This is a genomic window from Streptomyces polyasparticus (genome assembly GCF_014493765.1).
Taxonomy (GTDB): Bacteria; Actinomycetota; Actinomycetes; order Streptomycetales; family Streptomycetaceae; genus Streptomyces; species Streptomyces polyasparticus.
In genome coordinates this window covers 112,260-169,930 of sequence record NZ_JACTVJ010000005.1, presented here as the reverse complement: position 1 = coordinate 169,930, position 57,671 = coordinate 112,260, and the positions used below count along the sequence as shown (strand labels likewise).

The following is a 57,671-nucleotide window of genomic DNA, read 5'->3' as shown; positions in this document are numbered from 1 at the left end:
CGCCGTCGGTCCTGGAGGTGTACGACGCGGTGCAGCTGTCCCTGCTCGGCCTCGCCGGGATCGCGATCGCCATGCTGGGAGCGATGCTCCCGGCGGGCTGGGCGGCGCGGACGCGTACGGCCACGGCGTTGCGTACGGAGTGAACTGCCGGGATTCCGTGGGAGCTTCAGCTTCCCGTCACCATGTGACGGGAAGCGACTCCAGCGCCCGGAACGCGAAGTCCCTCCGGCACCTGAGCGCCTCCAGGGTTGCGGCCAGGCGCAGTTGAGGGCAGTTACGGGTCAGGACCCGCAGGGCGACCTGTAGTTGAAGGCGGGCGAAAGCGGCACCGGAGCAATGGTGGACGCCGAAGCCGAAGGCCAGATGGGGGTTGGGGCGGCGGGCGAGGTCGAGGGTCTCGGCGCCGGCGAACACGGACGGGTCCCGGTTGGCGCAGGCGTTGACCGGGATGACGGCTTCTCCGGCCCGGATCCGCGTCGCCGCGATACGTGTGTCACGCACAGCCACCCGCGGCGCCCCGCCACCCACGGACGTGAGCGGCGTGCGGCGCAGCAGTTCCTCGACCGCTGTCGGGATCAGCCCCGGGTCCCAGCAGATCCTTGGACTTCCAGAGCTGCCGGTCGGCAATCGGGGACGATCCCTGCGCAATTCCCTTTGCCAGGTGGTCGATCAGCGGTGATCCGTCGCCGGGCCTGCGCCCGCCCATGCTGCTCTCGTACACCTTGCCCCGCGCGTCCCGGAGCGCGACCAGCGGACTCGTCTGCGGGTGCGGAACCGTCTCGAAGCGGTGCCGCAGCGTGAGCAGACCGCGGACGTGGGTGTGCCGGGCGGGAGCGCGGGCCATCAAGGACCCGTCCGGGCCCAGGAACGTGCTCGTGCCCGGCCGCCTCGAGATGGTCGTCGGCCTCGGCGCAGAGGATCTCCGGTACTTGATGGAGCGCGACGAACTCCCCGTGCAGGGTCCGGCCGTCGAGCTCGGTCGCTGCCGTGGCCTCGGCGAGCCCGGCCGACGAGACGAGCTCGTCCAGGGGCCGCGACGCCAGGAGCGCACACCGGAGAGATCTCGGAGCCTGTCGAGGTAGGTCCGATAGCCGGCCAGGTCCGTGACGCTCAGGTCGGTGGCCCCGGAGGGTCCGCCCGCGCCGAACTGGCCGCGTACCTCCGTCATCGCCGTGCCGAGCGTGCGGACGAGGCGGTGGAACCCGGCACTCCACGCGACGTGGCACGAGGCCCGCCCGATATCGGCGGCCGCCACACTTGCCCGCGTCCGTTCCGCCGGCCTGGCGAGGTTGAGCAGGCACACCTGCGCGGCCTGGAAACCCGGTGCACGTCGCCGCCGGAGCCGCATCCGCAGAGCCGGTACGGCGAACCTCCGCGGACTTGCCGAGTCCTGCGGAGGTTCGCCCAGCGTGCCCGGCGGCGACGGGGGTGCTACATCGGGGGCATCAGAACGGTGTCGACGATGTACACCGTCGCGTTGGCGGTCGGGACGTTGCCGCAGACGACCTTCGAGGAGTCGTTGACGGTGTAGTCCTCACCGGAGCCCGCCGTGGTGAGCTTGCTCTTCTCGAGGGTGTCGAAGGAGCCCTTCTCCAGCTGCGCGGGCGTGAGCTTCTGGCCCACGACGTGGTACGTGAGGACCTTGGTGAGGGTCTCCTTGTCGTTGAGGACCTTGTCCAGGTCGGCCTTCGGGATCTTGGCGAAGGCGTCGTTCGTCGGCGCGAACACCGTGATGTTCTCGGCGTTGTTGAGCGTGTCGACCAGGCCGGCCTTCTTGACGGCGGTGACGAGGGTGGACAGCGCCGGGTTGTTGGACGCGGCCGTGGCGACCGGGTCCTTCGCCATGCCGTCGAAGCTGCCGGCGCCGTCCTGCGGCACGGAGGCACAGGCCGGTCCGAACGGTCCGGCCATCGGGTCCGCGGACTCGGCCTCCTCGGTGGTCTGCGTCGCCTTGGGCGTCTTGTTCGCGGCCTGGTCGGAGCTCTTGCCGTCGTCGGAGCACGCGGTGAGGGCGAGCGGCAGCGTGAGCGCCGCGGTGGCCGCGACGGCGATACGGCGGATACGCAGGGTGGCGTTCATGGTGTTTCTCCTTGGGGGTGGGCCCGCGGACGCGGGGCTGGTGTGGGGGAATGCGGGAACAAGGGGCCGGGGTCAGGTCACGTTGACCACCACCGAGTGCCATCCGGACGCGCCGTCCGGGATCGTGCGGGTGCGCCGGTCGGTCTGCGGGGTGCCGGTGCCGTCCGTGGCGCGGACCTGGAGGGTGTGGGAGCCGGGGGAGGCGTCCCAGTCCCAGCGCCATTGGCGCCAGGTGTCCAGGGGGCCTTCGGTCGCCAACTCGGCCTGCCGCCACGGTCCTTCGTCGACCCTGACCTCGACCCGGTCGATGCCCCGGTGCTGGGCCCAGGCGACGCCGGCCACGGTGACCCTGCCGGACGCCGGGCGGGCGAAGGGCTTGGGCGTGTCGATACGGGACTGCGTCTTGATCGGGGCCTCACGGGCCCAGTCACGCTTGACCCAGTAGGCGTCGTAGTCCTCGAACGTGGTGAGCTCGATGTCCTCGATCCACTTGCAGGCCGAGACATAGCCGTACAGGCCGGGCACGAGCATGCGGACGGGGAAGCCGTGGTCGAAGGGCAGCGGTTCGCCGTTCATGCCGATCGCGAGCATGGCGTCGCGGCCGTCCATGACCGTCTCCACCGGACTGCCGATGGTCATGCCGTCGACGGAGCGGGCCACCAGTTGATCGGCGGGCCCGCCCCGGGACGGCGGCCGCACCCCTGCCTCCTCGAGCAGCGCTCTCAGGGGTACGCCGAGCCAGCGGGCCGAACCGACATAGGGGCCGCCGACCTCGTTGGAGACGCAGGTCATCGTGATGTCGCGCTCGATCAGCGCGCGTTGCAGCAGGTCGTCGAAGGTGAGGACACGCGGTGCGGAGACTCCCTTGCCGTGCAGGCGCATCCGCCAGCGGCCGGCGTCCAGCCGCGGCACGTTCAGCGCGGTGTCCACCCGGTAGAAGTCGCGGTTGGGCGTGGTGAACGGGGCCACCTCACGGATCCGCAGATCCACACCGCGCGGCAGCGGCGGCGCGGGCGAAGCGGGGGCGGGCAGCCGGACCGCGGCCCGGGAGGCCGCCGCCTCGGCCGCGGAGGTGGCGCTCAGGCGGCGCCCGAGCAGACCCGCGCCGGTGGAGGCGACGACCGCGCCGGTGGTGGCCAGGACGAATCCCCGCCTGCCCAGCGCATGTCCGTCCTGCGCGGGCCTGCTCAGGCCCTCGGGGGCCGCGGCGCCGACTTCCGCGGCCTCCGAGGGGGTCGGGTGTCCGGAGCCCTCCGAGGGGGTCGGATGTCCGGGAGAACCGGCGTATCCGGCCCTCAGGTATCCCGTCAGGACGTACAGGACACCGGCTCCGGCGAGTGCGCCGGTCAGCGAAGGCACCGCGTCGAGCAGGCCGGTCGAATCCGGGCGTGAGGTCGCCGCCACCGCCCCGACCAGGCCGAAGGCCAGCACACCCGCGGCGGCGGTGCGGCGCCGCCGCAGCGCCAGCAGCCCCATCGCCACCGCGAACGCGGCGAGCACCGCCACGATCCCCAGCTGCAGCACCAGCTTGTCGTTGGTCCCGAACTGCCGGATCGCCCAGTCCTTGACGCCGGAGGGCGTCCGGTCGATGGCCGCGCCCCCGACCGCCGCGACCGGCCCCGCCTCCGGCCGAACGCCAGCCGAGACAAGTTCGGCGACGGCCAGCGCGGCGTAACCCGCGACCAGGCCGCTCAGCGCTGCCAGTGCGCCGCGGGTTGCGGACGTTCCTCGTGTGCTCACACCCATGATTCGGAGCCGCTGCCGGTGCGGCTTGGTCGTTCACCCGATCGGATCGCGCTTCCCTGCAAGCGCACAGCTCACAGGGTGCGCACCAAGCCGCATCGGCCCCGGCTCCGAATCACTGGTGCGGGGCAGGGGTTGTCCCGCCGGCACCGGAGGGGCGGCATGACGCACAGACAACGGACAGCGGTGGTGGGAAGCGGGGTCGCGGGGCTGACCGCTGCGTACATCCTGCGGGCCGCGCACGACGTGACGCTCTACGAGGGCGATGCCAGGCTCGGCGGCCACGCGCACACCCATGACGTGGTGGCGTCCGACGGCCTGACCTGGCCCGTGGACTCGGGATTCATCGTCCACAACGCACGCACCTATCCGTATCTCCTGCGCCTGTTCGCGGAGTTGGGCGTGAGCACGCGTGCCACCGGGATGACCATGTCGGTCCGCTGCGAGGGCTGCGGCCTCGAATACGCCGGGGCCCGCGGCCCCAGGGGACTGCTCGCCCGCCCCGCCAACGCCCTCAACGGGCCGTATCTGCGGATGCTCGCCGAGGTGCCCCGATTCCACCGCGCCGCGCGCCGGATGCTGGCCGAGGAGTCCCAAAGCCTCCTGTCCCTTGGTGAGTTCCTCGCGCGCCACGGCTTCTCGCGCTATTTCGTACGGCACTTCGTGACCCCGGTGGTCTCCGCCGTCTGGTCCTGCCCGCCCGCGAGCGCCCCGCGCTACCCGGCCCGCTATCTGTTCCGCTTCCTCGACCACCACGGCATGCTCACGGTGAGCGGCTCCCCGACGTGGCGCACGGTGGTGGGCGGGTCCCGTGAGTACGTCGAACGGATCGGCAAGCAGCTCGACACGGTGCACACCTCGACCCCCGTACGGGTGGTGCGCCGCGGCTGGGACCGGGCCGAGGTCACCACCGAGGACGGCAGGACCGCCACGTACGACTCCGTGGTCATCGCCACCCACCCCGACCAGGCGCTGCGGCTGCTCGCCGATCCGACCGAGGCCGAACGGCAGGTCCTCGGCGCCTTCCGCTACAGCCGCAACCCGACGCTTCTGCACACCGATCCGTCGGTGCTGCCGAGGCGCCCGGGTGCGCGGGCCGCCTGGAACTACCTGATGCCCGGCTGTGCGGCGGGCGCCGACCAGGTGCGCGTCAGCTACGACATGAATCGGCTGCAGGGCCTGGGTGCCCGGGACACCTATGTGGTCACTCTGGGCGACGACGGCCGTATCCCCGCCGACCGGATTCTGGCCCGCATGGCGTACGAACACCCCCTTTACACCGCGGAGTCGGTGGCCGCGCAGGCCCGACTGCCGCACCTCAGCGGACCGGTGACCGCGTACGCGGGCGCCTACCACGGCTGGGGATTCCACGAGGACGGCTGCCGCTCGGGGGTCGAGGCGGCGGCGGCCCTGGGGGTGACCTGGTGAGCGGCGAACGGGCGGCCGGCACGGACGGCGAGGGCCATGCGCGCCCCGCGCCGCGCCGGACGATGCCCGCGCCGCGCCGGACGATGCCCGCGCCGCACCGGACCGAGCCCGCGCCGCACCGGACGATGCGCGCGCGGCACCGGACCGAGCCCGCGCCGCACCCGGTGACCCCCGCCCTGTATCCGAGCACGGTCACCCACGTCCGTACCCTTCCCACGCCCTACACCCTGGGCCACCGCACCTTCCTGTGGCTGGTCGATCTGGACCGGCTCCCGGTGCTGCCCCACCCCCTGCGGCCCTTCGCCCGGTTCGACGGCCGGGACCACTTCGCGGGCCGGGACCGGACGATCCGGGCCGGTCTGGAGAGGTTCCTCGGCGCGCACGGCGTCGACCTGGCGGGCGGCCGGGTCCTCATGCTCGGCAACGCCCGCGCCCTCGGCCATGTGTTCAACCCACTGACCCTGTACTGGTGTTACGGGTTCGATGCCCAGCTGCGCTGCGTGGTGGCCGAAGTGCACAACACCTATGGCGAGCGGCATGCCTATCTGCTGCCCGCCGACTCGGCCGAGTCGGGTGAACCCGCCGCCCCCGCGCACGGCAGCGGTTCGGACAGCGGGGCACGGCAGGACTTCACGGTGGACAAGGAGTTCTACGTCTCGCCGTTCTTCGCCGTCGACGGCACGTACCGCATGCGGCTGCCGGTCCCGGGCGAACACCTGAGCCTGACCGTGCACCTGCACCAGGACGGCGCCCGCCCGTTCACCGCGACCGTGCGCGGCGAGCGGCGGGCGGCGACCGGCCGCGAGCTCGCACGGCTGCTGCTGCGTCGCCCCGCGCCTTCCCTCGCCGTGGCCGCGGCCATCCGCCGGCACGGCATCCGCCTGTGGCTGCACGGTCTGAGCGTGCTGCCACGGCCCTCTTCTCCCCGACAGAAAGGAATGCAGTGAGTACGTCTGTTTCCCCCGGTCCCTCGTTCGCCTCGGAGTCCTCGTCCGAGGCGTCGTGCGAGTCCTCGCGCGAGCCCTCCGCCGGCCGTGCGGCGGACGCGGTGATCGATGCCGGACGCTGGCCCGACGTGGCGTCCGTGCCCGCCTGTTCGGCGTCGCGGCGGGCGGTGGCGCAGGTCGTCGTGCGCAGGGCCCTGGACCGGCTGCCGCTACGGGTCGAGCTGGGCCACGGGGACGCGGTGGGGCAGGGCGGGCCGCGCCTTGCCGTCCATGACGTGCCCGCGTTCATGAGCCGGATCGCCGTGGGCGGCCTGATCGGATTCGGCGAGTCCTACATGGCGCGCGAGTGGGAGGCCGACGACCTCGTCGGCGTGCTCGAGGTGCTGGCCGCGAACGCCGCCACGCTGCTTCCCGCGTCCCTGCAGCGCCTGCGCGGCCTGTGGGCCGTACGCCAGCCCGCCGCGCAGCGCAACACACTCACCGGCGCACGCAGCAACATCCACCGTCATTACGACCTGTCCAACGACCTGTTCGCGCTCTTCCTCGACGAGACGCTCAGCTACTCCTCCGCGGTCTTCGACCGCCTGCCCGCCACCTGGCCCGCACTGCCCGCGGCCCAGCATCGCAAGATCGACCGGATGCTCGACCTGTGCGGGGTGGGCCCGGGCACTCGGCTGCTCGAAATCGGTACCGGATGGGGCGAGTTGGCGCTGCGCGCCGCCGTACGCGGGGCGACGGTGCGGTCCGTGACGCTCTCCGCCGAACAGCAGGCGCTCGCCCGCCGCCGTATCCGGGCAGCCGGTTTCGAGGACCGGGTCACGGTCGACCTGTGCGACTACCGGCAGATCGAGGGGACCTACGACGCCGTCGTCAGCGTCGAGATGATCGAGGCGGTCGGCAGGGAGTACTGGCCGGACTACTTCGCCTGCCTGGACCGGCTGCTCGCGCCCGGCGGCCGGATCGCCCTGCAGGCGATCACCATGCCGGACGACCGGATGCGCGCATCGGCCGGCACGCACACCTGGATCCAGAAGTACATCTTCCCCGGCGGGCTGATCCCTTCCGCACGCGCCGTCGAGGACACCGTCGCGGCCCACACCTGCCTGCGCGTGGAGAGCCGCGAGGCCTACGGGCCGCACTACGCCGAGACCTTGCGCCTGTGGCGCGAACGCTTCACCGAACGGTCGGCCGCCGTCGCCGAGTTGGGCTTCGACGCCACCTTCCGCCGGATGTGGACCTTCTATCTGGCCTACTCCGAGGCGGGCTTTCGCGCGGGCTACCTCGACTTGCACCACTTCCTCCTCACCAAACCGTCGGCTGCCCAGGCCGGCCCGACCCGTGACGGAGCGCACCGATGACCTCGACGGCCCAGCGGCTCACCACCCTCCTCACGGAGTTCCTCGGCGCCCCGCCCCCGCTGCGGCTGCGCACCTGGGACGGCAGCGAGAGCGGCCCCGCCGACGCCCCCGTACTGGTGGTGCACAGCCGCAGGGCGCTGCGCCGCCTGCTGTGGCAGCCCGGCGAACTCGGCCTGGCCGAGGCGTACATCAGCGGCGAGATCGACGTCGAGGGCGACCTCGCGGACGGACTGCGCGCGCTGCGCGAGGCCCCGCTGTCCCTGCCGCGCCCCGGACCGGGCCGGCTCGCCCGGGCCGCACTGAGCGCGGCCAGGCTCGGGGCGCTCGGCCCCAGACCGCCCGCGCCCGCCGGCCGGGCGCGCCTGCGCGGCACCCGCCACACGACCGCACGGGACGCGGCCGCCATCAGCCACCACTACGACCTCTCCAACGACTTCTACGCACTGCTGCTCGACGAGTCGATGGCGTACTCCTGCGCGTACTGGGCCTGCGGCGATCCGCAGTACGGCCTGGCCGAGGCCCAGCGCGACAAGCTGGAGCTGATCTGCCGCAAGCTCGCGCTGCGCCCCGGCGCGCGTCTGCTCGACATCGGCTGCGGCTGGGGCGCGCTCACGCTGTACGCCGCCGCGAAGCACACGGTGCGGGTCACCGCCGTCACCCTGGCCCGCCGCCAGTACGACCACGTGCGCGCGGCGGTACGCGAACGGGGTCTGGAGTCCCTGGTGGACGTGCGGTTGGCGCATTACCGCGAGGCGCCGCAGGGCCCGTACGACGCGGTCAGCTGTATCGAGATGGGCGAGCACGTAGGCGACGCCGAGTACGCCTCCTTCGCCGGGCTCCTGCACCGGGTGTTGCGGCCGGGCGGCCGTCTGCTGCTGCAGCAGATGTCCCGTGGCGCGCACGCACCGGGCGGCGGCGCGTTCATCGAGACGTACATCGCCCCCGACATGCACATGCGCCCGCTCGGACAGACCGTCGGACTGCTCGAGGACGCCGGACTCGAAGTGCGCGCCACCGAATCCCTGCGCGAGCACTATGCGCGCACCGTCGCGGCCTGGCGGGACACCCTCGAAGAGCGCTGGGACGCGTTCGTCGCCCTGGTCGGCGAGCCCACCGCCCGTGTGTGGCGGCTGTATCTGGTGGGCGGCGGCCAGGCCTTCGAAGCCCGCCGCATGGGCGTCGACCAGATCCTGGCGGTCCGGCCCGGCCCCGACGGCACCTCCGGCATGCCGCCTTCGCTCGCCACCTGGTACGACGGCATGCCGACGTCGACCGCCGACTCGTACGACGGCTTACCGCCATGGCCCAGCGACGCACACGCCGGCACGCACGCCGCTGTGCCGCCTTCCTCCATCGACCGGCGCGCCCGGAAAGGAGACTGACCGTGCACGGATTCGCCTGGGAACCCTTCGCCCTCCACCTCGCCGCCACAGCGGCCGCGTCCCTCGCCGTCCTCCTGGCCACCTTCGCCGTCGCCGTCCGCAAGGGCCTGCACCGTCTCGTCGACGTGGCCTGGGGCCTCGCGTTCAGCGCGGTGGCGCTCGTCTCGTACGTCCTGTCGGCAGGCCAGGGGGACGACACCCGGCGGCTGCTCGTCACCGTCCTCACCGTGCTCTGGGGTCTGCGTCTGTCCGCCCATATCGCCTGGCGCGGACGCGGCCACGGTGAGGACCCCCGTTACGAGCGGCTGCTCGCGAAGGCGCCGGGCAGCAGAGCCGCGTACGCGTTCCGCATGGTGTACCTGCTGCAGGCCGCCCTGGTGTGGCTGGTGTCGCTGCCCGTGCAGGCCGCCGGATACGTGACCGGCCCGGTGACCTGGGTGGCCTTCGCCGGTCTGCTCCTGTGGCTCACCGGCATGGCCTTCGAGAGCATCGGGGACTTCCAACTGGCCCGGTTCAAGGCCGATCCCGGCAACCGCGGCCGGATCATGGACCGCGGACTGTGGTCCTGGACCCGCCACCCGAACTACTTCGGTGACTTCTGCGTGTGGTGGGGCCTGTTCCTGATCACCTGCGACCACCTGCCCGCGGCCGCGGCGACCCTGATCGGCCCGGTGGTGATGAGCCTGCTGCTCACACGCGGCAGCGGAAAGGCGCTCCTGGAACGCCATATGGCCGAGCGCCCCGGCTACGCCGCCTATCGCGAGCGCGTCAGCGGCTTCTTTCCCCGGCCGCCGCGCGCGCCCGGCTCGGGGCGCGGGCGCGCGTGAACCCGTCGAGCGCGCAGGGCGGTTACGCGAGCACGCCGGCCTCCGGTTGCCGGACAACCGGAGGCCGGCGGCGAACCGACGGGGACGCGGCTCACGTGGGCAAGCAGCTCACGCGGGAAAGTCCATGAGGCCGACGGGTTCGGTGGTCGGCTCCGGCGAGCCGCCCGCGGGCTCGACGGTGATGCCCATACCGGTGGCCCCGTCGATCCGCCCGTCGAGCAGTACGGCACGTTCGGCACCCGCACCGCTGAACAGACCTGCCGGGCGCATCGCGTCACCGTCGTTGAACCACAGCTGGTACACCTTGCCGTCGCCCAGTTCGGGCAGGCCCGCGGCGATGAAGGCGGCACGGTCCTGCGTCCGCGAGACGACCACCGTGCCGCGCGCACCGTCGGCGAGTTCACCGACGGACACCTTGGCGTCCGGGGCGGCCAGCACGGAGGCGAGGTCCGCGGCCTGTTGCTCCGCCTGCCGCGCCTGTGACCGTGCGTCCTCGGCGGCACGGTGCTGCCATACGGCGAGTGCGCCGGATGTCACCGCCGCCGCGAGACAGGCCGCCAGCGCGAGCTTCGGCAGGGAACGGGTCCAGGACCGCACGCGCCCGCGTGCCGACACACGCGGAGGCTCCTGGCGCACCGTCGCGATCCGCTGCAGCACCTGCTCCTTCATCCGGTCGGGCACCGGTGCGGCCACCGCGAGACCGAGCCGCGCGGTCGTCGCCGCCAGCTCCTCGACCTCCTGGGCACACGCCTCGCAGGCGGCCAAGTGGCGCTCGAACTCGGCCTCTTCGGCGGGAGCGAGCGCGTGCAGCACGTAGGCGCCGGTGGCGGTGTGCAGATCGGCGGAGTTCATGCGGTCACCCCCAGGCAGTCACGCAGCCGGATCAGCCCGTCGCGCAGCCGGGTCTTCACGGTGCCCAGGGGGAGCGTGAGGAGCTGGGCGACCTCGCGATACGTCAGCCCCCGGTAGTAGGCCAGCGTCACAGCCTCGCGCTGCAAGGTGGTGAGAGCGCCGAGGCAGCGGCGCACCCGCTGCTGCTCCAGGCGGGACTCGACCTGTTCGGTCACTTCGTCGTACGCGGGTGTCTGCTCCAGGAGCGCGGCCTTGTGCTCCCGCTCGGTCGACGCCTGTACGGAACGCACCCGGTCCACCGCGCGGCGGTGGGCCAAGGTCATCACCCACGTCATGGCACTGCCCTTCTCCGGCCGGAACCGGGCGGCGGTCCGCCACACCTCCACGAGCACCTCCTGCGCGACCTCCTCGGACTGCGCGGGATCGCGCAGCACGCTGCGCACGAGGCCGAGCACGGGCGCGCTCACCGCGTCGTAGACCTCGGCGAACGCCTCCTGGTCTCCCCGGGCGACGGCCGTCAGCGCCTCCGCCAGATCCTTGCCCCGCGGCGGGGGAGGACTCGCATCCGCACGCTCCGTGGCTCTCACCGGACTCCCTCGTCGCTCATGCTTGCGGCCTTCCGTACATCGTGGCGGTCCCGGGCGGGGACGGCAGGGCGATCAGCGCTTCACCAGTGATTCGGAGCACGGGCGGGGACGGATTGGTCGCCGGAGAGAGAAGTCCGAAATGTCGCAAGGTGGTGGCGCGGGGGAGGTGTTGGTGTTGGGGAGGTGCGCAGGGCGGGGGAGGAGGGCAGGGAAGAGCAGTGGAGGGCAAGGTCAGGGGAAGGTCAGGCGAGGAGGGGAAGGGCCGGTCAGCCCACACGCACAGGCCCGCCGCCGGCCCCCGAGGACCGGGCGATCACCGGGGGAAGCGGGCCGAGGCCCAGCAGACCCGTCACCGATCCGGCGGTCAGCGCATGCCAGGTTCGCGGCCGCTGCAGCATCGCGTGACCGGCGCCGTCGACCAGGACGAGGCACGCCTGGGCGCCGGCCTTCGAGGCCCGTGCCGCGTAGGCGGCCGACGCCCGCGGATCGGTCGTACGGTCCATGTCGCCGTGCAGCAGTACGACACGGCGTCCGGCCAGCTGCTCCACCGGCTCACCCTCGGGACACCAGGGCGCGAGCCCGACCACGCCGCGCACCAGACGATGCCCGGCTGCGCGCAGGGCGGCCCGGCCGCCCATGGAGTGTCCGACCAGCACGGTGGGGATCTCGCCGAATCGCCGCTCCAGGGCGTCAAGCGCCGCGCGGGCGTCGTGCAACGGATCCTCGCGCGCGCCGTTCCAACCCCGGCAGCGATACCGCACCCTGCCCACGACCACGTCGTGCCCGTCGACCGCCCGCCCGACGGCCCGCGCGAACGGCCGCATCCGCAGCCCCGGCAGATTCCAGAGCGGCGGCGCGTCCACCCCGTTCTCCCGGCCGCCGTGCAGCAACAGGACTGCCGCCCGCGGTGCCCGGGCCACGGGCCCGGTCACCAGCGCCGAGGACGGATCGTCGCCCCAGATGACCACAGTTCCCCTCTCCATTTCGCAGCCGGCAGCCGCCCGGCCCCGCAGAGTCGGCAGCCTCCCGCGGCCACCGCTTCCCAGAACCTATTCGAAACCAGGAGCCCCGCGGATGGGTGTCCCTCCACCAGGACGCCCCCGTCCTGATCCTCGGCCCCTCCCTGGCCACGACCCGGCACATGTCGTAGAAGCTGTCCTACGGCCTCCACGTGGTCCGGACGGTCGCCGTTCAGGCAGGTTCGGCCTTCATGGTCCAGGTACTTCGACGGTGTTGGTGACAGGGAACCTGAAGCCGAAGGCGGCGGAGCAGCCCGAGGGCGATGGACCGGGCAGGGGTGGAGGCAAGTCCGGACTCGGCAAAGGACGTTCCCCGCCCGGCCCTGGGCACAGCGCAAGGGCGGGCCCGGCTGGGGTGCCGGACCCGCCCCCTGAGGGCCTGGATCAGGAGGAGGTCTTGGTCACCTCCAGGTCGGCCAGGGGCTCGGCGACGGTGCCGCCGGGCGGGTCGACGGGCGTGCTCTCGCCGTTGCCGGAGTTGGGGTCATCGACCTCGGAACTGGAAGAGGCGGTGTTCTTGATGTCGCTGCCGGTACCGGTGTAGGCCGGGTCGAGCTTGACCTTGAAGGTCCAGGACTTGGCGGCGCCGTTCTTCACGACGTCGGCGGTACAGGTCACCGTCTGCCCCGTGGCCGTGCAGCCGTCGCTCGACGAGACGAACGTCAGCGGCTTCGGCAGCTCGTCCGTCGCGACGACCTTTGTGGCGTCCGAGGGGCCGGCGTTCTTCGTGGTGATCGTGTACTCGTACTCCTGGCCGGGGGAGACCTTCTCCGTGCCGACCGCGGTCTTCTCGGTGGACAGATCGGCGCTCGGCTTGCCGATGATGCCGCCTTCGCCTTCTTCCGCGCCGGGCGGGTCGACGGGCGTGCTCTCGCCGTTCTCGGAGTTGGGGTCTTCGACCTCGGAGCTGGAGGAAGCGGTGTTCTTCAGGTCCGTGCCGTCGCCCTTGTAGGCGGAATCCAGCTTGACCTTGAAGGTCCAGGACTTGGCGGCGCCGTTCTTGACGACGTCGGCGGTACAGGTCACCGTCTGCCCCTCGGCGGTGCAGCCGTCGGAGGAGGAGACGAAGGAGATCGGCGCGGGGAGGTTGTCGGTGGCGACGACCTTGGTGGCGTCCGAGGGGCCGGCGTTCTTCGTGGTGATCGTGTACTCGTACTCCTGGCCGGGGGAGACCTTCTCCGTGCCGACCGCGGTCTTCTCGGTGGACAGATCGGCGCTCGGCGTGCCGATCCCACCGCCGCCGGGCAGTTCGGCGGAGGCGGAGTTGTTCGCGCCCTGGGGGTCCTTGGTGTCCGAGGAAATGACCGCATTGTTCTTGAGGTCCGTGCCGTCACCGGTGTAGCCGGAGTCGACGCGTGTCTGGAAGGTCCACGTCTTACTGGCACCGACGGCCAGCACGTCGACGGGGCCGCAGGTGACCTTCTGGCCCGCGGCGGTGCAGTCGTCCGTGGAGGAGACGAAGGTCAGACCTGCCGGGAGGGTGTCGGTGACCTTGGCGTTCTTGGCGACGGAGGGACCGCTGTTCTTGGCGGTCAGGGTGTAGGTGACGATCCCGCCGGGCGGGACGGGCGCCATACCGCGTGTGGCAGCCGACTGGTGCGGACGCTGGATCGTCACGTCGGCAGTGAGGGAGAGGTCAGCGCCCGCCTTGGTGGGGGAGGGAGCTGTCGTGGCCTGGGCCAGGGCGGTGGGGGCGGCGCACAGGGGCACTGCGCAGGACAGCGTGGCCACCACGGTGGCCGAAGCGAGGCGCCACCGTCTCTTGGTCGTCGTCATGTCGGTCTCTGTTCTTCCTCGGTTGTGCCACGGCCGTCCGGGAGCGTCCGCGCGAGCGCGGGCGTGACGGCGCCGTGCGCGGTCACGAAGAGCACGCGAGCGCGGTCGATGTCCGGGAGCTGTGGCGTGTGGGGGTGATACGGCCGCCGCGGGATGGCGGCCGTGCTCCGGGGCAGGGCTGTGTGGGGTGTTGCGGACGGCCCGGCCCCGGAAGTCAGGAGGTGATCTTGGTCAGATCCAGATCGGCGGAAGACTCACCGGTCGTGTCCCCGGGCAGCCCGGCGGGCGGGCTGGTGCCCTCTCCGGGGTTGGGGTTCGCTGTGGAGGACGAGGCGGTGACGGTGTTCTTGATGTCACTGCCGTCGCCCGTGTAGGCCGGGTCGAGACGGACGATGAACGTCCAGGTACGGGACGAGCCGGCCGCCAGCGGAGCGTCTGCCGGGCAGGTCACCTTGCGGCCGACGGCGGTGCAGCCGTCCGTGGAGGAGACGAAGGACAGCTGTTCGGGCAGGTCGTCGATCAGTTTGACGTCCTCGGCCGCCGAGGGCCCGTCATTGATGGCCTTCACCTCGTACGCGAAGGTTCCGCCCGGCGGGACAGGGGTAGTGGTGGTGGTCTTCTTCTCGGTGCGCAGGGCCGCTTCGGGCTGGGTACTGCCGCCGGGGATGCCGACCGGGGCACTGGTGTTGTTCTCCGGCTTGGGGTCGCCCGGCGCGTCCGAGGTGGCGGTGGCGGTGTTCTTGATGTCGCTGCCGTTGCCCTGGTAGTTCTGGTCCAGCTTGACCTTGACGGTCCAGGTCTTGGAGCCGCCGACCTCCATCTGGGCGGCCGCGGGGCAGGTGACCTTCTGGCCCGTGGCGGTGCAGCCGTCCGGGGAGGAGACGAAGGACAGCTGGGTGGGCAGGTCGTCGGTCATGGTGACGTTGGTGGTGGCGGCCGGGCCGTAGTTGCGGGCGGTCAGTCTGTAGTCGAAGGTGTCGCCCGGCTTGACCGGGTCGTTGCTGGCCAGCTCCTTCTGCGCCGCCACGTCGGTCGGGCCGGAGGTCACCTTGGTGGTGGCGTCGGCCGAGTCGTCCGTGGGATCGATGTCCGTGACGCTGGCGGACGGCTCGACGGTGGCGGTGTTGATGATCTCGGTGCCCGGAGTGGCGATGGCGGTGCCGGTGATGGTGTAGGTGGCGGTGCCGCCGCGCTTGAGGTCGGTGGTGGTGTCGAGCCTGCTGCCGCTGCCCGAGGCCTGGCCGCAGGTACTTCCGGCGGAGGCTTGGCACGTCCAGGACACGTCGGTCAGGCCCGCGGGGATGATGTCCTTGACTTTGGTGCCGGGGGCGTCGTTGGTCTGGTCGTTGGCGACCGTGACCTTGTACTCCAGCTTCCCTCCGGACGGCACGGTGGCCGGGGCGGTCTTCTTGACGGACACCTCCACCGGGAGGCTGACCTTGAGGTCGCCGATGTCGTGGTTGTTGGTGGAGCCGCCCGAGCCCGCGGAGAAGCCGAGCTTGAGGGTTTCCGGCAGCGCGGGCTGGCCCGCGACCGTCGAGATGTCGTAGTTGTCGATCATCTGCTGCATCGGGGTGCCGGGGCCGGTGTTGGAGGCGACCGAGACCAGTAGCTTGCCGTCCTTGGGCACCACGCTGACCTTCGCGGTCCGGAACTGCCTGCGGCCGGCCTTGGTCATGACGGTGTCGCCCGGCCCCTTCACACCGGTCGCGTACGTGTAGCCGTTGAGTTTGCCGTCGACCTTGGTGCCGCCACCGCGCAGCACGATGCTCTCGGGCAACTGGGCCGGGCCGCCGTACTCGCCGGAGAAGTTGCCGTACTCGTCGAAGCCGACGCCCAGGAACGCCCCGGGCACCCCGATGTAGCCCAGCGCGCCTCCCGTGTTGCCGACGCCGTTGGGGGCGGTGCCGTCGGCGAAGAACATCGTCAGCCCGTCGCCGTACCCATTGCAAAAGCCCGTCAAGGGGAAGCAATGGTTGTTGCCGCCATAGGTGGCGTAGGTGAACTCCGCGACCACGCCGAGGTCGGTGGAGAAGTCACGGTTCATCTGCCAACTGCCCGACTCGTGCCTGTTCGCCGTGGTCAGGTGCAGCCAGCCGCCGGTGTCCTTGTCGTCGTACTTGGCGGTGCCGGTCAGGACGGTGTCCGACGTCGGGCCGTCGAAGCCGTTGAGATACGGGAAGGCGACCGGCGCCGCCTGCCGGGTGGCCTGCGACCGGGCTTCGGGCTGGGCGGGGGTGTCGGGTCCGGGCGCGGCCGCGGCCAGCGGGGCCAGCGCGAGCGCGGTGAGCATCGTGGTGGTCAGGGCTGCGGCGCGGCGCCCGCGCAGGGCGCGTCCGGGCTGTGGCCGAGAGGGCCGGGATGGAGCGGTGTTGGTCTGCACTGTTCTGCCGTTTCCTTTCCTGGCGTGTGTCGCGGCACGCTGCCGGACCGCGACGCACACGTACGAGGGATGCCTTGGGGCGAGCGGGATTCCGTTCGCCCCAAGGTCAGTGGCCGGGCCGAGGTCAGCTGGTGCGGCGGCGTGCCGCGTACATCAGACCGGCGCCGCCGGCCAGGAGCAGTCCGGTGGCCCACAGCGTCCACTGGGGCGCGTCGTCGCCGGTCTGGGCCAGTGCCGGGGGCCGGGGAGTGTCGGTGGGCGTGCTGCCAGGAACCGAAGTGCCGGGCGGGTTCTCGTCGTTGTCGTTCTCGTCCAGTGCTGGGGGCTCGGTGGTGATGATGAGCGGGCCGCCGCCGGGGCCCGAAGTGCCGGGCGGGTTCTGGTCGTTGCCCGGGTTCGGGTCGGGTGTGGTGGAGGAGGCGGCGGCGATGTTGTCCAGGTCCTTGCCGGTGCCCTGGTAGGCCGGGGAGAGGCGTACGACGATGTCGAACTCGACGCTGCGCCCGGCCGCCAGCCGTCCGGCCTGGCAGGTGACCGTCTGGCCGCTCGCGGTGCAGCCGGTGGTGCCGCGTTTGAAGAGCAGTCCGTCCGGGAGCCGGTCGGTGACCTTGACGTTCTCCGCGTCGGAGGGACCGTTGTTGGTGACCTTGACGAGGTAGGTGAGGGTGTCACCGGGGCCGACCGTGGACTGGCCGGGCGGCAGGATCGCCGTCTTGGTGGTGGCCAGGTCCGCACTGCCCTGCGCGGCAGTGGTCACCATGAAGGTGTCCGTGTTGTTGTCTGCGTTGCTGTCCTCCGGACTGGACACGGTGACCTTGCCGCCGGTCAGCGTGGTGGACAGGGGCGCGTCGGCGTCGACCTGCACGGGGTAGGAGAGCGTCACCGAGGAATCGGCCTTGCGGCGTGCGGCACTGCCGGAAGCCCTGCCGCCCGTGGCCGGCGCGGCTTCCAGACCCGCCTCGATGGTGCAGTGCAGCGTCTTGCCGCCGTTACGAACGGTGCACCCCGCGGGCACGCCCGTGCCCCGTACGGTGACGTGCGCGGGCAGGGTGATGTCGACCATGGCCTGCTGACGCGTGGTGGACGGCCCGTGATTGATGACCGTGACCTGCCCGCGTGCAACCGTTCCTGGGACGACCGTGCCGGTGATGTCCTGGGCACGGACCGCCAGGTCGGCCTCGGCCGGGACAGGGGCCGACCCGGTCTGTCCCGGCAGCCCGGACGCGGTGGCGCTGTTGTTGTCCGGCTTCGGGTCGGCTGTCTTCGCCGTCACCTGGGCGGTGTTGACCACGTCGGTGCCGTCCCCGTCGTACGAGGGGGACAGCCGCACCGTGACGGTGAACGTCTTCTTCTCACCCGGCTTCAGCTCCGGCAGTTCCGGACACGTCACCGTGGATCCGTAGGCGCCCTTGTCGCCGGTGCAGCCCTCGGCGGAGGACACGAACGCCAGCGCCTTGGGCAGCGTGTCGGTGACCGCGATGCCCTTGGCCGTCGACGGCCCCTGGTTGGTCACCGTGATCTCGTAGTCGAAGGTGGTCCCCGGAGAGACCGGCTTGTCGCTCTTGGCGACCTTGGTGATGGCGACGTCGGCGGCGGGCGAGGCCGGGCGGCCACCCTCAGGAAGCCCGGAGCCCCCGGTGGGGCCGGTGTCGTTGCCGTCGTTGGGGTCCTTGGTCGCGGACTCAACCTCCGCCACGTTGGCGATGTCCGAGCCGTCCCCCGCGTAGTCGGGGTCCAGACGCACAGTGATCACCCACGACGCCTTCTCGCCGACGCCCAGTTCCGCACGCGGGGTGCAGGTCACCACTTGCCCCTGAGCTGTGCAGCCGTCCTTCGAGGAGACGAACTCCAGCGGCGCCGGCAACTCGTCGCGCACCTTGACGTCCTTGGCCACCGACGGGCCGTGATTGGTCACCGCGATGGTGTACTCGAACGTCTCACCCGGTGCGACCGGCCCGCCGGCCCGCTGACGCCGGAGCGACACGGCGGCGGCATCGGAGGCCGGGGCCGTACGGGCCGTCGGCTGGACCCGGCCGCTCTTGCGGTCTGTCACCCCGGGCTGCTCGGCACCAGTCCGCTGCCGGGGACTGCTGTTGGCGGTTGGGCGCTCCGCAGGGTCCTGTCCTGCGCCGGACTGCTGACGCGAGGTCTCCTCCGGCGTCCGACGGCTTGCGCTCTTCTCCCCGTCCTCGACCGGGTCGCCGACCTGCTCCAGCGCAGCGGGGGGCGGAGTTGAGTCCTCGTCCCGCAGTTCGGGCTGCTGTGCCGCGCTGCGGCGGGAGCGGTCGGCCCCCCGTACCGCAGGGCTGCCCCTACCAGCCCGTTCCTCGCCCTTCGCGCGATCCTGATGCATCGTCACATGCCGCTGTGCATGGGGCACTTCATCCTGATCTGCGGCCTGGGCGCTACTGGAGGAGGCCAGCAGGGCGGCCGCTGCGAGGGTGGAGGATGCGAGTGCGGCTTTCAGGTGCCGCTGCGCCCGCATGTCCCGGCCGCGACGCTGGGGAGAGCTGGTCATGTTGAGACCTTCATTCCATGTCCGAGTCGATGAGTCAGCACTCCCCGGGGGCACGCAAGGCCTGCGGACAATCAGGCATGACGGACCGTCACATCTGTGTCAGCTGGATACTCGCCGATTCGTCACAGGTCGTCCGCGGCCGACGGCTACTCCGCCACGGCTACGCCTGTTCGATACTCGAACGTGTCGAGGGGTGCGTAAATATGATCATGTGGAGGAGTTGTGAAACACGCCGCGGCGCGCCCAGCGGTCACTCTGTCGGTCCTGGTGTTGGGGGCGCTCGGGAAATTGCCTGAATGGGCCGTTGCCTCCATGTGTTGCCGCTTCCCCAGGAGCCTGGAATTTCGCGGCCTGTCCGGCTGAACGCCCGGTCGTGGGGCATTCGTTGGTGATCTCCTCGCCGGTGCGCTGATTCCTCTGCGGTCAGTCGGAATGCGGGCGGCCAACGGCTGCGCCGGACCCCGCAGTGCCACTGGTCGCACCCGCACGCTGGGTCCGCTCGTCCCGTGGGCGGTCCCCGTATGGGCACCTCAGGTCCTCGGCGTCAACGAAGGTCGCGGTCGCTACTGATCCATTCGCAGGAAAACAGGCAATACCTGGCAGGGAATCAGGCAAACCTGGTCCATAGTTCGCATTCTTCATCTCGGTGGCTCTCGAGACAGAGAGCCCTCTTTCAGAAGAGGTGAGGATCGGCGTGGATCGATCTGTACAGTCCCGACCGCGTGGCAGACCTGCCGTCTGGAGCCTGTCGGTGGTGACCGCGACCGCTGTCCTCCTCGGCGCCGCGGGTACCGCACCGTCGGCACAGGCCGCCGCCCCCGGAGACGGCACCGTGACGGTGCGCGTCATCCGAGCAGTGAACGCGAACGGGACCTGGGACGAGGTGCTGGAACCGGGCATTTCCAAGGTCACGGTACGGATGACGGACGACGCCGGACGGACCGTCACCGGTACGACCGGAGCTGACGGAACCGTCTCGTTCACCCCGGCCGGCACGGCGCTGACCGGTGGCCGGTACCGGGTCCAGGTGGTCAATCCGCAGACCGGCACCCTGTTTCCCGCCCTTGCGTCGGCGCAGGGGCTGAGCGGCGCGCCCACCGCGCTGAGCAGCAACGAAGAGTTCGTCGACGTGTCCGGCGGGAAGAACATCTCGTACACCACGGGCTTCTGGAGCCCCACCGAGTACTGCCAGGAGAACCCCGACCTGGTCAGCTGCGGGCTCTCCAAGGGAGATGTCAAGGACCGGGCCGGAGTGATGACCTTCGGCGGCAAGCTGGGTGACACACCCCCGGGCGGAACCGTCACCCGCAGGACCGCCACCGGCGATCAGGGCGCGGTCTACGGTCTCGGCACCGACCGCACCGGCAACGTCTTCCTCGGCACGTACGTCAAGCGGCACACCGAGTACGGGCCCGCAGGGGCGAAGAACGCGATCTATCGCTACAACACTTCCGGAACCGGGATCAGTACTTTCGCCACACTCCCGGGCACGCTCACCGCGCACACTCCCGGAGCCGACGGCGCCTACCTCGCCGACGACGCGATCTACCCGAAGGTGGGCCGCGAGGGAATCGGCGATGTGGACGTCTCCGGCGACGGCAAGACGCTGTACGCCGTGAACCTCAACGACTCCAAGCTGTACACCGTTCCGGTCATCGGCGCGGGCGACGCGGTCACCGCAGGCAGCCCCAGTTCGTTCGCCATCCCCCGGCCCGCCGCCGGATGTGTGGGCGAGTGGCACCCGTTCGGTATCGGTGTGCGCGGCAAGCGGGTGCTCGTCGGCGGTGTCTGCGGTGCGGAGACCACGGTCACCGCCACCGCCACCTCCGGCGACCCCTCGAAGATGCGGGGCTTCGTCTTCACCTTCACGGGATCCGGATTCACACCGCTGTTCGACTTCGGTCTCGACTACCCGCGCGGTTGCACCTACCGCTTCAAGGCCGGGGGAGTGCTCCCCTGCCAGGAGCGGCTGGGCGGTCGGCTCAGCGCCCTGTGGGAGGCGTGGAACGAGCGCGTACCGCAGATGAACGACTTCCGGTTCACCAGCGCGCCGCAGCCGATGCTCTCCAACATCGAGATCTCGGACAACGGCGACCTGGTCATCGCGCTCCGCGACCGGTACGCCGACATGCAAGGCAACTCGACCCGGGTGCCGGGCGGCACCACGCAGGTCACCGCGGTCGCCGGCGGCGACCTCCTGCGCGCCTGCGCAACGGGCGGCTCCTTCACGTTGGAGTCCAACGCGAAGTGCGGTTCGCTCACCGGTGCTTTCCCGGACAACGATCTCGGACCCGGCAACGGCGAGTTCTACAACGACATCACGGAACTGTTCGACGCGTTCCATGAGCAGACCGGAACCGGCGGCACGGTGCTGCAGCCGGGGTACGACCGGATGTGGAGCACGGTCTTCGACCCGTTCGACAACAACGCGTTCCAACAGGGCGCCCGGGAATACGACAACACCGACGGCTCGGTCGCGGGCGCCATCACGCTCGTCGACTCGCCCCCCTGGGACGCCGGCCTGTTCGGCAAGGGCAACGGACTCGCCGACCTGGAACTGCTCTGCGACCAGGCCCCGCTGCAGATCGGCAACCGCGTCTGGTACGACGTCGACAAGGACGGAATCCAGGATCCGGGCGAGCGCCCGGTGCCCGGGGCGACCGTGCATCTCTACGACGCGGCAGGAAAGCTGGTCGGCACCACGAAGACCACCGGCCGCGGCGAGTACTACTTCGACGACTCGAACGTGGACGGCGGGCTCAAGCCGGACACCCAGTACACGGTGAAGCTGGACCATCCCGCGGACTACGCGGACGGCGGACCGCTGTACCGCTGGAACATCACCAAAGCCGATGCGGGCGGCAACGCCTTCATCGACAACAAGGGAAGGGTTCCGGCCGGCGGCCGCTACCCCCAGATCACCCTCACCACCGGCGGGCCTGGCGAGGACAACCACACGTACGACTTCGGCTTCTTCCAGGACGTACGGCTGACGGTGGCCAAGAAGGACGCGATCTCGGGCAGGGCGCTTCCCGGCGCGGTGTTCCAGCTCTGGCGGGAGACGAACGGCCTGAGCGGACTGCAGACTTCCGGTGTGTCCAGGGACACCCGGGTGGGTGCGGCCTGCGCGACCGACCGGCGTGGACGCTGCACCTTCGACTCACTGCGGGCCGGTGCGACGTACTACGTGCAGGAGACCGCCGTACCGGAGGGCTACCTCATGCCCGCGAAACGCGTGTCGGGCCCGTACCTTCTGACCGCGGGGAACGCGGGAGCGGGGCTCGGGAAGGTGGTCACGCTGTCCAACAAGCGCGGTGAGCCCGCCAAGAAGTAGCGCGGGCGGTTCCCTCGGGGTGAAAGCGCCGATGGACCGTTCCCCGGTCGTGACCGGGGAACGGTCCATCGGCACAAGATCGAAAGATCCTCAGGACCTGTAGACCAGGACCTGCACGACGCGACCCGTAAGAAAGGCACCATCCATGCGTATCCCCCCGGGCGTCTTCCGCCCTGGTCGCCGCACTCTGCTGTGGGTGGTGTCCGGCGCGGCTGCCGCCCTGGCCGGAGCGCTCGCGTTCGCCGCCGCGGAGCCGGGTGCCGAGCCGCGTCCGGTCACCGTCGACGAGGCGCAGCGCATGGCCCTGGCCCGATTCCGGGTGTACGAGACGAGCCCCGCCGAGGTCACGGTACGGGTGCCTTCAGGCGACGGCACCGTGCTGGTGCGCGGGACCGTCGACTACCGCAAGCACCGGGCCGTCGGCTCGTATGTGCTCGACGGGACGGCCGGTGCCGGGGCGGGCCGGGACCGGGGACTGGTCGCCTGGGACCTCGGCGGCCTCGCCCTGGCGCCCGGCACGCGTGGGGCCGCGCCGGTGCAACCGGCGGCCGTGGCCGCGGCGGTGCGGGAACCGGGGATCGCGTGGACGCCCCGCCACTACACCTCCGACCCGCTCGACACGGCGCTCCGGCTGTCCCTGTCCTTGGCGGCCGACCGCCCCGACAACGCCCAACTCCTTACGCAGTCGGGGCCGATGTGGCTGCGGAACGAGCGCATCGACGGCCGCGACCACGGGGTCTTCTCGGGTCCGAGACCCGCCCCGGGCAAGTCCGTGCGGCTCAAGTCCGCGCAGCGCCCCCGTGCCCGGTCTCCGCTCACCTACTGGATCGACCGGGACGGCGGACTGCGCCGCGTCGAGATGCTCACCGGGAGCGGGCAGCCGCTGACCGTCGACTTCGGCGCGGCCCGACTGCGCACCGGTGTTCCCGGCGAACCGTGGAAGAACCACTGACCGCGACTGCAGGTTGAGGCACACGCGCTCACTGCGCGGGCACCGCCGACGCGGAGGAAGGCAACCCGAACGCAGCGGGATCCACCCGCCCCGGCAGACCCACCGCCGCACGGGGCCGGGCGGAAGCGGCGCCCGGCATCCCCGGCTGAGCGGGCGGCGGCGCGACCTCGCGGAAGGAGACGCCGGGCGGCGCCACGACCGGGGCGGCGGCGCCGGGGCGGGGCAGCGGCCGGTCGGGGGTGCCGCAGGAGGCCGGCTCGGTGAGCCAGGCGGGCCGGCTGCCGGGTGCGTGGTTGTCCCGGAAGCAGTTGCCCGCCGTGTGCGGCGCAGCCAGCACCAGAGCGGCGCCATTGCCGGTGATCATGTTGCCGCGCACGGTGTTCCGGCGCACCGGGTAGCCCTGGACATCCCGCAACAGCATTCCGGCGGACCTGTTCCCGGTGATCAGATTGCGCTCGAAGCGGTTGCCCTCGCCGCCGCCCACCCCGAGCCCGATACCGAAGCCGCCGTCGGCCTGTTCGGGGCTGCGGTCGTCGTTGTTGTCGGCGAGGGCGTTCCCGGCGACGACGGCTGCGTGCTGCGGCCCCAGCGCCTCCAGATCATTGGAGTTGAGCGTCATGCCCACACGGTTGCGGGCGGCACGGTTGCCCAGCAGGAACAGCCGCTGTGAGGCGTTGGTGACCTCGATCCCGACGGCGTTGTGCTCGGCCGTGTTGTGGCGTACCAGGGTGTGGCACGGGTCGCACTGGCCGACGTAGATCCCGGAATCGGCGTGCCCCGAGGCATAGGAGTGCTCGATGATGCCGTCGCGCGCGTCGAAGGCGTAGATGCCGTAGAGGGCGTTGTTGTAGGCCGTGATGTACGACGCGCGAAACCCTCGCAGGGGTGGGAACTCCTCGGGATCCAGGGGGTCGTACGCGGAGCCGCCCGCGCCCGCGCCTTGGCGCGCCTCGTCTGTGACGCCGGTGAACAGCAGCCCGTTGGCCAGGTTGTTGCGCACCGTCAGATTCTCGACGGCGGAGGCGGCGCCCGTGACGGTGATGCCGTTGGACCGGCGGAACTCGCCGTCGACGACCACCCTCGACCGGTCGGTGCCGCGCAGCACCACCCGGGGGGTGGCGACCGTGACGCTCTCCCGGTACACGCCGGGGGATACCAGGACCAGATCGCCGGGGCGGGCAGCGTCCACGGCCTGTTGGATGGTCGGCGCATCCTGCGGCACCTCAATGGTGACAGGCCCTGCGGAGTCGGGGCGCGCCTTGCCCTCTCCCTCCGTGGCGGTGCCGCAGGCCGTGGCCGCACAGCAAAGAGCCGCGAGAAGAACCGCTGTCACGGTGCGTCTGCCGGAGCGTTCCGGCAGGCAGGGAAGGGAAGTTGGTGTCATGAAAGACAGGTGTATCGTCCCGTTCGCGAAGAGAACGTGGAATGACACGTTCGAGAGTTCCGTGAAGGGTGAGATCCATGCGTGCCGGGAGCCCCTCGGATCTGCCATCCGTACCGGCCCGGCGCACCGTACTGACCGGCGCCGGGGCGCTGACCGCAGCGCTCGCCGCCGGGTGCGACCGGCCCGCACGGCAGGATGGCAGGACGCCGGGCCCCGACGGAGTCCCCTTCCACGGCGCCCGGCAGGCTGGGGTGACGACCCGCCAGCAGGGTTCGGTGCTCCTGACCGCTTACGACCTTTCCCCCGCTCAACGCGGGCGGGCCGGGGTGAAGACCCTGCGCGCCGTACTCAGCCGCTGGACCCGCGTCCTCGCCACGGCCACCGAGGACGGCGACGGCGGCAGCGCCGAGCCGGGCCTTGAGCGGGCGCGGCAGGCCCGGCTCACCGTGACCGTGGGTATCGGCCCGGGGCTGCCGGAACGGCTGGGCGGGCTGTCCGTCCCCGCACAGCTGCGCGGGCTCCCGCCGCTGCCCGGCGACCGGCTCGACCCTGGGAGCAGCGGCGGCGACGTACTCGTTCAGGTGTGCGCGGACGACGCGTGGACCGTCGCGGTCGTGGCCGGCATCCTCACCAGACTTGCCGACGGGGTCCTGCGGACCCGTTGGCGGCAGCCCGGCTTCCTGCCGCCTGTCACGGACGGGGAGACTCCGCGCAACTTCTTCGGCTTCAAGGACGGCACGGCGACGCTCGACGCCGCCGAGTGCGAGCGGTGGGTCTGGCTGAAGGAAGGCCCCGGCAGCGATGGCACCTTCTGCGTCGTACGCCGCATCCACATGCGCATCGCCGCGTTCACGGATCTCGGACGCGAACGCCAGGAGGAGGCCATCGGGCGCAGGCGCGCCAGCGGAGCGCCACTCGGGCGGCAACGGGAGCACGACGAGGTGGATCTGTTCACCAAGACACCCGAGGGTCGCTACGTGATTCCCGCGCGCGCCCATGTCAGGGCCGCCAACCCCAGGTTGGACGGTGGAGCCCGCATGCTGCGCCGCGGCTACTCGTACGACAACGGCCCGGACGACCAGGGGCTGCTCTTCCTCGCCTTCATGCGGGATCCCGCGCTCTTTGTGCGCGTTCAGCAACGCCTGGGCACAGAGGACGATCTGAGCCCCTTCGTGGTGCACCGCGGTTCGGCCGTCTGTTACGTCCTGCCCGGCGCCCGCCCCGGCCAGGACCTCGGCGCAACACTCTTCTGACACTTGGCTCCTGACACCAGGCTCCTGTGCTCAGGTGCCCGGCTTGCGGCCCCACACATAGACCAGGTCGCCGACCCTCAGCACGTTCCACAGCCGTGCGGCGTCCACCTTGCGCATATTGACGCAGCCGTGGGAGCCACCGGAGAACAGATCGGTGTACGACCCGTGAAACGCCTGGCCGCCGTCGAAGAACTGCGCATACGGCATGGGCGCGTTGTTGTAGACCGTTGAGATCTGGTGCCGGTTCTTCCAGTAGACACGGTGCCAACCCGGCCTGGTCTCCATACCGTCACGCCCTGTCCGGACCGGGACCGGCGCGAAGACGATCTTCTTGCCCCGCTGAACCCAGGTGAGCTGTCTGCTCAGATCGACGCAGGCCACCTTCTGCCTGGGGCGGACGGGGCACTTTCCGGCCGCGTTCGGATTCTTGCCTGCCTGGACCACCAGGAGTTGCCGGTACGTGGCCAGCCCCGCATACCCATCGGTGGGGCGCACCCCGTACTTCGCCTGGAACGAGCGGATCGCTGCGCAGTCCGCCGCCGACTGCCGCCCGTCCACCGACAGCTTCAGCTGCGCCTCAAGCTGTCGCTGGTACGGCCCGGTGGCCGCTCCGCACCGCGCGGGAGCCGCCACGGCCGGGGCCGCCACGAGCACCGGCACCAGGACAGCCACCGAAACCGCCGTCGCCACGGCCCCGCATATCTGCTTCACCGCCACCGCCACCGTCCCTTGCTCCGTTCCTCAGGCATACGGCACGAAGGTGACCGACGGCATGTTCTCCTACGGCATTCGCGTCTGCGGGCCGATCGCCCTGGCGCCAGGCCGGGCCGAGGAGTGCCACATCGGCATACAGGACCTCGGGAGGAACCGTCTTGGCGGCGTTGCCGTCCAGGCGGGCGCCCGGTCCGGCTCCAACGGCCGGGTGCTCAGGGCGAGGTACCGCAGGCGAGTTCGGTCTCTTTGGAGGACACTGCCGGAAAGCGATCCCGCGCGCGTACCCGGCCGTCTTTCACCTGACCCGTCCCGTATCCTCACCGCCCCCGACATGGGCCGCCGCGAGATATGAGAGCGTGCAGGGCGTGAGTGAGACACCCGTGAACACCCTGCAATACCGCTTCGACGGCCCCGAGGACGCCCCCGTCCTGATCCTGGGCCCCTCCCTGGGCCCCTCCCTGGGCGCGACCTGGCACAGGTAGGCAGAACCGCCTTCTGACGTCCACGTGGTCCAGTTCGGCGCCGTTCGCGCAGGTTTGGTCTTGGTGGTCCAGGCGCGTCAACGGTGTTGGTGACACGGGTGTGACAGCTGTGGCTGAGGTCGCCCCCCGTCGGCTGTATCGACGGAGGCTTTCGTTGTGGGGCCGAGATGACGCCAGACTTGGCCCCAACGATCGAGTGCGGCGGGAACTGGCGCGGATCGACGTTCACGATCACCTGCATGCGCTGACGTGTGGCTGAGGCAGCCGATCGCAGTCGATCACGCCTCATGTTTCCTGCGGCAGGAGAAGTGCTCGGGCAGCCCTTCTGGACCTGGAAGGCTTGCGGGTTGGCCGCACCCGAAGCGGCAGAACGTGATCACTTGACCCATCGCGTCGACCGGAAGCCTGGCGGCCTCCGCCTCCCGCGGGCGGGACTCGAGGACGATCGAGCGGCTGCCACGCCTCTGCTTCGGTTCAGCCCGCGCTTCCGAAGCCGCCGGTCCTCGGGGCACGTGTCACGACGGTCTCCCTTTCGTATGGATGGCCGGCGCTCTTTGTCGTCCAGGATGGGCCCGTTCGCCGCGATGTACTGCTGCCACTGCTGTGCGGGAAGCCAACCGTGGTGCCCGCTCCGCTGGAACGGGACCCGCTCACCTGCCGCTGCTTCGGCGACGAACCGGGTCAGGGTCAGACCGCCTTCCCCGGTGAAGCTGCTCGACTGATGGGCGGGCACGAGGACGCGGTGCCAGCCCCCGCAGAACCCGGAATCAGTGGGGTTCTCCGGATCGCAGAGCTTCTCCGCCCACCGGGTGAGCGCGCCGTCTTGGCTGCACTGGCCTTCCTCCAGGACGAAGTTGCCGTCCCGGACCGCGATGGGGTTCTTCTGCACCCGTATGACGGAGGCCGGCAGGTTGGGCGTGCGGACGTGGGGGGACGGTGCCGATTCCGGCGTGGTCAGAGTCGACGAAGTCCCAGACCGATTGAATCCCGGCGCGGCGCCGGAATCCCTCTCGCGTACGCATTCCGTGGGCCGTCTGGATGCTCAGCTGAGGCTCATAGCCCAGGACGATGCCGTTGGCTCCACTGACGTGCACGTCGAGGCGTGCGTGTCCGTCGGCGGTCTGCGACTCGAAAGCGACGTGGAAACCATGATCTTCGGAATCCTTCGCGACGCGCTCTTTGCGCGCGAGGTACTCGTCGGACTCGTGGCTGATGGGCCTATCTCCGGGCTTCCGGTAGTGGGAGGCAAGCCCATATGCCGTCACGCTGGACGAGGTACATGGGGACACGTCGGCCGCGAATGTCCCGGCTGAGCTGTACTGAGATTTGTGGAGTCCCTGATGCCATGGTTACGGTCCTGGCGAAGGAGAACCACATCAGTGCCGGCACCACGGAAGTTCCCCGACGGACTGCGTGAGCGCGCGATCCGCGAGGTCCGCACCACCGGCCGGCCTGGCGCGCACGTCGCGAAGGACCTTGGCATCCACAAGGAAGCCCTGCGTCAGTGGGTCCGCCAGGCCGAAGCCGACCACGGTGAACGCGATGACCGGCTGACCACCGCCGAACGCGACGAGCTGAAGCAACTCCGCAAGGAGAACGCCGAGTTGAAGCGGGCCAACGAGATCCTGAAAGCCGCTTCGGTGTTTTTGCCCAGGAGATCGACCGTCCCCGGACGAGGCCGAGCAGGTGATCGACCACCTGCGTGAACGCGGTCTCGGGGTCGATCCCGTCTGCCGGGAGCTGAACCTGTCGCCGTCGACGTACTTCGCCCGCAAGAGGCGTCCGAAGTCCGCGCGCCGGCTGCGGGACGAACAGCTCATGCCCATGATCGAGCAGGTCCACGCCGAGTCCGGCGGCACTTACGGAGCCCGCAGGATCACCCGTGCGCTGTGGCGCAAGGGCGTCGAGGTGGCCCGCTGCACCGTCGAGCGCCTGATGGCCGAACTCGACATCGAGGGCGTCATCCGCGGCCAGCGCCGCCGCACGACCATTCCGGAACCGTCCGCGCCGAGGCCGCCGGACTTGGTCGACCGGGACTTGGCCGCCGACGGCCCCGACCAGCTCTGGGTCGCGGACATGACGTATGTCCGCACCTGGTCAGGCTGGGCGTGTGTGGCGTTCGTCCTGGACGTGTTCTCCCGCATGATCGTCGGCTGGCAGATCGCGAACCACATGCGCACCGAACTCCCGCTGGACGCCTTGGAGATGGCGCTGTGGCGTCGGCGCATCAAGAAGGACTCCCGCCTCATTCATCACAGCGTCAGAGGGTCGCAATACGTCTCAATCCGGTACACGGACCGGCTCGCTGACATCGGCGCTTCCGCGTCCGTCGGATCCGTCGCGGACAGTTACGACAACGCCATGGCCGAGGCCCTGAACGGCACCTTCAAGGCCGAACTGATCGAGATGCAGGGCCCCTGGAAGGACGTCGACCAGGTCGAGCGGGCGATCTTCCAGTGGATCACGTGGTACAACGAAGAACGCCTCCACTCCGCGCTCGACTACGTGCCGTCGGCCGAGTACGAACGCGACTTCTGGCAGAGCCAGGAACGAGTCCCGCAGTCCGCCTGAAACAAGATCACCGGACTCTACGAAACCCGGGGCAGCTCAGTCGGTGCGGCGGGGGTCCATCGGTGCGTCAGCGCCGACGCTCAGGGGCGGGAACTGGGCACTCCTACGCGGGATCCCACCCAAGCGGAAGCTACGTTACGGCCGGTCAATGCGTTCCGTCGGTCGCCTCCCACATTTCAGGCACTGCGCCAGCTTGTTCTCCAAGAAATGCAGCCCCAGCGCAGCCCGCCTTGGTGAAGGCATCGATCCTGCATCGTTGGCCGCCCCCGGTGCTCCTTGTCGGGTGTCGGTGGCGGTGACGTGCTGGTGCTGAAGCTGGCCCGCCAGCCGTATTACCGGTGGGTGAGAAGCCCGGTCACCGACGCCGAACTGGCCGAGGCGTATCGGGCCAACGCGTTGTTCGACGCGCATCGTGACGACCCGGAGTTCGGCCACCGTTTCCTCCTCGACGAGGCCTGCGTCGCCGGTGAGGCGATGGCCGAGCGGACCGCCTGGCGGATCTGCCGGGGCAACGGCTGGTGGAGCGCGTTCGGCAAGCGAAGGGGCCGCGGCAAGAACGCCAAGGCCGGTCCGCCGGTCCACGACAACAAGGTGCGGCGGAACTTCACCGCCACTGCGCCGAACCGGCTGTGGCTGACCGGCATCACCGAGCACTCCACCGGCGCTGGCAAGCTTTGTCTATGCGCCATCAAGGACGTGTTCCCGGGCCGGATCGTGGGCTATTCCATCGACTCGAGGATGAAGTCCCGCCTCGTGGTAACAGCCCTGCAGTCCGCCGTTGATCGCCGCGGACAAGTAGACGGCTGCATCGTGCATTCGGATCGCGGATCGCGGATCGCGGATCGCGGATCGCGGATCGCAATTTCGGTCCCGGAAATTCGTCTCCGCCCTGACCCGAAACGGCCTGGTCGGCTCGATGGGCCGGGTCGGTGCAGCCGGCGACAACGCGGCCATGGAGAGCTTCTTCGCGCTGCTGCAGAAGAACGTCCTGGACCGTCAAGTCCGGTCCGCCCGACAGGAATTGCGGAACGCGATCGTGACCTGGATCGAACACACCTACCACCACCGCCGACGCCAGACCCGATTGACCCCCGTCGAGTACGAGACCATCATGACCCCACCCGCAGCACACGCAGCATGCACCCCGCTGTCACCTGATCACGCAGCAGTCCCAGCACTTCCGTGCGGACGTAGGCGACTGACGCGGACGGCAACGGGCCATCGGCGTAGGGGACGGCCCACCGCGTGAGCTCGACGAGCCGGGAGCGGACAGATCGCGGGCGCCGGCGGGCCGCACGTCCTCGTACACGTCGGTCTCGTCGAGGTGCTCGCCGTGGCCGGCTTCCTCCCGCGCTTGATGGGCGGCACGCCGTTGTCCTGGCCACGGGCGACGACGCCGCCGACGAGCTCGGACAAGGCGTGGCGTGGGGTGTTCAGCCAGTCGGCCCGCGGTGCCCAGTGACGGTCATCCCTTACGAGGGTCTCGCCGACGTCGTAGGCGAAGGTACGGGCCATCCCGCGACCTACCGACCTGTAGCCGGTGGCTGAGTGGTGCCGGCGCGCCGGGGCGAGGTGAGGATCCCCCGGGGCCGTGGACGGCGAGGCACCGACGAAGTCTGCTGCCCCTTTCTTGCCGAGAAGGGCACATGATCCACACATCACGGCGCAGAATGATCGACGACGGCGTCGGACGTCGTCTCCGCCGGTGGGTCGAGGGGCTGCCGGTATGAACTCACAGGACACAGAGGGGGTTTCCGCCATGCGCGGATCCAGACGCATACTGAGTGCCACGTTCGCCGCGGCGCTCGGTTCCGCATTGCTGGCGATACCGGGGACGGCCCCGGCGTACGCGGCGACTGGTGTGTCGTTGCCGCTGTACCAGCTCGCCGACATGGAAGTCGACGGGAGTCATCGCAAGATCTTCCTCAGCATGCCGGCCGGCGCCGACGGACGGGTCGTGGTGTCGGACTACAACGGGAACAGCACGTGGCTGAGCGGCCTCCCGGGGGCCGGCGGCCTGGCGCTCTCGCCCGACGAACAGACCTTGTACGTGGCCGCGCGGGACATCGACACCATCGTGGCGTACGACACCGCGACGCTGGCAGAGACCGCGCGGTACCACGTGGGGGACGGCATCGCCCCGTGGGGCGTGGCGGTCGCGGGCGGGAAGCTGTGGTTCGGCTACGGCGTCAGCGGTGACCTCGGGTCGATCGACATCGGCGCCGCCGAGCCGGTCGTCGCACTGGGCCTGGACAGTTCGTTGGACTTCGGGGCGGAGCTCGTCGCCTCCCCCGCCGACCCGAACGTGCTGGTGGTCGGCACCGGTGACCCGAACCGCAACACCCTCACGGTGTACGACGTGAGCAGCGGCTCGCCCGTGATGACCAAGCGGCGGGTGCTGTCCGGGACCGAGATGAACGGGCTGCGGGACATCGACGTGACCCCGGACGGCCGTTCGATCCTGACCGCCGCCCTCATCTCGCCGGGGTACCGGGCCTTCCGCATCGACGATCTGTCGGACGTGGCGACGCATGCCGCTCCGTCCCCGGCCTCGCCCGTGGCCGTCGCCGCCGGACCCGACGGCATAGTGGCCGGGGCCACGGAGAACACGAGCGCCGACGTGCCGGACGTGTCCGTCTACGCCCCGGTCGCCTCGGCTCCGCTGACTTCGGTCGAGGTGGGCGCCGCCACGCAGGCGCCGGTGGTTCGGGGCCTGGCCTGGGCGCCGGACGGGAGCCGGCTCTTCACCGTGACGAAGGAGAGCGGGGTCATGGGGCTCCGGCTCCATTCTCTCCCGGTCGCCACGCCCGTACACACGACCATCGCCCTCGACGCTCCCGCGACCAGCAGGAAGCGCCAGGCGCTCACCCTCACCGGCACGCTGACCCCCGGAATCGCGCCCGGAACCACGGTCACGGTCACCCGCCACGACGCCTCCGACCCCGAGGGCGTCTCCCTGGGCTCCGTACCGGTGGCGGCCGACGGCACCTTCACGGCGACCGACGCCCCGGCCAAGCCTGGCGCGGTCCGCTATGTCGTGGCGTACGGCGGCGACCGCTGGCACACGGCCTCCTCCGCGGAGGCAACGGTGGAAATCACTCGCAGCTGATTCCCCACCGAGGTGAAGGCCCTGGAAACCGCAGGTCATGCGGGGTCCGGGGCCTGTCTGTTCGATCGCATCCACACCCGGGAGTGAGCCATTTCCGACCTCACGCTGATGCGTGCTGAAGGACGGGGACGGCCTTCACGATCTCGGTGATTCGGTGGGGGCAACAGCGAGGCTTCCGCAGGAGTCGCCAGCTCTTCAGGGCGGCCATGGCCTGCTCGCCGAGGCATCTCATCTTGGCGTGGGTGGTGTTTTGTGCCGCCGCTTCCACCGCTTGAGCCGACGGCCCCGGAATGGGATACGGCCGGGGCGGCCGGCGCCTTGGTACGCCTTGTCGGCCCAGCACTTGAGTCCGGTGTCCACCAGGGCGTCGGTGATCCCGTGTGCGCGGGCGGCCGTCAGGTCGTGCGTGGAGCCGGGCAGCGCGGGTGAGGCCCCACAGCGGCCTTCCGGCCGGGTCGGTGAGCACCTGCACGTTCATGCCGTGGCGCTCATGTTTCCCGGAGTAGTACGGCGTGTCGGCGGCGATCTGGTCGATCGGCAGCAGGGTGCCGTCCAGGATGACGAACGCCTTCGTTCGGACGTCGTCTGTCAAAGCCCGTACGCAGGCCCATCAATCAGCTCAAGGCCGTCCTCATCACAGCCGACCCCGCCTTGCGGGAACAACTGTCAGGTCTGGGCCACGCTGAACTCTTCGGACCTGCGCGCATTTCACCGACACGAGCCATCGCACGGACACCTGGGGCGAGGAATCGGTGCTGCAGGCCCTCGGATCACGCTGGGTCTGCTGGCTCACCGGATCGGTGAGCTTTCCGAGCAGATCCACGAGGCGGACGCTCGTCTGACCCGGCTGGTGAAACGCCATCCCCCGCAGCTGCTCGACGTGGTGGGTATCGGACCGGACACGGCCGTCGCATTGCTGATCACGGTGGGGGACAACCCGGAACGCATGGACAGCGAAGCGTCCTTCGCCGCGCTGCGCGGCGTCAGTCCCGTCGAGCGCTCCTCCGGACGCCGGCAGTACCGCCGCCTCAACCGCGGTGGCGATCGCCAGGGCAACGCCGCGCTCCATCGCATCGTGTTCACGTGTCTACGGGTCGACCAGCGCACTCGGGACTATTGCGAGCGCCGCATCAAGGAAGGCAAGACCCGGCGCGAAATTGTCCGTTGCCTCGAACGCTACGCGGCCCGAGAGGTCTTCCACCTGGTCAGACAGCTGCAGCCGGGGCCCCGCTCATAGGGGCTGTCGTGACAGATGAGAGAGTCAGGCGGGTGAGTGAGACACCAGCGAACACCCTGCAATACCGCTCTGACGGGCCAGAAGACGCTCCAGCCCTGATCTTGGGACCCTCACTTGGTACCACATGGCACATGTGGGACCGCCAGATACCCGAGCTCACCGAGACCTGGCGGGTGCTGCGCTTCGATCTGCCCGGGCACGGCGGCGCCCCCGCCCACCCGGCCGACTCCGTGCAGGCGCTCGCCGACCGGCTGCTCGCGACGCTCGACGAGGTCGGGGTCCAGCGGTTCGGGTACGTGGGCTGTGCGCTCGGCGGTGCGATCGGTGCCGACCTCGCCCTGCGCCACCCGCAGCGGGTCGCCTCGCTCGCGCTGATCGCCGCCTCGCCCCGCTTCGGGACCGCCGACGAGTTCCGGCAGCGCGGAGTGATCGTCCGTACGAACGGGCTCGAGCCCGTCTCGCGCACCTCGCCGGACCGCTGGTTCACCCCCGGCTTCGCCGCCGCGCAGCCCGCGATCACCGAGTGGGCCGTGCAGATGGTGCGCACCACCGACCCCGGCTGCTACATCGCGGCCTGTGAGGCGCTGGCCTCCTTCGACATACGGACGGAACTCGGCCGGATCGGTGTGCCCACCCTGGTCCTGGTCGGCTCCGAGGACCAGGTGACCGGCCCCGCCGAGGCCCGCACCCTGGTCGCCGGGATCCCGGACGCACGGCTCGCGGTCGTGCCCGGCGCCTCGCATCTCGCCCCGGTCGAGCAGCCGGCCGCCGTCACGGATCTGCTCGTGCACCACTTCTCCACCGCGTGGACCGAGGCCCATGCCGCGCTCGCCGCGCCGCCGGCGGTCCCCGTGCTCGCCGGGCCCGGTGAGCCGCGCGGCCCGGTCGCCGAGATAGCGCCCGTCGAGTCCCAGGTGAACGGAAGCGCGCGCCCGGACCCGTACGACATGGGCATGAAGGTGCGCCGCGAGGTTCTCGGCGACGCCCATGTCGACCGGGCGCTCGGCGGCAGCGACGCGTTCTCCGACGACTTCCAGGACCTCATCACGCGCTACGCCTGGGGCGAGGTGTGGGCCCGCCCCGGCCTCGACCGCCGGATGCGCAGCGCCGTGACGCTCACCGCCCTGGTCGGCGGCGGCCACCTCGACGAGCTGGCCTTCCACACCCGGGCCGCCCTGCGCAACGGCCTCACGCCCGACGAGATCAAGGAGATCCTGCTGCAGACCGCCGTCTACTGCGGCGTTCCCGCGGCGAACGCGGCGTTCCGGGTCGCACAGCAGGTAGTCCAGGAGGAGACGACGCCCCGCGAATAGCTCGCGGCGTCACGACAGACCTAGAGCCCTGTCCCGTCCCCGGGCGCGAGGCGCAGATGGTCCGCACCGCTCAGGTTCGTCAGATGCGTGTCGTACACGGGGCGGGCCAGATCCGTGAGCAGGGCGTCGTGCACGTCGATGGTGCGCTGCGGCTTGACCTCGCGTACGTAGTCGATGACCTCGGAGACCTTGCTCCACGGGGCCATCACGGGCAGCAGCAGCGTGTCCACCGGGTGGTCGGGCACGGTGAGCGCGTCGCCGGGGTGGAAGACGGAACCGTCGACGAGGAAGCCGACGTTGGTGATCCGCGGCAGATCCGGGTGGATCACGGCGTGCAGTTCCCCGTACACCCGGACGTCGAAGCCGGAGGCGGTGAAGGCGTCACCGTTGCCGACGGTGTGGACCCGGCCGGGGAACGCCGCCGAGATCTGGTCCGCGACCGACCGCAGCGTCCAGATCTCGGCTCCGGGATTCGCCTCCAGGGCGGCGCGCAGCCGGTCCTCGGCGAAGTGGTCCGGGTGCTCATGCGTGACGAGGACCGCGTCGGCCCCGACCGCGTCGTCCGCCGCCCCGAACAGCCCGGGGTCGATGACCAGCGTGCTGCCGTCCTTCTCGAGCCGTACACATGCGTGGGTCTTCTTGGTCAGCTCCATGAGCCCATCTTGCTCCGGTACCCGCTCCGCTTCGACCCCGGGGCGCAGGGGGCGGAGCCCGGTCAACGGAACGGAGACAGCACTGTCGGACCCGGCGGGTAGATTGGCCGCATGCGTATCGCCACCTGGAACGTGAACTCCGTGACCGCCCGACTGCCGCGCCTCCTGGCCTGGCTGGAGAACAGCGGCACGGACGTGCTGTGCATCCAGGAGACCAAGTGTGCGGCCGAGCAGTTCCCCGCCGACGAGCTGCGCGAGCTGGGCTACGAGTCGGCGGTGCACGCGACGGGCCGGTGGAACGGTGTCGCGCTCGTCTCCCGCGTAGGCCTGGAGGACGTGGTCAGGGGCCTGCCCGGCGATCCGGGTTACGACGGCGCCCCGGAGCCCCGTGCGATCTCCGCCACCGTGGGCGGCGCCCGTGTCTGGTCGGTCTACGTGCCCAACGGGCGCGAGCCCGACCACGCGCACTACGCGTACAAGCTGCAGTGGTTCGAGGCGCTCAAGGCCGCCATCGCCGGTGACGCCCAGGGCTCGCGCCCCTTCGCGGTGCTCGGCGACTTCAATGTGGCCCCGACCGACGAGGACGTCTGGGACATCACCCTCTTCGAGGGCGCCACCCATGTCACGCCGGCCGAGCGCGCCGCCCTGACCGCCCTGCGCGAGACGGGCCTGTCGGACATCATGCCGCGGCCTCTGAAGTACGACGTGCCTTTCACGTTCTGGGACTACCGCAACCTCGGCTTCCCCAAGAACCGCGGCATGCGCATCGACCTCGTGTACGGGAACGCGGCGTTCCAGAAGGCCGTCACCGACGCCTACGTGGACCGCGAGGAGCGCAAGGGCAAGGGCGCTTCCGACCACGCCCCGGTCGTCGTCGACCTGGACATCTGACCGTACGCGCGGCGGGACCTGAGCCCCGCGAGCGAGGGCCGGTCGGCTCTGCTGCCGACCGGCCCTCGCCGCATATCGTTGCGATATGCCCAGATATGTCCGTACGAAGGTTCCGCGTTTCAAGGTCCCGGACGAGACAGCAGGGCAGCTGCGGATCCTCGCTCCGGCGGTCGTGATCGGTGTCGGCGCGGGCGCCGGCGCGGTTCTCTTCCGCTGGATGGTGATGGGGGCGACCCGGCTCTTCTCCGGCCACGCCGACTATGCGGCGGCCCAGGGAGCGGCCCATCCGCTGCTCCCGCACCTCGGCCCGTTCTTCGTCCTGCTCGCCCCGGCCGTCGCCGGTCTCGTCTACGGCCCGCTCGTGCACCGCTATGCCCGCGAGGCCCGCGGCCACGGCGTCCCCGAGGTCATGCTGGCCGTCGCGCAGAACGGCGGCCGGATCAAGGGCCGCGTCGCCGTCGTGAAGTCCCTAGCCTCCGCCCTGTGCATCGGCGGTGGCGGCAGCGTCGGCCGCGAGGGCCCCATCGTGCAGATCGGCTCGGCCCTCGGCTCCACGCTCGGCCGCCTGATCCACGCCGACGAACAGCGCACCACCCTGCTGCTCGCCTGCGGCGCAGCGGGCGGTATCGCCGCGACCTTCAACGCACCGCTGGCCGGCGTGGTGTTCGCGATGGAGCTGATCCTGCGCCGCTGGACCGCCCGCACCTTCGGCATCCTCGCCATCGCCTCCGTGACGGCCTGCGCCCTGGCCCGCGCGGTCTTCGGCAACGAGGTCTTCCTGCCGCTGCCGGGCCTGAGCGTCCAACACCCCGACCAGTACGCCCTGTTCGCCGTGCTCGGCCTCGTCGCGGGCGCCGTCGGCATCGTCTTCACCCGCTTCCTGTACGCCGTCGAGGACCTCTGCGACCGCATCTGGCGCGGTCCCGAGTGGCTGCGCCCCGCCGTCGGCGGCCTGGCGCTCGGCGCGCTCCTTCTCGTCCTGCCTCAGATGTACGGGGTCGGCTACCCGGTCCTCGAAGACGCGGCCCACGGCAAGTACGCGCTCGGACTGCTGCTTCTGCTGCTCGCCGGCAAGATGGTCGCGACCAGCCTGACCATGGGCATCGGCGGCTCGGGCGGAGTCTTCGCGCCCTCCCTGTTCATCGGCGCGATGCTCGGCGCGGTCTTCGGGATCGCGGCCTCGGCACTGTTCCCCGGCCACGCGGCAGCCCCCGCCGCGTTCGCCATGGTCGGCATGGCGGCCGTGTTCACGGGGAGCGCCCGCGCACCGATCGTCGCCGTGGTCATCATGCTCGAACTGACGGGCGCGTACGGCCTGTTGATGCCGCTGCTGCTCGCGGTCGCGCTCTCGGCCGGCGTCAGCCGCCTGCTGAGCCGCGAGACGGTCTACACCCTCAAGCTGACCCGGCGCGGCATCGACCTCTCCCGCCCGGCGGGCGCGACCGCCTGAACCTCGGAGCGGCAGCGAACCCACGACAGCCCCGGCCCGAGCCTCACGACAGCCCCGGCCCGAGCTTCGCAACGGCCCCGGCCCGAGCTTCGCAACGGCCCCGGCCCGAGCCTCACAGCACCCGCAGATCGATCGACTCCCCGATCGCCGCAAGACCCGCATCCCCGGGATGCAGATGGTCCCCGCTGTCGTACACGGGCAGCAGCCGCGCCGGATGCGCCGGATCCCGCAGTACGGCATCGAAGTCGAGCACCGCGTCATAGGTCCCGCTCGTACGGATCCACTCGTTCACGGCCTGCCGTTCAGCATCCACGGCCGCCGTGCACCGCGCCTCGCCTTCGCAGGGCGCGATCGTGGCGGCCACGACCCGCAGCCCGCGCTCGTTCGCCCGTCGCGCGATCTCCCGCAGCCCGTCCGTGACCTCGCCGGCCCGTGCGCCCCAGCGCACATCGTTGACGCCCTCGAAGACCACGACGGTGCGCGCCCGCGTCTGCGCGAGCACATCCCGTTCGAGCCGGTGCAGCGCGCTCACTCCGCCGGTGCTCGTGGACACCCCGTCGCCGGAGTACACGTCGGTGACGACACGGTTGGCCGAGATCCCGTGGTTGAGGACCCCGTAGCGCGGCACGTCGTCCTGCGCGCGCAGCCGCCGTGCGAGCACATCGGGCCAGCGCCGGTTGGCGTCCGGCGTGGACTTCACCCCGTCCGTGATCGAGTCCCCGAGCAGCACCACGGACTCCGCGGAGCCCCCGACGTCGACCCCGGTCAGGAACGGCCAGGTGCCGATCGTCGAGGTGTACGCCCCGCCGTCCGCGGCCCCCGAGTGATCGCCGGCCTCGCTCACGTACGACCGCTGCAGCGCCTGGCTGTGCACGGGCGCCGCGCTCACCGTGCCGGGCAGATGGAAGGAGACAAGCAGATTCGCTCCGGCCGGCACGGCGAAGTCCACCGGATCGCTCAACACCTGCGCACCCGCAGGGATTTCGGCCCCGCTCTCCCCGCGGAACGTCAGAGCCACGGGCTTCTCCCGCGCCTGCGCCCCGGCTCCCTGTACGGCGACGCTGGCGGAGCCGATCCGTACCGGAGCCGACGCGAAGGTGTTGGCGAGCCTGATCCGCACCCGCGGTCCGCCCGCCGAGGTGTGCACCACGAGCCGCAGCGTCCGCTCCGTCCACGGCCCGACCGCGGTGTACCCCGCGGGGGACGCGGACCAGCTGCCCGTCCAGCCGCGCGCCGACTCCCGTACGGACAGGGCGAACACATGCAGATCGGCCGCGCCCGGATCGCGCGGCAGCTCCACCGAGGAGACCTCGCGCCCGTGCGCCAGCGGCACCGACACCACGTACAGCCGTGCCTTCTCGGCGAGTTGACCGTCCGCGGTGTTCACATGCGGCAGCGCCACCGCCTTCGTCGCGGCCGGACCCGCCCGCCAGTCGGGCGCGGTGAGCCGGTACGCGCTCGACGACCCGTCGCGGTAGCGCACCCGTCCCGTGCCGCTCGCCTCGCCGCCCGTCCCCGCCACCAGGAACGACAGCGCATCCCCGCGCCCTTGCAGCTGTACGGACTGGCCGTCGGCGCGCACGTTGTCCCGTTCGCCGGGACCGGTGCGCGGCAGACGCAGTGAGGTCGCGTCCACGGAGAGTGAACGGCCCGGTGTCCAGCCCGCCGCCGCCAGATCCTGCGCCGAAAGCGAGGAACCCGCACCGTCGAAGTCCGCCTCGCCGGGCGCCGCGTCATCGCTGATCGCGCGGTTGTCGAAGAGCCGCTCCAGCGGCGCGGGGGAGAGTCGCTCCCCGGCCGCGACGACGGTGCCCGGCGCCATGCCCGCCACCAGCGCAAGTGCCACCGCCCCACCCCACAGACCTCGGCGCACGAAGGACTCCTTCCGTGGACGGTGTGACGACCGGTGCGCCATGAAGCTAAGGAGGTGGCAGGAACGCGTCAATGACCGAGGTCTTAACTCGCCCTGAATTCAAGGCGGAACGAGCGTATGTGCGATAAGCGAGATCGATCCGCGCGCCCTGTGGTGCCCCGCCGCGGTGGATGCGACTCTGGGTGTATGAACATCCCTTTTGTCGACCGGTGGCTCAGGAGGCAGGCAGCCGGCAGCGATGAGGCGCCCCTCGCTGCCGCATTCGAGGAAGACCCCGAAGGCGTGGCCGAGCTGCTCTCCGAATGCGCCCTGCTGCGCTCTCAGGCGGACAGCGTGGGTCTCGAACTCGACGATTCCCCCGCGTCCTTGGAGGCGCTCGACCAGTTGCTCCCGCGCTGGCGCGACGATCCCGAACTGCTGCCCTGGCTCGGCAACGACGCCGGTCTCTATCTCGGCACCGTCGTCGTCCGCACCGTGCCCGGCGCCACCTGGCATGTCTGGCCCGGCGGCCACCCGGTGGTCCGGCTCGCCTCCGGACGCGAGATCCAGGTCGTCGAGGCGGGCCTGGACTGGGCCGTGGGCGGCGCACCGGAGTTGTCACAGGTGTACGCGGAGGCCTCCGAAGCCTGAGCGCCGCCCCCGCGTTGACCGACGCCATCGGCCTGTTGACCTACGCCGACAACCCGTTGGCCAAAATACGGTTTATGCCCCAAACATGCGTGTCGCCTGTTAAGTCCCATATTGCGCTGGATAGTTTGCGCGGACTGAACAGCTGAGAGTGGGCAGGTCCGTACATGGCCGTCGATCCGTTGATCGAGCTGCGTGACGTCAACAAGTACTACGGAAAGCTGCATGTCCTCCAGGACATCCAGCTCACCGTCGGACGCGGGGAGGTGGTGGTGGTCATCGGGCCGTCCGGCTCGGGCAAATCGACGCTGTGCCGGACGATCAACAGGCTCGAGACCATCCAGTCGGGCTCGATCACGCTCGACGGGCAACCGCTCCCGGAAGAGGGCAAGGGGCTCGCGAAACTGCGGGCCGAGGTGGGGATGGTCTTCCAGTCCTTCAACCTCTTCGCCCACAAGACGGTGCTGCAGAACGTCTCGCTCGCGCAGGTCAAGGTGCGCGGCCGCAAGAAGGACGAGGCCGACAAGCGCTCGCGTGAACTCCTCACCCGCGTAGGCCTCGAAGCCCACGCCGAGAAGTACCCGGCGCAGCTCTCCGGCGGTCAGCAGCAGCGCGTGGCCATCGCCCGCGCCCTCGCGATGGACCCGAAGGTGATGCTCTTCGACGAGCCCACCTCGGCGCTCGACCCCGAGATGATCAACGAGGTTCTCGAGGTCATGCAGTCGCTCGCCCGCGAGGGCATGACGATGGTCGTCGTCACCCACGAAATGGGCTTCGCGCGCTCGGCCGCCAACCGCGTCGTGTTCATGGCCGACGGCAAGATCGTCGAGGACCGCGCTCCGGAGGACTTCTTCAACAACCCCGAGAGCGACCGCGCCAAGGACTTCCTGTCCAAGATCCTGAAGCACTGACGGGGGACGGGACTCAAAGGAATGCGTACGACATTGCGTACGACGACGCGTACGACACGTGTGCTCGCGACGCTGCTGCTCGCCGCGCTCGCGGCGGCGGGCTGCGGCAAGGAGGGCAGCCCGCCCACCAAGGGCCCCAAGCCCGAGGACCTGCCCAAGTACCAGGTGGCCACGGACTTCCGGCTGCCGGACTCGGGCACCTGGAACAAGGCCAAGCGCCGCGGGCATCTCATCGTCGGTGCCAAGGAGGACCAGCCGTATCTCGGTGAGAAGGATCCGGCGACCGGCACCTACTCGGGCTTCGACATCGAGATCGCCAAGATGATCGGCGCCTCGCTCGGCTTCGACCCGAACAGGATCTCCTTCCGGACGATCGCCTCGGCCAACCGCGAAACCGCCCTGCAGAACGGGCAGATCGACTACTACGTGGGCACCTACACGATCAACGACAACCGCAAGAAGCTCGTCGGCTTCGGCGGCCCGTACTACATGGCGGGACAGGGCCTGCTCGTCCGCAGCGACGAGGAGGACATCCAGGGTCCGCAGGACCTCGACGGCAAGAAGGTCTGCTCGGCCGCGGGTTCCACCCCGTACCAGCGCATCCAGGCCGACTACCCCAAGGCGGTCCTCGTCGCGTACGACACGTACTCGATCTGCGTGGACAACCTGCTCACTTACCAGGTCGACGCGGTGACCACCGACGACGCGATCCTCCAGGGCTATGCGGCCAAGCTGCCCGAGGAGATGAAGCTGGTCGGCAAGCCGTTCTCCCAGGAGCCCTACGGCATCGGCGTGCCGCGCAGCGACAACGCCCTGAGGTTCGCGATCGACGACGCCCTCGAGGCGCGCGAGAAGGACGGCACGTGGAAGAAGGCGTACGACGCGACCCTGGGCCTCTCCGGAGTCCCGGCGCCCACACCCCCGCCCATCGACCGCTACCCGGCGAGCTGAGGGGACCGGCATGGATGTTCTGACGGAGAACTTCTCCACCTACGGCGAGGGCTTCCTCGGCACCGTCGAACTCACCGTCTACGCCTCGATCCTGGCCCTGGTGCTCGGATTCGTCATGGCGTCCTTCCGGGTCGCACCGGTCGGCTCCTTCCGTGTCTTCGGCACGGTCTGGGTCACGGTCCTGCGCAACACCCCGCTGACGCTGCTGTTCTTCGCGGTCCTGCTCGGCCTTCCGCGCTTCGGGCTCGTGCTGCCGTTCAAGGTGTTCGCGGTGCTCGCGCTCGGCTGCTACACCTCCGCGTTCATCTGCGAGGCGCTGCGCTCCGGCATCAACACCGTGCCCAAGGGGCAGGGCGAGGCGGCCCGCAGCCTCGGGATGACCTTCAGCCAGACGCTGTCCCAGGTGATCCTGCCGCAGGCCTTCCGCTCGGTGATCCCGCCCGTCGGCTCCAACATCATCGCGCTCGCCAAGAACTCGGCGATCGCCGGCGCCTTCAGCGTCACCGAACTGCTCGGCACGTACCGCACGCTCAATGAGCTGGGCTACAGCATCATCTGGACCTTCGTCTGGATCGCCGTCGGCTACCTGATCATCACTCTCACCATCAGCGCGCTCTTCAACTTCCTTGAAAAGCGCTGGGGGGTCGCCCGATGAAAGCCCTCGACCACGACTCCAGTGCCCTCTACGACATTCCGGGCCCCAAGACGGAACGCCGGCACATGCTGTACGGCGTCATGTCCACGGTGCTCATCCTCGGTCTCGTCGCCTGGGTCCTGTACCTCCTCTTCGACACCGGCCAGTTCACCGCCGCCAAGTGGAACCCCTTCACGTACAAGGGAATCCAGGAGCTGCTGCTCAAGGGCCTCGGCAATACGCTCAAGGCCTTCGCGATCGCCGCGGTGCTCTCCCTCGCGCTCGGCGCGATCCTCGCCGTCGGACGGCTCTCGGACCACCGGCCGGTGCGCTGGGTGGCCACGCTGATCGTGGAGTTCTTCCGGGCCATGCCGGTCCTGGTGATGATCTTCTTCGTGTTCGTGGCCCTGAAGGTGCAGCCGCTGCCCGCGCTCGTCACCGGTCTGACGCTCTACAACGGCTCGGTGCTCGCCGAGGTCTTCCGCTCGGGCGTCAACTCCGTCGAACGCGGCCAGCGCGAAGCCGCGTACGCGCTCGGTATGCGCAAGACGCAGGTGATGAGTTACGTGCTCGGGCCGCAGGCGCTGCGCGCCATGCTGCCGGCCATCATCAGCCAGCTCGTGGTGGCCCTCAAGGACACCTCGCTCGGCTACCTCATCACGTACGAGGAATTCCTCCACGCGGGCAAGCTGATCGCGTCGAATCTCGACTACGATCTGCCGTTCATCCCCGTGGTGATGGTGATCTCGCCGATCTACATCGGGATGTGCATGCTCCTGTCCTGGTTCGCCACCTGGGTGTCCAAACGACAGCAGCGCAATCCGAAGGTCGAGGCCGTGGATGTCGCACCGGCCGAACCAGGGACGCTGCTGCCGGGGAGGCAGTAGCAACGAGCACCCCACCCGGCAGCAGCCGGAGATCACTTCTCGCGCAGCGGCACCGTCACATACGACGGGTCAGTCGCGGGAGAGGAGAAGGTCAGCTGCGCGCCGGTCGGGTTGTGTTCGATGTAGAGCGGGTCGACCGTGTCGATCACCAAGGCGAGTCTGTGCCCCTCGGGGACGTCGTAGGCGGTGGAGAACAACTCCAGATCCACGCCGAACGGTTGTCCCGGGGTGCGGTCGTGGAAGGTGTACGGCGCGTGGGAGACCAGCTTGCCGACGCCGAGCGGCCCCACGTCGTAGAGATACGCGACGAGGGTGCCGCTCGGCTTCGTGCTGGTCACCGTGGTGTGCAGCTTCGTGGTCCCGCGCACCTGGCGAGCGGTGTCGTACCGCCCGGACTGCCAGACGGCGGCGAACGACCGGGGAAGTAGCGGGATCGAGGCGGTGGGCGGCAGCTTCAGGAACTGGTCGAGCGCGTTGGAGAGCAGCACGATGCCGCCGTTCGCGCCGGAGTCGACGTTCGCGAAGAGGTGCTCGGTGTCGTTCAGGGGGATACGGGCCGTGGCCGCGCCCACCGACTTCCAGTCCGCGTAGCCCTCGTAGGCCTCTGTGGAGCGTGACTTGAGCTGGACGGGCTGCTCGCGGTCGATGCCGTTGTCCATGCCCTTGAGGTGGTGGTCGAACCAGCGCCGCGTATTCGTCCAGACGTCATTGGGCAGGCCGAGCAGGCCGGTCGCCTCGGCCGTTGCATGGTCGCCCGGGCGGAACTCCAGGCGCTTGGGACCGGCGTACTGCTCGAAGAACTTCGCGTACTGATTCGGCGGGAAGATCGTGTCGCCCCAGGCGTTCGCCAGCATCACTGCGGGCTTGTTGGCGTTCAGCTGACCGAGATACGTGGCGGGGGAGCGCTTGCGGCCCCAGTCGATCATTTCCTGCTCCTTGGCCAGGTTCGAGCCGAGGAAGTCCTTCATGATCTGCTGGAGTTCGGGGCTCGGGCGGCCGGTGAGGAAGCCCGCGCCGGTGAGCAGGCCCGCGGCCTGGACGTGCTGGGTGCGGCCCGAGTAGATCGACTCGATCAGGTCCGCCCAGCCGCTCAGCGCGCCGACCGCCTTGACCCGCTTGTCGTGTGCGGCGGTGAGCAGCGAGATGCCCGCGCCGTACGAGACACCGGCCATGCCGACCTTCTCGGGATCGGCCGGGGTGTTGGCCAGCGTCCAGTCGATGACCCGCGAGGCGTCGGCGATGTCCGGGGCGCCGGCCACCTCGATGTTGCCGCCGGACTGCCAGAAGCCGCGGGAGTTGTAACTCACCACGACATAACCGGAGTCGGCGAGCTGCTGTGCCTGGGCGATGTACTCGATCTGCGGGGTGGCCCAGCTGGTGGGCAGCACGATGGCCGGGAATCTCTGCCCGGCCTGGGCGCCGGCCGGGGTGAAGACATTGGCCTTGAGCACGGTGCCGCCGTCGCCGGTGATGTCGACGAACCGTACATCCGCCGCCGCTGCGGCCTGCGTCGCGGGCGCCGCCTGGGCGGTGGCCGGGGCCAGGCCGAAGGCGGCGCCCGCGACGAGGGCCGTGGAGAGCGTGCTGATCGAGGTGGTGCGGAGGGCGGTGCGAAGGGGCTTGTGCGGCAGTCCCACGGGTCACTCCTCACTCGTGTCAGTGCAAAGTGACCTGACGGTAACGTCAGTTCATTACCAGGGGTAACCCGTCGGTAAGTTACGCGCTGGTAAAGATTAGTTGGCGCCGCCCGTGCCGGTCGCGTCCGCGTGCAGCGCGCTCTTGGCCTGCCACTGGGCCCAGCTGAGGTTCCACTCGGTGTAGCCGTTGCCCGACTGGGGCTGCCCCTTCGAGCCCTGGCCCGTGACCTCGACCGGGTCTCCGGCCTGGGCCTGCGTGTAGACCCAGTCCGCGTCCGCCTTGCTCATGCCGACGCAGCCCGAACTGTTGTTGACCTTGCCGAAGTTGCCGTTGTTCCAGGGCGCGGCGTGCAGGTACATGCCGGACTGGGTCACGCGCATCGAGTCGTCGACCATCTTGTCGTAGGCGTCGCCCAATCCCACGCTCTGCGAGGTCATCCGGATGGTGCCCTCCTTGCGCATGAGCACCAGCTTGCCGCTCCAGGAGGCCTTCTCGCCGCCCGGGGTGCCGGCCGCGACCGGGATCGTCTTCACCACCTGGCCGTCGCGCAGGAACGTCAGCTGCTTGCTGTCGAGGTCGACCTTGATCGCCTGGTTCCTGCCGATGGTGACGTCCATGTCGTAGTCGCGGACGAACCAGCCGCCGTCACCCGAGTCGATGCCGTCGAGGTCGGCCTCGACCTTCACCTTCGTACCGGACTTCCAGTACTCCTTGGGGCGCCAGTCGACGCGGTCCCTGCCCGAGTAGTCCTTGATCCAGCCCCAGGAGCCCTCGGTGTTGTCCGAGGTGGTGACCTTGAGGTGCTTCTCGACGTCGGCCTTGTTCTTCACCGGGTGGTCGAAGGTGATCGACAGCGGCTGGGCCACGCCGACCGAGTCCGCGTTCCCGGGAGCGAACGTGACCTTGTTGACCTTGTCGGGCTTCTGTGTGGTGACGGACTCCTGTGCGCTGCGGCCCTGGTCGTCCTTCACATCGATCTTGTACGTGGTGCCGGGCGCGGCGACCCGGTCCGAGGTCCAGGACTTTCCGTCGGCCGATATCTTCCCGGCCAGGTCCTCGCCCTCCGAGGTCTTGACGGCCACGCTCTTGAGGGCGCCGTCGCCCGAAGTCACCTTGACCGGCTGTCCTGCCTTGTTGCCGGCCACAGAGACCTTGGCGCCGGTCTGCAGGGCGGACTTGCCGTCGCCGCCTTGCCCGCCCGAGCACGCGGTGAGCGTGACGGCGAGGGCCGCGGCACCGGCGAATGCGGCGGTGCGGGCCGTGTGGCGGGGGAGCGGGTGACGGCGTGTACGACTCACGGAAGTCCTCCAAAGCGATGCAGTCCGTACCGGATGAGTCCAAAACGGGACGTGCGGTTGCGTAGCGCATGGAGAATTCGCGGAATGCCGGTGTGATCTGGGAGACGTTCGGGTCCTGTGGCCTGTTGGGGCGGGGGCGGAAGTCCCGTGCGGGAGGGGCCTTGCGGTGTGCGGTGTGTGGTGTGCGATGTCTGGTGTGCGGGTGCGGGTGCGGGTGCGGGTGCGGGTGCAGGGGCGGGTGCGGGTGCGGTGAGAGGTCTGTGCTCGGGCCATCGGAGGCGGCCGTGCGTCAGCGCTGCGCCGGTCCCGTGCTGTCCTGCGCCTCAGTGCTGCGCCGGTCCCGTGCTGTCCTGCGCCTCAGTGCTGCGCCGGCCCCGTGCTGCCCTGCGCCTCAGTGCTGCGCCGGCCCCGTGCTGCCCTGCGCCTGAGCGCTACGCGGGCCCCGTGCTCTCCCGTACCACCAAGCGCGTAGGCACCAGGGTCGTGCCCCGTTCCGCCGCTCCGCGCCGTACCTGCCGCAGCGCGCTCTCCACGCACAGCCGGCCGACCTCCGCGAAGTCCTGGTGGACGGTGGTCAGGGGCGGCAGGAACGAGCCCGACTCCGGGATGTCGTCGAAGCCGATCACCGACACGTCCTCGGGCACCCTGCGGCCGCGCTCGTGCAGGGCGCGCAACAGGCCGAGCGCCATCTGGTCGTTGGCCGCGAACACCGCTTTGCAGTCGGGACGCTCCGCGAGCTCCAGGCCGACGCGGTAGCCGGACTCCGCCGACCAGTCGCCCCGCATGAGGGGCGGCACCGCACGGCCCGCCTCCTCAAGTGCCGTACGCCAGGCGTCCGCCCGGCGCTGCGCCGCGAAGGAGCTGGATGGGCCCGCCAGGTGCCACACCGTCTCGTGGCCGAGGCCGAGGAGATGGCGTACGGCGTCGCGGGTGCCGCCCGCCTGGTCCGTGTCCACCACCGTGAAGCGATCGCCCGCGTCCGAGTCCACGACGACGACCTGGACGTGGGGCGGCAAAGTGAGCCGGCTGGAGTCGAGCAGGTGGACCTCCATGATGACGATCACCGCGTCCACCGCGAGCTCGCCGAGCCGCGAGAAGGCGCCGTGCACCTCGTCCTGCGTGGGCACCGCGACCGGGAGCAGCGTGACCGCGTAGCCAGCCTGGGCCGCTGCCGTCGCGATGCCCTCGAGTGTGCGGACGTTGCCGGTGGTCGAGAGCGTGAACGTGATGACGCCTATGGTGTGGAACTTGCCGCGCTTGAGGGCGCGCGCCGCGCTGTTGGGCCGGTAGTCCAGCTCCTTCATGGCGGCCAGGACCCGCTCGCGGGTCTCCTCGTTCACCCCGGAGAACCCGTTCGAGACGCGGGAGACCGTCTGCGAGGAGACCCCCGCGACCCGCGCGACGTCCGCCATCGAGGCGCCGCGTGGACGCCGTCCGCCCTGAGAAGCTGTTGTCGAACCCCGCTCCGGGCCCGAGGTGTCTGGCACCGCCGCCTCCTGCGTTGTCGTCAGTCGCCATGGCTCCGCCATGGCTCCTTCCTTCGCCTTGGATTCGACGGCACCAGACCCCTCGGTCTGATCCGAAGCGGGGTTCGACAACAGCTTCTTTGGGGCCGAGGCGCCCCGCGCTGCTGCTGTCACCGTCTGCCTCACCGTCGCTGTATCCGCTCGCCGGCCGACCCTTGACCGCCTTCCGCACGGCAGTGTAGACATGCCGCCACCGGATGTTTACGTAAACATAACAGTCAGCGGTCACTTGCTCGCCGAGATGTTTACGCAAACATCGGTACCGCCCGCGAGGACGCAGCACGCAGAGCGAGGGACGCACGATGACGACGCTTCAACCGTCGGCCGCCATCGGCCGAAGCCCGGCCGGGCCACCGGTGCGCAGAACGCGCCGCTCGTGGAAGGGCTGGGGATTCATCGGCCCGTTCGCGCTGGTCTTCGCGGTGGTCTTCCTGGCGCCGCTCGCGTACTCGGTCCATCTGAGCCTGTTCCGTACACAACTCATCGGCGGAACGCGCTTCGTGGGCCTGGAGAACTACCAGTTGGCCCTCCAGGACAGCCAGTTCTGGGACGGCGTCTTCCGCGTCGGACTCTTCCTGCTGATCCAGGTGCCGATCATGCTCGGCGTCGCCCTGCTCGTCGCGCTCGCCATCGACAGCGGCCGCCTGTACGGCAAGGACTTCTTCCGGATCACCGTCTTCCTGCCGTACGCGGTGCCCGCCGTCGTCGCCACCCTCATGTGGGGCTTCATGTACGGCACCCGCTACGGCCTGGTGGGCGACATCGACTCCGCGCTCGGTGTGAGCCTGCCCGACCCGCTCTCCGCCGACCTGGTCCTCGCCTCCATCGGCAACATCGTGACCTGGGAGTTCGTCGGCTACAACATGCTGATCTTCTACGCCGCGCTGCGGGTCGTGCCGCACTCTCTGTACGAGGCGGCCCAGATCGACGGCGCAGGACAGTGGCGGGTCATCACGGCGATCAAGCTGCCCGCGATCCGCGGGGCGCTGGTCATCGCCACGATCTTCTCGGTCATCGGCAGCTTCCAGCTCTTCAACGAGCCCGCGATCCTGCAGAAGCTCGCGCCGAACGCCATCACCACCGACTTCACCCCGAACTACTACACGTACTCGCTGTCCTTCGCCGGCCAGCAGCAGAACTACTCCGCGACGGTCGCCATCGTGATGGGCGTGATCACGATGATCGTCGCCTACGTGGTGCAGCTGCGCGGCATGCGCAAGGGAGCGTGAGCGCGATGGCCACCACCACCCCCGTACGGCAGTCGACGCCGCCCAAGTCCGCCGCTCCGCGCCTGCGCGCACCCCGGCGCCACATACCCGGCCGGCCCCGGCGCAGTGTCCTGCTCACGGTGCTCACCGGTGTCGTGCTCGTATACAGCCTGCTTCCGCTGGTGTGGCTGCTGTTCAGCGCCACCAAGTCGCAGGAGGGGCTTGCCCGTTCGTTCGGTCTGTGGCTCGACAGCGACTTCGACCTGTGGGCCAACATCGCCGACACCTTCGCCTACCAGGACGGCGTCTTCGTCCGGTGGCTGCTCAACACCCTTCTGTACGTGGTCGTGGGCGCCGGCGGTGCCACGTTCCTCGCGGTGCTCGGCGGCTATGCGCTCGCCAAGTTCGACTTCCCCGGCAAGAAGGCCGTGTTCGCCGTCGTCATCGGCGCGGTGGCGGTACCGGCGACGGCGCTCGCCGTCCCCACCTTCCTGCTGTTCAGCAAGGTCGGCCTGACGGACACGCCCTGGGCCGTCATCATCCCGTCGCTGATCTCGCCGTTCGGCCTGTACCTGATGTGGGTCTTCGCCAGTGAGGCGATCCCCACCGAGCTGATGGAGGCCGCCCGCATCGACGGCGCGGGCGAGCTGCGCACCTTCTTCCAGGTCGCGCTGCCGCTGCTCGCCCCCGGCACCGTCACCGTGCTGCTCTTCACCACGGTCGCGACCTGGAACAACTACTTCCTGCCGCTGATCATGCTGAAGGACCCCGACTGGTACCCCCTCACCCTCGGCCTCGACGCCTGGAACAAACAGGCCCAGACCTCCGACGGCGATGTGGTCACGAACCTCGTGCTCACCGGGTCGCTGCTCACCGTCATCCCGCTGATCGCCGCCTTCCTGCTGCTCCAGAAGTACTGGCAGTCCGGGCTCTCCGCCGGAAGCGTCAAGGAGTAGGGCCCGTACGGCAGTTGGCAGCCTGCCTCCTCCTCTTCCCTCTCTGTGTGTGACAACTCCCTGTAGAACCACGACGAAGTGGAAAGATCCGCCATGCCCAAGAACTCCCGCCGCCTGCTGCGCGGCATAGGTCTCGTCTGCGCCCTCGCCCTCGGGGCGACCGCCTGCGGAGGGTCCGACGACGGCTCCTCCGGCGGCGAGCAGGTCGGAGCCTCGGACATCCAGGCCGCGCTCAAGAAGGGCGGCACGCTCACCGTGTGGGCGTGGGACTCCACGGTGAAGGACGTGGCCGCCGAGTTCGAGAAGAAGTACCCGAAGGTCAAGGTCGAGGTGGTCAACGCCGGCACCAACAACGACCAGTACAAGGCGCTGTCCAACGCGATCTCGGCGAAGAAGGGCGTCCCGGACGTCGCCCAGGTCGAGTACTACGCGCTCGGCCAGTACTCCCTGACCAAGGGCATCACCGACCTCGGCAAGTTCGGCGCGGGCAAGCTGCAGGCCGCGTATTCGCCCGGCCCGTGGAACTCGGTCTCGGACGGCGAGAGCGTCTGGGGCCTGCCCATGGACTCGGGTCCGATGGCGCTCTTCTACAACAAGAAGGTCTTCGACCAGTACAAGATCTCCGTCCCGACGACCTGGGACGAGTACGTCGAGGCCCGCCCGCAAGCTGCACAAGGCCGACCCGAAGATCTACATCACCAGCGACGTCGGCGACGCCGGTCTGACCACCAGCCTTCTGTGGCAGGCAGGTTCGCGCCCGTACAAGGTCGACGGCACCAGCGTCGGCGTCGACTTCGGTGACGCGGGCGCCAAGAAGTACACCGAGACCTGGCAGCAGCTCATCGACGAGAAGCTCCTCGCGCCCGTCACCGGCTGGACCGACGACTGGTACAAGGGCCTCGGCGACGGCACCATCGCGACCCTGCCCACCGGCGCGTGGATGCCGAACAACTTCGTCACCGGCGTCAAGCAGGCCTCCGGCGACTGGCGCGTGGCCCCGCTGCCGCAGTGGACCAAGGGCGAGACCGCCAGCGCCGAGAACGGCGGCAGTTCGCTGACCGTCCCCGAGCTCGGCAAGCACGACAACAAGGCGCTCGCCTACGCCTTCGTGGAGTACATCGCCTCCGGTGACGGGGTGCAGACCCGCATCGACAAGGGTGCCTTCCCCGCGACCGTGAAGGACCTCAACTCCCCGGCCTTCCAGGACGCCGAGTTCGAGTACTTCGGCGGCCAGCAGGCCAACAAGATCTTCGCCGAGTCCGCGAAGAACGTGCCCAACGGCTGGTCGTACCTGCCGTACCAGGTCTACGCCAACTCGATCTTCAACGACACCGTCGGCAAGGCCTACGTCTCCGGCACCCCGCTGGCCGAAGGCCTGAAGGCCTGGCAGGACTCCTCGGTCAAGTACGGCAAGGAGCAGGGCTTCACCGTCAAGTAGCGGCCCCCGCACCCCCGTTCACCCCGGCAGCACGCACCACTGGAAGGACCCCATGGCCGCCCCCCTCACCTCCCGTTTCCCGTACGCGAAGGGCCCCGACGGCAGCCGTCGCCTCGGCTACGGCGCCGACTACAACCCCGAGCAGTGGCCGCGGGAGGTGTGGGAGGAGGACGTCCGGCTGATGCGCGAAGCCGGAGTGAACGTCGTGTCCCTGGCGATCTTCTCCTGGGCCAGGCTCCAACCGACCTCCGACACCTGGGACTTCACCTGGCTCGACGAGATCATGGACCTGCTGCACGCGGGCGGTGTCGGCGTGGACCTGGCCACCGCGACCGCTTCGCCGCCGCCCTGGCTGACCACCGCACACCCCGAGATCCTGCCGGTCACCGCGCACGGCGAGACGCTGTGGCCGGGCGCGCGTCAGCACTGGCGGCCCACCTCGCCGGTCTTCCGCGAGCACGCGCTGCGTCTCGTACGGGAGATGGCGAGGCGCTACGCCGACCACCCCGCCCTGGTCGCCTGGCACGTCAACAACGAGCTGGGCTGCCACAACGTCTACGACTACTCCGACGATGCGGCCACCGCGTTCCGCGCCTGGCTGCGCCGCCGCTACACCACGCTCGACGCCCTCAACGACGCCTGGGGGACGGCCTTCTGGTCGCAGCGCTACAGCGACTGGGCGCAGATCCTGCCGCCGCGGCTGGCCGCCTCGCACGCCAACCCCACCCAGCAGCTGGACTTCAAGCGCTTCTCGTCGGACGCCCTCAAGGAGCATCTGCTCGCCGAGCGTGAAGTGCTGCGCGAGCTCACCCCCGACGTGCCCGTCACCACCAACTTCATGGTCATGAGCGGCACCAAGGGCATGGACTACGCGGACTGGGCCGGCGAGGTGGATTTCGTCGCCAACGACCATTACGTCGTCCCCGGACCGCAGGACCGCGACGAGCTCTCCTTCGCGGCCAATCTGACGAGCGGGATCGCCGGCCACCGTCCGTGGTTCCTGATGGAGCACTCCACGAGCGCCGTGAACTGGCAGCCCATCAACCTGCCCAAGCAACCGGGGGAGTTGGCCCGCGACTCGCTCCTTCATGTCGCGCACGGCGCCGACGCGGTCTGCTTCTTCCAGTGGCGGCAGTCCCGCGCGGGCGCCGAGAAGTACCACTCGGCGATGGTGCCGCACGCGGGCCGGGACAGCGACCTGTTCCGTTCCGTCGTCGCCCTCGGGGACACGCTGGAGCGGCTCGCCCCGATCGCGGGCAGCGAGCGCGAACCCGCCCGCGTGGCCGTCCTGTTCGACTGGGACTCCTGGTGGGCGAGCGAGCAGGACTCGCACCCCACCTCGCGCCTCGACTACCACCGCGAAGCCCTCGACTGGTACTCGGCGCTCCTTCGGCTCGGCATCCGCGCCGACGTCGTGCCCGCGCACGGCACCGATCTTTCCGGCTACGACCTCGTCATCGCGCCCGTCCTGCACGTACTGCCCCAGCCCCTTGCCAAGGAGCTCACCCGGTACGTGGAGGGCGGCGGCCACCTCGTCACCACCTACTTCTCGGCGATCGTCGACGAGAACGACCACATCCACCTCGGCGGCTACCCGGGCGCCCTGCGCGAGCTGCTCGGCATCCGCATCGAGGAGTTCGGACCGCTCCCCGACGGCGCCACGGTCGGCCTCGACACGCCCGCTCAGGCCCTGACCGGCTCGCTGTGGACCGACCGCATCGGTGTCGACGGGCCAGACGTGGAGGTCATCGCCCGCTACCGCACCGGCTCGTACGCGGACCGCCCGGCCGTCACACGGCGGGCGACGGGCCGCGGCTCGGCCTCGTATGTCTCGACGCGCCTGGGCGCCGGCGGACTCGCCGCGCTGCTCCCTGCACTCCTCGAACCGGCCGGTGTCGGCAGTGAACTCCCCGAGCAGGCGCGGGGGTTGGTGGAGCGCGTCGTGCGGCGGGACGCCGGCAGCCGGTACGTGTTCCTCGTCAACCGGAGCGATGAGCCGGTGACGCTGCCGGGCGTGAGCGGGGACGTCCTCGTGGGCCCGCCGGTCTCGGACGCCGGGATCGCGCTGCCGCCGCGCGGGGTCGCGGTGCTGCGCACACCGGCCTAGCCACCACCAGCTGTACCAACTCTCCACCCACACCCTCACGTTGGGAGATCACGTTGGCACGCCTCACTCGCAGAGGTTTCCTCGGCGCCGCCGCGGCCACCGCCATGGCCGCCGGGACCCAGCTGTCCCTCGTCCGTCCGGCGGCCGCGGCCGCCGGGCCGGTCACCGTCACACCCGATCCCTCGTACCGGCACGAGAGGTTCGAGGGCTGGGGCACCAGCCTCGTCTGGTTCGCGAACGCCACCGGCGACTACCCGGACGAGATACGGGAGCGGATAGCCGAGCTCGTCTTCGGCCGTGACGGGCTCGCCCTCAACCTCGCCCGCTACAACGTCGGCGGCGGCAACGCCCCCGATGTGAAGGACTACTTGAGGGCCGGCGGCGCCGTCCAGGGGTGGTGGAAGGCGCCCGAGGGCACCACCCGGCACGACACCGACTGGTGGGACCCGGCGAACGCGGACCACTGGAACGAGGAGGCCGACGCCACCCAGCGCTGGTGGGTGGACCGGATCAAGAAGGACATCACCCACTGGGAGACGTTCTCCAACTCCCCGCCGTACTTCATGACGGTCAGCGGCTACGTGTCGGGCGGCTTCGACTCCTCGAAGGACAACCTCAAGGAGTCCTCCGTCGAGGAGTTCGCCGCCTACATGGCCGGCGCCACCAAGCGCCTGGAGGCGGCGCACGGCATACGGGTCAGGACCGTCGACCCGTTCAACGAACCCAACACCACGTACTGGAGCACGCGGCTCGGCGCCGACGGAGAGCCGACCGGCGGCCGGCAGGAGGGCTGCCACATCGGGCCCGCGCTGCAGCAGAAGGTCATCCCCGCCCTGGCCGACGCCCTGCGGAAGGCGGGGACGGACGCGGTCGTCTCGGCCATGGACGAGACCAACCCCGGCATCTTTGCCACCAACTGGAACACCTACACCGACGAGGTGAAGACCCTCGTCGGACAGATGAACGTGCACACGTACGGCACCGGCGGCCGCACCACGGTCCGCGACCTCGCCAAGGCCGAGGACAAGCCGCTGTGGATGAGCGAGGTGGGCGGCGACTGGGGCGACGGCCAGTCCTTCACCGACATGCGCCCGGGCCTCGGCCTCGCCCGGCAGATCATCGACGATCTGCGCGAACTGGAGCCCACCGCCTGGGTGTTCTGGCAGCCCGTCGAGGACTACGACAACATGAAGCCCGGCGGCGAGTCCGCCAAGGGCGGCAACTGGGGCGAGATCCAGGTCTCGTTCAGCGCGGGCCCCGACGACACGCTGGAGACCTGCCCGGTCCACACGAACACCAAGTTCGACACCGCCCGGAACTTCACGCACTTCATCAGGCCCGGCGACCGCCTCGTCAAGGTGGACGACCTCGACAGCACCGCGGCCGTCACACGGGGCGGCAACGGAGCCACCGTGGTGCACGTCAACCACACCGCGGAGGTCCGTACGGTCACCCTCGACCTGTCGAAGTTCGGCCTCGTCCGCGCGGACGCCACCGTCACCCCGGTCGTGACCAGCGCCGACGGCAAGCTCACCGAACGGCCCGCTCTCGCGGTCAGGGACCGGAAGGCCACCTTCACCGTGCCCGCGCAGTCGGTGACGACCTTCGTCGTCAAGGGCGTGTCCGGCGTCGCGAAGGACGCGGCGACGCTGCGCCGCGGCCGCACCTACACGCTGACCGGTGCCCAGAGCGGCAAGGACCTCACGGTCGCCGACGACGGCACCGAGCTCGTCATCAGGAGCGGCACCGGCGCCGCGGGCCGGCACTGGCAGCTGCAGCAGGTCATCGACACGGGCGCCGACAACCGACGGCGGTACGTGTTCGCCGGCGCGGCGAACGGCAAGCGGCTCGCGGTGCGCGCGGACGTACCGGTCGTCGAGCCCGACACCGGTGAGCGGGACGCGGCCGCGCAGTGGCTCATGTCGTCGACCGGCGACGGCACCTGGACTCTCGTCAACGCCGCCACCGGCAAGCTGCTCGAAGTCGGCGGGCAGGCCACGGGCGAGGGCGCGGCCGTCACCACCTGGCAGCCCAACTCCGGGGCCAACCAGCGGTGGAAGGTCACGGATGTGACGCCGTAGAAGGTGCTCAGGAGCGGCAGGGCCCTTCCGAGGGCTCTGCCGCTCCTACTGCTTCGCGCGGTGCGAGTTCTTCGGGGCCGGCGCCTGCTCCTGGGCGGCGCGCGTGACGTCCGCGACCAGTTCGACCACGTCCGGGCCGTACGCCTGGGAGTTGACCACCTTGAGCAGCAGCACGAAGGAGTTGCCGCCGTATTTGCGGCTGAGGCGCTCGTGGTGCTTGGCGAGATAGCGGGTGGCCGCCTGGTTGGTGATGGCGCGCTGGCCGCAGAAGAGGAAGACCGGACGGGCCTCCTTGCCCTGGCCCGCGGTGAGCCGGGCGAGCACCACGTACTCGGTGATGCCGGGCTCCATGCGGTAGCGCTCGGGGCCGATCTGGAAGGCGCCGCGGTCCGGGCCCGGCTCGGGGTCGGTGTTGATGCGGACGCCGGGCAGCAGCGAGTGCATGTGCGCGGCCATCCGGCGGTTGGAGGACGGCCCGCCGACGCAGAACTCGGTGCGCTCGCCGAAGCCCTGCTGGGCCGAGTCATGCGTGATCAGCTGGGCGTGGGCGCCGCAGTCCTTGATGAGGGCGGAGAGTTCGAGCAGCGCGAAGACATCGTTGCGCGTGACCATCAGATCCGGGCCGCCCGCGTCGCGGTTCACCACGAGCAGCGACTCGGAGTTCTGCGGAAGGCCGAAGAAGGCCTGCTTGCGTCTGAGCTTGCGGCGCCACAGATACGTACGGGCGTACCAGCCGAGGGCTATCGCGATCCCTATGGCGACCGCACCGATGACGACATTGCGCAGGACTTCATTCATGGGCGCGCACTCTAGCGGGCCGCCGGACCCCTGTTCGAGGGTCCCCCGGGCCCGTTCTCCGGCCCTGCGGGGTGTTTCGCGGCAAGGTGCGACAGGTCGGGAAACGGGGCCGACGGGGCATCAAAAGGTGCGATCCGTACGGAGGTCGGTGAGGGTGGGCCGGGTGTGCGCCGACGGGCCCCGGCGCGCGTCCGACCCGCCTCACGCGTCCCTGGAGTGTCCTTTGCGTGCTGTTCTTCCGGCCCTGCTCGCCCCGGTGCTTCTCGCCGCGGCCATTCCTCCGGTGAGTGCCCAGGAGGGGACGGTTCCCGCCGGTGCGCTCCTCGCGAAGGTGCGCACCTGTCACCCCGTATCGGCCGGGCGGTACCGCACCGACGACGGTGCCCGCGCGGACATCCCGGTGTGTGGGGCGAAGGGTGCCGTCTTCTGGAAGGCCGACCTCGACATCGACTGCGACGGCCGCCCGAGCCGGGTGTGCAACAAGAGGACGGACCCC

43 protein-coding genes and 5 pseudogenes (2 of these 48 cut by a window edge) are annotated in these 57,671 nt (G+C 70.2%); 28 read left to right on the top strand and 20 right to left on the bottom strand.

Translation table 11 applies throughout. The annotated features are described in order from the left end of the window. Nucleotides 1–143 carry the end of an ABC transporter permease gene (locus H9Y04_RS09230; RefSeq protein WP_187813249.1) on the top strand. Its footprint begins 2,305 nt before the window's first position, so the window shows 143 of its 2,448 coding nt (coding positions 2,306–2,448); its start codon lies beyond the left edge, outside the window; it ends in the stop codon at nucleotides 141–143. 34 nt (nucleotides 144–177) lie between these two features. Here the strand turns inward: H9Y04_RS09230 and H9Y04_RS09225 are convergent, their stop codons facing one another. Next, nucleotides 178–528, bottom strand: coding sequence for a cytochrome P450 (locus H9Y04_RS09225; RefSeq protein WP_368858429.1), 351 nt, complete (start codon nucleotides 526–528; stop codon nucleotides 178–180). Further along, on the bottom strand, nucleotides 494–844 hold the full coding sequence (locus tag H9Y04_RS46605) for a hypothetical protein (protein ID WP_236070775.1): 351 nt from the start codon (nucleotides 842–844) through the stop codon (nucleotides 494–496). The genes H9Y04_RS09225 and H9Y04_RS46605 overlap by 35 nt, the downstream gene beginning before the upstream one ends. On the opposite strand from H9Y04_RS46605, the gene H9Y04_RS48425 reads away from it, so the two are divergent. Further along, entirely contained in the window at nucleotides 798–1,082 is a 285-nt protein-coding gene (locus H9Y04_RS48425; RefSeq protein WP_187813247.1) for a hypothetical protein, read from the top strand. The two genes, H9Y04_RS46605 and H9Y04_RS48425, sit on opposite strands and share 47 nt — an antisense overlap. A gap of 349 nt (nucleotides 1,083–1,431) precedes the next feature. Here the strand turns inward: H9Y04_RS48425 and H9Y04_RS09215 are convergent, their stop codons facing one another. After that, the gene (locus H9Y04_RS09215; protein ID WP_187813246.1) at nucleotides 1,432–2,079 is read right to left on the bottom strand and encodes a fasciclin domain-containing protein; all 648 of its coding nucleotides are present in this window, start codon (nucleotides 2,077–2,079) and stop codon (nucleotides 1,432–1,434) included. Between the two features lie 72 nt (nucleotides 2,080–2,151). Continuing rightward, complete coding sequence (locus tag H9Y04_RS09210; RefSeq protein ID WP_187813245.1) at nucleotides 2,152–3,825, bottom strand: molybdopterin-dependent oxidoreductase; 1,674 nt, start codon at nucleotides 3,823–3,825, stop codon at nucleotides 2,152–2,154. Nucleotides 3,826–3,984: 159 nt separating this feature from the next. Between H9Y04_RS09210 and H9Y04_RS09205 the strand changes: the two genes are divergently transcribed. From H9Y04_RS09205 to H9Y04_RS09185, 5 genes are all read left to right on the top strand, one after another. Beyond that, nucleotides 3,985–5,250, top strand: a complete 1,266-nt coding sequence (locus tag H9Y04_RS09205) for an NAD(P)/FAD-dependent oxidoreductase (RefSeq protein WP_187813244.1) — start codon at nucleotides 3,985–3,987, stop codon at nucleotides 5,248–5,250. Nucleotides 5,251–5,375: 125 nt separating this feature from the next. Then, nucleotides 5,376–6,197, top strand: coding sequence for a DUF1365 domain-containing protein (locus H9Y04_RS09200; RefSeq protein ID WP_187813736.1), 822 nt, complete (start codon nucleotides 5,376–5,378; stop codon nucleotides 6,195–6,197). After that, nucleotides 6,194–7,555, top strand: coding sequence for a class I SAM-dependent methyltransferase (locus H9Y04_RS09195; protein WP_187813243.1), 1,362 nt, complete (start codon nucleotides 6,194–6,196; stop codon nucleotides 7,553–7,555). The genes H9Y04_RS09200 and H9Y04_RS09195 overlap by 4 nt, the downstream gene beginning before the upstream one ends. Next, complete coding sequence (locus H9Y04_RS09190; RefSeq protein ID WP_187813242.1) at nucleotides 7,552–8,937, top strand: class I SAM-dependent methyltransferase; 1,386 nt, start codon at nucleotides 7,552–7,554, stop codon at nucleotides 8,935–8,937. Before H9Y04_RS09195 ends, H9Y04_RS09190 begins: the two co-directional genes overlap by 4 nt. A gap of 2 nt (nucleotides 8,938–8,939) precedes the next feature. After that, the gene (locus H9Y04_RS09185; RefSeq protein WP_187813241.1) at nucleotides 8,940–9,764 is read left to right on the top strand and encodes a DUF1295 domain-containing protein; all 825 of its coding nucleotides are present in this window, start codon (nucleotides 8,940–8,942) and stop codon (nucleotides 9,762–9,764) included. 108 nt (nucleotides 9,765–9,872) lie between these two features. On the opposite strand, the gene H9Y04_RS09180 is transcribed toward H9Y04_RS09185, so the two are convergent. The 6 genes from H9Y04_RS09180 to H9Y04_RS09155 all read right to left on the bottom strand — a co-directional run bounded on the left by H9Y04_RS09180 (nucleotide 9,873) and on the right by H9Y04_RS09155 (nucleotide 18,899). Next, entirely contained in the window at nucleotides 9,873–10,616 is a 744-nt protein-coding gene (locus H9Y04_RS09180; RefSeq protein WP_187813240.1) for an anti-sigma factor, read from the bottom strand. Beyond that, the gene (locus H9Y04_RS09175; protein ID WP_187813239.1) at nucleotides 10,613–11,203 is read right to left on the bottom strand and encodes a sigma-70 family RNA polymerase sigma factor; all 591 of its coding nucleotides are present in this window, start codon (nucleotides 11,201–11,203) and stop codon (nucleotides 10,613–10,615) included. The genes H9Y04_RS09180 and H9Y04_RS09175 overlap by 4 nt, the downstream gene beginning before the upstream one ends. A 266-nt stretch (nucleotides 11,204–11,469) precedes the next feature. Further along, a complete protein-coding gene (locus H9Y04_RS09170) occupies nucleotides 11,470–12,186 on the bottom strand; it encodes an alpha/beta hydrolase (protein WP_187813238.1) in 717 nt (238 codons plus the stop codon). Nucleotides 12,187–12,606: 420 nt separating this feature from the next. After that, nucleotides 12,607–13,998, bottom strand: a complete 1,392-nt coding sequence (locus tag H9Y04_RS09165) for a DUF11 domain-containing protein (protein WP_187813237.1) — start codon at nucleotides 13,996–13,998, stop codon at nucleotides 12,607–12,609. A gap of 214 nt (nucleotides 13,999–14,212) precedes the next feature. Next, nucleotides 14,213–16,381: a lectin-like domain-containing protein gene (locus tag H9Y04_RS09160; RefSeq protein ID WP_187813236.1), complete on the bottom strand. Its 2,169-nt coding sequence runs from the start codon at nucleotides 16,379–16,381 to the stop codon at nucleotides 14,213–14,215. 124 nt (nucleotides 16,382–16,505) lie between these two features. Beyond that, on the bottom strand, nucleotides 16,506–18,899 hold the full coding sequence (locus H9Y04_RS09155; protein ID WP_187813235.1) for a CLIPPER-2 domain-containing protein: 2,394 nt from the start codon (nucleotides 18,897–18,899) through the stop codon (nucleotides 16,506–16,508). A gap of 754 nt (nucleotides 18,900–19,653) precedes the next feature. On the opposite strand from H9Y04_RS09155, the gene H9Y04_RS09150 reads away from it, so the two are divergent. Together H9Y04_RS09150 and H9Y04_RS09145 are read left to right on the top strand one after the other, a co-directional pair. Continuing rightward, on the top strand, nucleotides 19,654–22,233 hold the full coding sequence (locus H9Y04_RS09150) for an SdrD B-like domain-containing protein (RefSeq protein WP_308800922.1): 2,580 nt from the start codon (nucleotides 19,654–19,656) through the stop codon (nucleotides 22,231–22,233). Nucleotides 22,234–22,378: 145 nt separating this feature from the next. Continuing rightward, nucleotides 22,379–23,185, top strand: a complete 807-nt coding sequence (locus H9Y04_RS09145) for a hypothetical protein (RefSeq protein WP_187813234.1) — start codon at nucleotides 22,379–22,381, stop codon at nucleotides 23,183–23,185. 28 nt (nucleotides 23,186–23,213) lie between these two features. On the opposite strand, the gene H9Y04_RS09140 is transcribed toward H9Y04_RS09145, so the two are convergent. After that, nucleotides 23,214–24,518, bottom strand: a complete 1,305-nt coding sequence (locus tag H9Y04_RS09140; RefSeq protein ID WP_308800921.1) for a right-handed parallel beta-helix repeat-containing protein — start codon at nucleotides 24,516–24,518, stop codon at nucleotides 23,214–23,216. Nucleotides 24,519–24,646: 128 nt separating this feature from the next. Here H9Y04_RS09140 and H9Y04_RS09135 point away from each other — a divergent pair, with 128 nt between their 5' ends. Then, nucleotides 24,647–25,822: a Dyp-type peroxidase gene (locus tag H9Y04_RS09135; RefSeq protein ID WP_187813232.1), complete on the top strand. Its 1,176-nt coding sequence runs from the start codon at nucleotides 24,647–24,649 to the stop codon at nucleotides 25,820–25,822. A 30-nt stretch (nucleotides 25,823–25,852) separates the two neighbouring features. On the opposite strand, the gene H9Y04_RS09130 is transcribed toward H9Y04_RS09135, so the two are convergent. Beyond that, nucleotides 25,853–26,545, bottom strand: coding sequence for a L,D-transpeptidase family protein (locus H9Y04_RS09130; protein WP_308800920.1), 693 nt, complete (start codon nucleotides 26,543–26,545; stop codon nucleotides 25,853–25,855). 1,852 nt (nucleotides 26,546–28,397) lie between these two features. Here H9Y04_RS09130 and H9Y04_RS09125 point away from each other — a divergent pair. Together H9Y04_RS09125 and H9Y04_RS48415 are read left to right on the top strand one after the other, a co-directional pair. Next, a protein-coding gene (locus H9Y04_RS09125; protein ID WP_438818091.1) for an IS3 family transposase occupies nucleotides 28,398–29,589 on the top strand; the annotation gives its coding sequence in 2 pieces (ribosomal slippage) (nucleotides 28,398–28,663 and nucleotides 28,662–29,589; 1,194 coding nt in all). A 217-nt stretch (nucleotides 29,590–29,806) separates the two neighbouring features. Continuing rightward, nucleotides 29,807–30,700: pseudogene (locus tag H9Y04_RS48415) on the top strand (IS3 family transposase); the annotation flags it as partial. Between the two features lie 165 nt (nucleotides 30,701–30,865). On the opposite strand, the pseudogene H9Y04_RS46590 reads toward H9Y04_RS48415, so the two are convergent. Continuing rightward, nucleotides 30,866–31,104, bottom strand: a pseudogene (locus H9Y04_RS46590) (HAD family hydrolase); the annotation flags it as partial. A 244-nt stretch (nucleotides 31,105–31,348) separates the two neighbouring features. Between H9Y04_RS46590 and H9Y04_RS09115 the strand changes: the two are divergent. Continuing rightward, on the top strand, nucleotides 31,349–32,698 hold the full coding sequence (locus H9Y04_RS09115) for a YncE family protein (RefSeq protein WP_187813229.1): 1,350 nt from the start codon (nucleotides 31,349–31,351) through the stop codon (nucleotides 32,696–32,698). A 100-nt stretch (nucleotides 32,699–32,798) separates the two neighbouring features. On the opposite strand, the pseudogene H9Y04_RS46585 reads toward H9Y04_RS09115, so the two are convergent. After that, nucleotides 32,799–33,272 (bottom strand): annotated as a pseudogene (locus H9Y04_RS46585) (transposase family protein); the annotation flags it as partial. Between H9Y04_RS46585 and H9Y04_RS09110 the strand changes: the two are divergent. Continuing rightward, the gene (locus tag H9Y04_RS09110) at nucleotides 33,189–33,935 is read left to right on the top strand and encodes a transposase (RefSeq protein ID WP_236070692.1); all 747 of its coding nucleotides are present in this window, start codon (nucleotides 33,189–33,191) and stop codon (nucleotides 33,933–33,935) included. The pseudogene H9Y04_RS46585 and the gene H9Y04_RS09110 overlap by 84 nt on opposite strands. 32 nt (nucleotides 33,936–33,967) lie before the next feature. Then, nucleotides 33,968–35,248: a bifunctional 3-oxoadipate enol-lactonase/4-carboxymuconolactone decarboxylase PcaDC gene (gene pcaDC, locus H9Y04_RS09105; protein WP_187813228.1), complete on the top strand. Its 1,281-nt coding sequence runs from the start codon at nucleotides 33,968–33,970 to the stop codon at nucleotides 35,246–35,248. A 20-nt stretch (nucleotides 35,249–35,268) separates the two neighbouring features. Here pcaDC and H9Y04_RS09100 read toward each other — a convergent pair whose 3' ends face one another. Next, nucleotides 35,269–35,901: an MBL fold metallo-hydrolase gene (locus tag H9Y04_RS09100; protein ID WP_187813227.1), complete on the bottom strand. Its 633-nt coding sequence runs from the start codon at nucleotides 35,899–35,901 to the stop codon at nucleotides 35,269–35,271. Between the two features lie 111 nt (nucleotides 35,902–36,012). Between H9Y04_RS09100 and H9Y04_RS09095 the strand changes: the two genes are divergently transcribed. Both H9Y04_RS09095 and H9Y04_RS09090 read left to right on the top strand, forming a co-directional pair. Further along, nucleotides 36,013–36,792 carry an exodeoxyribonuclease III gene (locus H9Y04_RS09095; protein ID WP_187813226.1) on the top strand — a complete coding sequence of 260 codons (780 nt, stop codon included), beginning with the start codon at nucleotides 36,013–36,015 and terminating at the stop codon, nucleotides 36,790–36,792. Between the two features lie 217 nt (nucleotides 36,793–37,009). Further along, nucleotides 37,010–38,227 (top strand): annotated as a pseudogene (locus tag H9Y04_RS09090) (chloride channel protein); the annotation flags it as partial. 127 nt (nucleotides 38,228–38,354) lie between these two features. Here the strand turns inward: H9Y04_RS09090 and H9Y04_RS09085 are convergent. Continuing rightward, on the bottom strand, nucleotides 38,355–40,157 hold the full coding sequence (locus H9Y04_RS09085; protein ID WP_187813224.1) for an SGNH/GDSL hydrolase family protein: 1,803 nt from the start codon (nucleotides 40,155–40,157) through the stop codon (nucleotides 38,355–38,357). A gap of 144 nt (nucleotides 40,158–40,301) precedes the next feature. Between H9Y04_RS09085 and H9Y04_RS09080 the strand changes: the two genes are divergently transcribed. From H9Y04_RS09080 to H9Y04_RS09060, 5 genes are all read left to right on the top strand, one after another. Then, on the top strand, nucleotides 40,302–40,745 hold the full coding sequence (locus tag H9Y04_RS09080) for a DUF6278 family protein (RefSeq protein WP_187813223.1): 444 nt from the start codon (nucleotides 40,302–40,304) through the stop codon (nucleotides 40,743–40,745). Between the two features lie 164 nt (nucleotides 40,746–40,909). After that, nucleotides 40,910–41,653 carry an amino acid ABC transporter ATP-binding protein gene (locus tag H9Y04_RS09075; protein WP_187813222.1) on the top strand — a complete coding sequence of 248 codons (744 nt, stop codon included), beginning with the start codon at nucleotides 40,910–40,912 and terminating at the stop codon, nucleotides 41,651–41,653. 21 nt (nucleotides 41,654–41,674) lie between these two features. After that, nucleotides 41,675–42,604, top strand: a complete 930-nt coding sequence (locus H9Y04_RS09070; protein ID WP_187813221.1) for a glutamate ABC transporter substrate-binding protein — start codon at nucleotides 41,675–41,677, stop codon at nucleotides 42,602–42,604. A gap of 10 nt (nucleotides 42,605–42,614) precedes the next feature. Further along, entirely contained in the window at nucleotides 42,615–43,259 is a 645-nt protein-coding gene (locus tag H9Y04_RS09065) for an amino acid ABC transporter permease (RefSeq protein WP_187813220.1), read from the top strand. Then, nucleotides 43,256–44,125, top strand: a complete 870-nt coding sequence (locus H9Y04_RS09060) for an amino acid ABC transporter permease (protein ID WP_187813219.1) — start codon at nucleotides 43,256–43,258, stop codon at nucleotides 44,123–44,125. Before H9Y04_RS09065 ends, H9Y04_RS09060 begins: the two co-directional genes overlap by 4 nt. 32 nt (nucleotides 44,126–44,157) lie before the next feature. Here the strand turns inward: H9Y04_RS09060 and H9Y04_RS09055 are convergent, their stop codons facing one another. The 3 genes from H9Y04_RS09055 to H9Y04_RS09045 all read right to left on the bottom strand — a co-directional run bounded on the left by H9Y04_RS09055 (nucleotide 44,158) and on the right by H9Y04_RS09045 (nucleotide 48,473). Beyond that, a complete protein-coding gene (locus tag H9Y04_RS09055; RefSeq protein ID WP_187813218.1) occupies nucleotides 44,158–45,762 on the bottom strand; it encodes a CocE/NonD family hydrolase in 1,605 nt (534 codons plus the stop codon). A 96-nt stretch (nucleotides 45,763–45,858) separates the two neighbouring features. Next, nucleotides 45,859–47,061 (bottom strand): L,D-transpeptidase, encoded by a 1,203-nt coding sequence (locus H9Y04_RS09050; protein WP_214661170.1) that lies wholly within the window; start codon nucleotides 47,059–47,061, stop codon nucleotides 45,859–45,861. A 431-nt stretch (nucleotides 47,062–47,492) separates the two neighbouring features. Continuing rightward, on the bottom strand, nucleotides 47,493–48,473 hold the full coding sequence (locus tag H9Y04_RS09045) for a LacI family DNA-binding transcriptional regulator (RefSeq protein ID WP_187813733.1): 981 nt from the start codon (nucleotides 48,471–48,473) through the stop codon (nucleotides 47,493–47,495). Between the two features lie 416 nt (nucleotides 48,474–48,889). On the opposite strand from H9Y04_RS09045, the gene H9Y04_RS09040 reads away from it, so the two are divergent. The 5 genes and pseudogenes from H9Y04_RS09040 (at nucleotide 48,890) to H9Y04_RS09020 (ending at nucleotide 56,377) form a co-directional block, all read left to right on the top strand. After that, nucleotides 48,890–49,816, top strand: a complete 927-nt coding sequence (locus tag H9Y04_RS09040) for a carbohydrate ABC transporter permease (protein ID WP_187813216.1) — start codon at nucleotides 48,890–48,892, stop codon at nucleotides 49,814–49,816. Nucleotides 49,817–49,821: 5 nt separating this feature from the next. Next, the gene (locus H9Y04_RS09035) at nucleotides 49,822–50,751 is read left to right on the top strand and encodes a carbohydrate ABC transporter permease (RefSeq protein ID WP_187813215.1); all 930 of its coding nucleotides are present in this window, start codon (nucleotides 49,822–49,824) and stop codon (nucleotides 50,749–50,751) included. A gap of 93 nt (nucleotides 50,752–50,844) precedes the next feature. After that, nucleotides 50,845–52,189: pseudogene (locus tag H9Y04_RS09030) on the top strand (ABC transporter substrate-binding protein). Between the two features lie 52 nt (nucleotides 52,190–52,241). Then, on the top strand, nucleotides 52,242–54,296 hold the full coding sequence (locus H9Y04_RS09025) for a beta-galactosidase (protein WP_187813214.1): 2,055 nt from the start codon (nucleotides 52,242–52,244) through the stop codon (nucleotides 54,294–54,296). A 53-nt stretch (nucleotides 54,297–54,349) separates the two neighbouring features. Beyond that, nucleotides 54,350–56,377, top strand: a complete 2,028-nt coding sequence (locus H9Y04_RS09020; protein ID WP_187813213.1) for an RICIN domain-containing protein — start codon at nucleotides 54,350–54,352, stop codon at nucleotides 56,375–56,377. A gap of 45 nt (nucleotides 56,378–56,422) precedes the next feature. Here H9Y04_RS09020 and H9Y04_RS09015 read toward each other — a convergent pair whose 3' ends face one another. Then, nucleotides 56,423–57,175 (bottom strand): hypothetical protein, encoded by a 753-nt coding sequence (locus H9Y04_RS09015; RefSeq protein WP_187813212.1) that lies wholly within the window; start codon nucleotides 57,173–57,175, stop codon nucleotides 56,423–56,425. Nucleotides 57,176–57,398: 223 nt separating this feature from the next. On the opposite strand from H9Y04_RS09015, the gene H9Y04_RS09010 reads away from it, so the two are divergent. After that, nucleotides 57,399–57,671: the start of a glycoside hydrolase family 75 protein gene (locus H9Y04_RS09010; RefSeq protein WP_236070691.1), read on the top strand. It continues 384 nt past the right edge of the window; the window shows 273 of its 657 coding nt (coding positions 1–273); it begins with the start codon at nucleotides 57,399–57,401; its stop codon lies beyond the right edge, outside the window.

Excerpts from the sequence above, each read along its gene's own strand:
- H9Y04_RS46605 (WP_236070775.1), bottom strand. The coding sequence starts at position 844 with ATGGCCCGCGCTCCCGCCCGGCACACCCACGTCCGCGGTCTGCTCACG.
- H9Y04_RS09215 (WP_187813246.1), bottom strand. The coding sequence starts at position 2,079 with ATGAACGCCACCCTGCGTATCCGCCGTATCGCCGTCGCGGCCACCGCG.
- H9Y04_RS09210 (WP_187813245.1), bottom strand. The coding sequence starts at position 3,825 with ATGGGTGTGAGCACACGAGGAACGTCCGCAACCCGCGGCGCACTGGCA.
- H9Y04_RS09205 (WP_187813244.1), top strand. The coding sequence starts at position 3,985 with ATGACGCACAGACAACGGACAGCGGTGGTGGGAAGCGGGGTCGCGGGG.
- H9Y04_RS09200 (WP_187813736.1), top strand. The coding sequence starts at position 5,376 with ATGCGCGCGCGGCACCGGACCGAGCCCGCGCCGCACCCGGTGACCCCC.
- H9Y04_RS09190 (WP_187813242.1), top strand. The coding sequence starts at position 7,552 with ATGACCTCGACGGCCCAGCGGCTCACCACCCTCCTCACGGAGTTCCTC.
- H9Y04_RS09180 (WP_187813240.1), bottom strand. The coding sequence starts at position 10,616 with ATGAACTCCGCCGATCTGCACACCGCCACCGGCGCCTACGTGCTGCAC.
- H9Y04_RS09170 (WP_187813238.1), bottom strand. The coding sequence starts at position 12,186 with ATGGAGAGGGGAACTGTGGTCATCTGGGGCGACGATCCGTCCTCGGCG.
- H9Y04_RS09165 (WP_187813237.1), bottom strand. The coding sequence starts at position 13,998 with ATGACGACGACCAAGAGACGGTGGCGCCTCGCTTCGGCCACCGTGGTG.
- H9Y04_RS09155 (WP_187813235.1), bottom strand. The coding sequence starts at position 18,899 with ATGACCAGCTCTCCCCAGCGTCGCGGCCGGGACATGCGGGCGCAGCGG.
- H9Y04_RS09145 (WP_187813234.1), top strand. The coding sequence starts at position 22,379 with ATGCGTATCCCCCCGGGCGTCTTCCGCCCTGGTCGCCGCACTCTGCTG.
- H9Y04_RS09135 (WP_187813232.1), top strand. The coding sequence starts at position 24,647 with ATGCGTGCCGGGAGCCCCTCGGATCTGCCATCCGTACCGGCCCGGCGC.
- H9Y04_RS09115 (WP_187813229.1), top strand. The coding sequence starts at position 31,349 with ATGCGCGGATCCAGACGCATACTGAGTGCCACGTTCGCCGCGGCGCTC.
- H9Y04_RS09110 (WP_236070692.1), top strand. The coding sequence starts at position 33,189 with ATGTTTCCCGGAGTAGTACGGCGTGTCGGCGGCGATCTGGTCGATCGG.
- H9Y04_RS09100 (WP_187813227.1), bottom strand. The coding sequence starts at position 35,901 with ATGGAGCTGACCAAGAAGACCCACGCATGTGTACGGCTCGAGAAGGAC.
- H9Y04_RS09095 (WP_187813226.1), top strand. The coding sequence starts at position 36,013 with ATGCGTATCGCCACCTGGAACGTGAACTCCGTGACCGCCCGACTGCCG.
- H9Y04_RS09085 (WP_187813224.1), bottom strand. The coding sequence starts at position 40,157 with ATGGCGCACCGGTCGTCACACCGTCCACGGAAGGAGTCCTTCGTGCGC.
- H9Y04_RS09080 (WP_187813223.1), top strand. The coding sequence starts at position 40,302 with ATGAACATCCCTTTTGTCGACCGGTGGCTCAGGAGGCAGGCAGCCGGC.
- H9Y04_RS09075 (WP_187813222.1), top strand. The coding sequence starts at position 40,910 with ATGGCCGTCGATCCGTTGATCGAGCTGCGTGACGTCAACAAGTACTAC.
- H9Y04_RS09070 (WP_187813221.1), top strand. The coding sequence starts at position 41,675 with ATGCGTACGACATTGCGTACGACGACGCGTACGACACGTGTGCTCGCG.
- H9Y04_RS09065 (WP_187813220.1), top strand. The coding sequence starts at position 42,615 with ATGGATGTTCTGACGGAGAACTTCTCCACCTACGGCGAGGGCTTCCTC.
- H9Y04_RS09060 (WP_187813219.1), top strand. The coding sequence starts at position 43,256 with ATGAAAGCCCTCGACCACGACTCCAGTGCCCTCTACGACATTCCGGGC.
- H9Y04_RS09045 (WP_187813733.1), bottom strand. The coding sequence starts at position 48,473 with ATGGCGGACGTCGCGCGGGTCGCGGGGGTCTCCTCGCAGACGGTCTCC.
- H9Y04_RS09040 (WP_187813216.1), top strand. The coding sequence starts at position 48,890 with ATGACGACGCTTCAACCGTCGGCCGCCATCGGCCGAAGCCCGGCCGGG.
- H9Y04_RS09035 (WP_187813215.1), top strand. The coding sequence starts at position 49,822 with ATGGCCACCACCACCCCCGTACGGCAGTCGACGCCGCCCAAGTCCGCC.
- H9Y04_RS09025 (WP_187813214.1), top strand. The coding sequence starts at position 52,242 with ATGGCCGCCCCCCTCACCTCCCGTTTCCCGTACGCGAAGGGCCCCGAC.
- H9Y04_RS09015 (WP_187813212.1), bottom strand. The coding sequence starts at position 57,175 with ATGAATGAAGTCCTGCGCAATGTCGTCATCGGTGCGGTCGCCATAGGG.